At 60.1% G+C, this 56,625-nt stretch carries 54 protein-coding genes and 1 tRNA gene (2 of these 55 only partly in view); 28 read left to right on the top strand and 27 right to left on the bottom strand.

All coding sequences use genetic code 11. The features are described from left to right. Window positions 1-863, top strand: the 3' portion of a protein-coding gene (gene lysA / locus J5J10_RS01010; protein WP_211928452.1) for a diaminopimelate decarboxylase. It extends 406 nt beyond the left edge of the window; the window shows 863 of its 1,269 coding nt (coding positions 407-1,269); its start codon lies off the left edge, out of view; the stop codon is at window positions 861-863. Between the two features lie 155 nt (window positions 864-1,018). Next, a complete protein-coding gene (locus tag J5J10_RS01005; protein ID WP_211931100.1) occupies window positions 1,019-3,622 on the top strand; it encodes a TIGR02302 family protein in 2,604 nt (867 codons plus the stop codon). Between the two features lie 22 nt (window positions 3,623-3,644). On the opposite strand, the gene J5J10_RS01000 is transcribed toward J5J10_RS01005, so the two are convergent. From J5J10_RS01000 to J5J10_RS00990, 3 genes are all read right to left on the bottom strand, one after another. Further along, a complete protein-coding gene (locus tag J5J10_RS01000; RefSeq protein ID WP_211928451.1) occupies window positions 3,645-4,004 on the bottom strand; it encodes a response regulator in 360 nt (119 codons plus the stop codon). A 112-nt stretch (window positions 4,005-4,116) separates the two neighbouring features. Further along, complete coding sequence (gene hpt, locus J5J10_RS00995) at window positions 4,117-4,671, bottom strand: hypoxanthine phosphoribosyltransferase (RefSeq protein WP_211928450.1); 555 nt, start codon at window positions 4,669-4,671, stop codon at window positions 4,117-4,119. Window positions 4,672-4,736: 65 nt separating this feature from the next. Next, on the bottom strand, window positions 4,737-5,396 hold the full coding sequence (locus J5J10_RS00990; RefSeq protein ID WP_211928449.1) for a hypothetical protein: 660 nt from the start codon (window positions 5,394-5,396) through the stop codon (window positions 4,737-4,739). A gap of 198 nt (window positions 5,397-5,594) precedes the next feature. Here J5J10_RS00990 and ftsE point away from each other — a divergent pair, with 198 nt between their 5' ends. The 4 genes from ftsE to J5J10_RS00970 all read left to right on the top strand — a co-directional run bounded on the left by ftsE (window position 5,595) and on the right by J5J10_RS00970 (window position 8,921). After that, window positions 5,595-6,254, top strand: coding sequence for a cell division ATP-binding protein FtsE (gene ftsE, locus J5J10_RS00985; protein WP_208554316.1), 660 nt, complete (start codon window positions 5,595-5,597; stop codon window positions 6,252-6,254). Further along, window positions 6,247-7,260 (top strand): ABC transporter permease, encoded by a 1,014-nt coding sequence (locus J5J10_RS00980; RefSeq protein WP_211928448.1) that lies wholly within the window; start codon window positions 6,247-6,249, stop codon window positions 7,258-7,260. The genes ftsE and J5J10_RS00980 overlap by 8 nt, the downstream gene beginning before the upstream one ends. A 55-nt stretch (window positions 7,261-7,315) precedes the next feature. Next, the gene (locus tag J5J10_RS00975) at window positions 7,316-8,035 is read left to right on the top strand and encodes a YdcF family protein (protein WP_249116642.1); all 720 of its coding nucleotides are present in this window, start codon (window positions 7,316-7,318) and stop codon (window positions 8,033-8,035) included. Between the two features lie 88 nt (window positions 8,036-8,123). Then, entirely contained in the window at window positions 8,124-8,921 is a 798-nt protein-coding gene (locus J5J10_RS00970) for a 1-acyl-sn-glycerol-3-phosphate acyltransferase (RefSeq protein WP_211928447.1), read from the top strand. On the opposite strand, the gene J5J10_RS00965 is transcribed toward J5J10_RS00970, so the two are convergent. Continuing rightward, a complete protein-coding gene (locus tag J5J10_RS00965; protein WP_211928446.1) occupies window positions 8,908-9,462 on the bottom strand; it encodes a gamma-glutamylcyclotransferase in 555 nt (184 codons plus the stop codon). The genes J5J10_RS00970 and J5J10_RS00965 overlap by 14 nt on opposite strands. 35 nt (window positions 9,463-9,497) lie before the next feature. Here J5J10_RS00965 and J5J10_RS00960 point away from each other — a divergent pair, with 35 nt between their 5' ends. After that, on the top strand, window positions 9,498-10,502 hold the full coding sequence (locus J5J10_RS00960; RefSeq protein ID WP_211928445.1) for a DUF2125 domain-containing protein: 1,005 nt from the start codon (window positions 9,498-9,500) through the stop codon (window positions 10,500-10,502). A gap of 2 nt (window positions 10,503-10,504) precedes the next feature. Here the strand turns inward: J5J10_RS00960 and J5J10_RS00955 are convergent, their stop codons facing one another. The 3 genes from J5J10_RS00955 to J5J10_RS00945 all read right to left on the bottom strand — a co-directional run bounded on the left by J5J10_RS00955 (window position 10,505) and on the right by J5J10_RS00945 (window position 13,387). Continuing rightward, window positions 10,505-11,434 (bottom strand): prephenate/arogenate dehydrogenase family protein, encoded by a 930-nt coding sequence (locus J5J10_RS00955; RefSeq protein ID WP_211928444.1) that lies wholly within the window; start codon window positions 11,432-11,434, stop codon window positions 10,505-10,507. Continuing rightward, window positions 11,434-12,540, bottom strand: coding sequence for a histidinol-phosphate transaminase (gene hisC / locus J5J10_RS00950; RefSeq protein WP_211928443.1), 1,107 nt, complete (start codon window positions 12,538-12,540; stop codon window positions 11,434-11,436). The genes J5J10_RS00955 and hisC overlap by 1 nt, the downstream gene beginning before the upstream one ends. Before the next feature lie 88 nt (window positions 12,541-12,628). Further along, the gene (locus J5J10_RS00945) at window positions 12,629-13,387 is read right to left on the bottom strand and encodes a methyltransferase domain-containing protein (protein WP_211928442.1); all 759 of its coding nucleotides are present in this window, start codon (window positions 13,385-13,387) and stop codon (window positions 12,629-12,631) included. An 84-nt stretch (window positions 13,388-13,471) separates the two neighbouring features. Between J5J10_RS00945 and gloB the strand changes: the two genes are divergently transcribed. Beyond that, window positions 13,472-14,242 (top strand): hydroxyacylglutathione hydrolase, encoded by a 771-nt coding sequence (gene gloB, locus J5J10_RS00940; protein ID WP_211928441.1) that lies wholly within the window; start codon window positions 13,472-13,474, stop codon window positions 14,240-14,242. After that, window positions 14,242-14,676 carry a cupin domain-containing protein gene (locus J5J10_RS00935; RefSeq protein ID WP_211928440.1) on the top strand — a complete coding sequence of 145 codons (435 nt, stop codon included), beginning with the start codon at window positions 14,242-14,244 and terminating at the stop codon, window positions 14,674-14,676. Before gloB ends, J5J10_RS00935 begins: the two co-directional genes overlap by 1 nt. On the opposite strand, the gene J5J10_RS00930 is transcribed toward J5J10_RS00935, so the two are convergent. The 3 genes from J5J10_RS00930 to J5J10_RS00920 are packed head-to-tail and all read right to left on the bottom strand — an operon-like array spanning window position 14,659 to window position 17,007. Beyond that, complete coding sequence (locus J5J10_RS00930) at window positions 14,659-15,303, bottom strand: lysoplasmalogenase (protein ID WP_211928439.1); 645 nt, start codon at window positions 15,301-15,303, stop codon at window positions 14,659-14,661. The two genes, J5J10_RS00935 and J5J10_RS00930, sit on opposite strands and share 18 nt — an antisense overlap. Window positions 15,304-15,312: 9 nt before the next feature. Beyond that, the gene (locus J5J10_RS00925) at window positions 15,313-16,197 is read right to left on the bottom strand and encodes an EamA family transporter (RefSeq protein WP_211928438.1); all 885 of its coding nucleotides are present in this window, start codon (window positions 16,195-16,197) and stop codon (window positions 15,313-15,315) included. 39 nt (window positions 16,198-16,236) lie between these two features. Continuing rightward, on the bottom strand, window positions 16,237-17,007 hold the full coding sequence (locus J5J10_RS00920; protein WP_211928437.1) for a DUF3108 domain-containing protein: 771 nt from the start codon (window positions 17,005-17,007) through the stop codon (window positions 16,237-16,239). Window positions 17,008-17,241: 234 nt separating this feature from the next. Between J5J10_RS00920 and rpmB the strand changes: the two genes are divergently transcribed. Next, the gene (gene rpmB / locus J5J10_RS00915) at window positions 17,242-17,532 is read left to right on the top strand and encodes a 50S ribosomal protein L28 (RefSeq protein WP_208554329.1); all 291 of its coding nucleotides are present in this window, start codon (window positions 17,242-17,244) and stop codon (window positions 17,530-17,532) included. A 111-nt stretch (window positions 17,533-17,643) separates the two neighbouring features. Continuing rightward, window positions 17,644-18,279 (top strand): queuosine precursor transporter, encoded by a 636-nt coding sequence (locus J5J10_RS00910; protein WP_211928436.1) that lies wholly within the window; start codon window positions 17,644-17,646, stop codon window positions 18,277-18,279. A 51-nt stretch (window positions 18,280-18,330) separates the two neighbouring features. Here J5J10_RS00910 and J5J10_RS00905 read toward each other — a convergent pair whose 3' ends face one another. Then, window positions 18,331-19,248, bottom strand: a complete 918-nt coding sequence (locus tag J5J10_RS00905; RefSeq protein WP_249116788.1) for an esterase-like activity of phytase family protein — start codon at window positions 19,246-19,248, stop codon at window positions 18,331-18,333. Between the two features lie 229 nt (window positions 19,249-19,477). On the opposite strand from J5J10_RS00905, the gene J5J10_RS00900 reads away from it, so the two are divergent. Then, window positions 19,478-19,927: a hypothetical protein gene (locus tag J5J10_RS00900; RefSeq protein ID WP_211928434.1), complete on the top strand. Its 450-nt coding sequence runs from the start codon at window positions 19,478-19,480 to the stop codon at window positions 19,925-19,927. Here the strand turns inward: J5J10_RS00900 and cobT are convergent. The 3 genes from cobT to J5J10_RS00885 form a co-directional block, all read right to left on the bottom strand. Next, entirely contained in the window at window positions 19,924-21,807 is a 1,884-nt protein-coding gene (cobT, locus tag J5J10_RS00895; RefSeq protein ID WP_211928433.1) for a cobaltochelatase subunit CobT, read from the bottom strand. The two genes, J5J10_RS00900 and cobT, sit on opposite strands and share 4 nt — an antisense overlap. An 8-nt stretch (window positions 21,808-21,815) precedes the next feature. Beyond that, complete coding sequence (cobS, locus tag J5J10_RS00890) at window positions 21,816-22,808, bottom strand: cobaltochelatase subunit CobS (protein WP_211928432.1); 993 nt, start codon at window positions 22,806-22,808, stop codon at window positions 21,816-21,818. A gap of 62 nt (window positions 22,809-22,870) precedes the next feature. Further along, window positions 22,871-23,494, bottom strand: a complete 624-nt coding sequence (locus tag J5J10_RS00885; protein ID WP_208554335.1) for a J domain-containing protein — start codon at window positions 23,492-23,494, stop codon at window positions 22,871-22,873. A gap of 95 nt (window positions 23,495-23,589) precedes the next feature. Between J5J10_RS00885 and J5J10_RS00880 the strand changes: the two genes are divergently transcribed. Further along, window positions 23,590-23,871, top strand: coding sequence for a BolA family protein (locus tag J5J10_RS00880; RefSeq protein ID WP_211928431.1), 282 nt, complete (start codon window positions 23,590-23,592; stop codon window positions 23,869-23,871). A gap of 7 nt (window positions 23,872-23,878) precedes the next feature. Here J5J10_RS00880 and J5J10_RS00875 read toward each other — a convergent pair whose 3' ends face one another. The 3 genes from J5J10_RS00875 to J5J10_RS00865 are packed head-to-tail and all read right to left on the bottom strand — an operon-like array spanning window position 23,879 to window position 26,897. Next, entirely contained in the window at window positions 23,879-25,183 is a 1,305-nt protein-coding gene (locus J5J10_RS00875) for an HlyC/CorC family transporter (protein WP_211928430.1), read from the bottom strand. Further along, on the bottom strand, window positions 25,180-26,307 hold the full coding sequence (gene aroB / locus J5J10_RS00870; protein WP_211928429.1) for a 3-dehydroquinate synthase: 1,128 nt from the start codon (window positions 26,305-26,307) through the stop codon (window positions 25,180-25,182). Before aroB ends, J5J10_RS00875 begins: the two co-directional genes overlap by 4 nt. Then, the gene (locus J5J10_RS00865) at window positions 26,304-26,897 is read right to left on the bottom strand and encodes a shikimate kinase (protein WP_211928428.1); all 594 of its coding nucleotides are present in this window, start codon (window positions 26,895-26,897) and stop codon (window positions 26,304-26,306) included. Before J5J10_RS00865 ends, aroB begins: the two co-directional genes overlap by 4 nt. Window positions 26,898-27,036: 139 nt before the next feature. Between J5J10_RS00865 and J5J10_RS00860 the strand changes: the two genes are divergently transcribed. From J5J10_RS00860 to J5J10_RS00840, 5 genes are all read left to right on the top strand, one after another. Beyond that, window positions 27,037-27,189, top strand: coding sequence for a hypothetical protein (locus tag J5J10_RS00860; RefSeq protein WP_211928427.1), 153 nt, complete (start codon window positions 27,037-27,039; stop codon window positions 27,187-27,189). A 25-nt stretch (window positions 27,190-27,214) separates the two neighbouring features. Continuing rightward, window positions 27,215-28,162 carry a site-specific tyrosine recombinase XerD gene (locus J5J10_RS00855; protein ID WP_211928426.1) on the top strand — a complete coding sequence of 316 codons (948 nt, stop codon included), beginning with the start codon at window positions 27,215-27,217 and terminating at the stop codon, window positions 28,160-28,162. A 63-nt stretch (window positions 28,163-28,225) separates the two neighbouring features. Then, the gene (locus J5J10_RS00850) at window positions 28,226-29,179 is read left to right on the top strand and encodes an acetyl-CoA carboxylase carboxyltransferase subunit alpha (protein WP_208554341.1); all 954 of its coding nucleotides are present in this window, start codon (window positions 28,226-28,228) and stop codon (window positions 29,177-29,179) included. Between the two features lie 178 nt (window positions 29,180-29,357). After that, window positions 29,358-30,746, top strand: coding sequence for a murein L,D-transpeptidase family protein (locus J5J10_RS00845; protein WP_249116640.1), 1,389 nt, complete (start codon window positions 29,358-29,360; stop codon window positions 30,744-30,746). Beyond that, window positions 30,743-31,003 (top strand): sulfurtransferase TusA family protein, encoded by a 261-nt coding sequence (locus J5J10_RS00840; protein ID WP_211928425.1) that lies wholly within the window; start codon window positions 30,743-30,745, stop codon window positions 31,001-31,003. The genes J5J10_RS00845 and J5J10_RS00840 overlap by 4 nt, the downstream gene beginning before the upstream one ends. On the opposite strand, the gene J5J10_RS00835 is transcribed toward J5J10_RS00840, so the two are convergent. Both J5J10_RS00835 and J5J10_RS00830 read right to left on the bottom strand, forming a co-directional pair. Beyond that, window positions 30,993-32,129 carry a GTP-binding protein gene (locus J5J10_RS00835; protein ID WP_211928424.1) on the bottom strand — a complete coding sequence of 379 codons (1,137 nt, stop codon included), beginning with the start codon at window positions 32,127-32,129 and terminating at the stop codon, window positions 30,993-30,995. The genes J5J10_RS00840 and J5J10_RS00835 overlap by 11 nt on opposite strands. Window positions 32,130-32,147: 18 nt before the next feature. Continuing rightward, window positions 32,148-33,227 carry a D-alanyl-D-alanine carboxypeptidase family protein gene (locus tag J5J10_RS00830; RefSeq protein WP_348646508.1) on the bottom strand — a complete coding sequence of 360 codons (1,080 nt, stop codon included), beginning with the start codon at window positions 33,225-33,227 and terminating at the stop codon, window positions 32,148-32,150. Between the two features lie 181 nt (window positions 33,228-33,408). Here J5J10_RS00830 and J5J10_RS00825 point away from each other — a divergent pair, with 181 nt between their 5' ends. The 3 genes from J5J10_RS00825 to J5J10_RS00815 all read left to right on the top strand — a co-directional run bounded on the left by J5J10_RS00825 (window position 33,409) and on the right by J5J10_RS00815 (window position 35,880). Continuing rightward, window positions 33,409-34,572 (top strand): M20 aminoacylase family protein, encoded by a 1,164-nt coding sequence (locus tag J5J10_RS00825; protein WP_211928422.1) that lies wholly within the window; start codon window positions 33,409-33,411, stop codon window positions 34,570-34,572. Window positions 34,573-34,629: 57 nt separating this feature from the next. Beyond that, window positions 34,630-34,706: transfer RNA gene (locus J5J10_RS00820), tRNA-Arg, on the top strand. 103 nt (window positions 34,707-34,809) lie between these two features. Continuing rightward, on the top strand, window positions 34,810-35,880 hold the full coding sequence (locus tag J5J10_RS00815; RefSeq protein WP_211928421.1) for a DNA topoisomerase IB: 1,071 nt from the start codon (window positions 34,810-34,812) through the stop codon (window positions 35,878-35,880). On the opposite strand, the gene J5J10_RS00810 is transcribed toward J5J10_RS00815, so the two are convergent. Beyond that, a complete protein-coding gene (locus J5J10_RS00810) occupies window positions 35,849-37,711 on the bottom strand; it encodes a heavy metal translocating P-type ATPase (RefSeq protein ID WP_211928420.1) in 1,863 nt (620 codons plus the stop codon). The genes J5J10_RS00815 and J5J10_RS00810 overlap by 32 nt on opposite strands. A 142-nt stretch (window positions 37,712-37,853) precedes the next feature. On the opposite strand from J5J10_RS00810, the gene dxr reads away from it, so the two are divergent. Beyond that, on the top strand, window positions 37,854-39,047 hold the full coding sequence (gene dxr, locus J5J10_RS00805; protein ID WP_211928419.1) for a 1-deoxy-D-xylulose-5-phosphate reductoisomerase: 1,194 nt from the start codon (window positions 37,854-37,856) through the stop codon (window positions 39,045-39,047). 37 nt (window positions 39,048-39,084) lie between these two features. On the opposite strand, the gene hemA is transcribed toward dxr, so the two are convergent. From hemA to J5J10_RS00785, 4 genes are all read right to left on the bottom strand, one after another. Next, window positions 39,085-40,299, bottom strand: coding sequence for a 5-aminolevulinate synthase (gene hemA, locus J5J10_RS00800; RefSeq protein ID WP_211928418.1), 1,215 nt, complete (start codon window positions 40,297-40,299; stop codon window positions 39,085-39,087). A gap of 218 nt (window positions 40,300-40,517) precedes the next feature. Next, a complete protein-coding gene (locus tag J5J10_RS00795; protein ID WP_211928417.1) occupies window positions 40,518-41,312 on the bottom strand; it encodes a xanthine dehydrogenase family protein subunit M in 795 nt (264 codons plus the stop codon). 15 nt (window positions 41,313-41,327) lie between these two features. Continuing rightward, window positions 41,328-43,676: a xanthine dehydrogenase family protein molybdopterin-binding subunit gene (locus tag J5J10_RS00790; RefSeq protein ID WP_211928416.1), complete on the bottom strand. Its 2,349-nt coding sequence runs from the start codon at window positions 43,674-43,676 to the stop codon at window positions 41,328-41,330. A 97-nt stretch (window positions 43,677-43,773) separates the two neighbouring features. After that, entirely contained in the window at window positions 43,774-44,262 is a 489-nt protein-coding gene (locus J5J10_RS00785) for a (2Fe-2S)-binding protein (protein WP_211928415.1), read from the bottom strand. A 295-nt stretch (window positions 44,263-44,557) separates the two neighbouring features. Here J5J10_RS00785 and J5J10_RS00780 point away from each other — a divergent pair, with 295 nt between their 5' ends. The 3 genes from J5J10_RS00780 (at window position 44,558) to J5J10_RS00770 (ending at window position 51,071) form a co-directional block, all read left to right on the top strand. Then, window positions 44,558-44,821: a YMGG-like glycine zipper-containing protein gene (locus J5J10_RS00780; RefSeq protein WP_208554352.1), complete on the top strand. Its 264-nt coding sequence runs from the start codon at window positions 44,558-44,560 to the stop codon at window positions 44,819-44,821. 197 nt (window positions 44,822-45,018) lie between these two features. Next, the gene (locus J5J10_RS00775; RefSeq protein WP_249116639.1) at window positions 45,019-46,881 is read left to right on the top strand and encodes an autotransporter assembly complex family protein; all 1,863 of its coding nucleotides are present in this window, start codon (window positions 45,019-45,021) and stop codon (window positions 46,879-46,881) included. A gap of 26 nt (window positions 46,882-46,907) precedes the next feature. Continuing rightward, window positions 46,908-51,071: a translocation/assembly module TamB domain-containing protein gene (locus tag J5J10_RS00770; protein WP_211928413.1), complete on the top strand. Its 4,164-nt coding sequence runs from the start codon at window positions 46,908-46,910 to the stop codon at window positions 51,069-51,071. A gap of 10 nt (window positions 51,072-51,081) precedes the next feature. Here the strand turns inward: J5J10_RS00770 and J5J10_RS00765 are convergent, their stop codons facing one another. Continuing rightward, a complete protein-coding gene (locus tag J5J10_RS00765) occupies window positions 51,082-51,519 on the bottom strand; it encodes an Lrp/AsnC family transcriptional regulator (RefSeq protein WP_211928412.1) in 438 nt (145 codons plus the stop codon). Between the two features lie 118 nt (window positions 51,520-51,637). Here J5J10_RS00765 and rocF point away from each other — a divergent pair, with 118 nt between their 5' ends. From rocF to J5J10_RS00750, 3 genes are all read left to right on the top strand, one after another. Further along, window positions 51,638-52,573, top strand: a complete 936-nt coding sequence (gene rocF / locus J5J10_RS00760; protein WP_348646503.1) for an arginase — start codon at window positions 51,638-51,640, stop codon at window positions 52,571-52,573. Window positions 52,574-52,586: 13 nt separating this feature from the next. Then, window positions 52,587-53,792, top strand: coding sequence for an ornithine--oxo-acid transaminase (gene rocD / locus J5J10_RS00755; protein WP_211928410.1), 1,206 nt, complete (start codon window positions 52,587-52,589; stop codon window positions 53,790-53,792). 201 nt (window positions 53,793-53,993) lie between these two features. Further along, window positions 53,994-54,473 (top strand): chemotaxis protein CheW, encoded by a 480-nt coding sequence (locus J5J10_RS00750; protein WP_208554358.1) that lies wholly within the window; start codon window positions 53,994-53,996, stop codon window positions 54,471-54,473. A 76-nt stretch (window positions 54,474-54,549) separates the two neighbouring features. On the opposite strand, the gene J5J10_RS00745 is transcribed toward J5J10_RS00750, so the two are convergent. Beyond that, window positions 54,550-56,202: an OFA family MFS transporter gene (locus J5J10_RS00745; protein WP_211928409.1), complete on the bottom strand. Its 1,653-nt coding sequence runs from the start codon at window positions 56,200-56,202 to the stop codon at window positions 54,550-54,552. Between the two features lie 261 nt (window positions 56,203-56,463). Beyond that, window positions 56,464-56,625: the end of a cache domain-containing protein gene (locus J5J10_RS00740; protein WP_211928408.1), read on the bottom strand. The gene runs 1,857 nt beyond the window's last position; only the last 162 of its 2,019 coding nucleotides appear in the window; its start codon lies off the right edge, out of view — the gene reads right to left on this strand; its stop codon occupies window positions 56,464-56,466.

The raw sequence follows: 56,625 nt of genomic DNA, 5'->3' as shown, positions 1-56,625 counted from the left end.
GCGCCGAAAAGCTCGGCCGGCAGGCGCACGTCTCCTTCCGCATCAATCCGGATGTCGACGCCAAGACGCACGCGAAGATTTCGACGGGCAAGAAGGAAAACAAGTTCGGCATTTCCTACGAGCGCGCCCGCGCCGTCTACGCTCGTGCCGCCACCCTGCCCGGTATCGAGGTGACCGGCATTGACATGCATATCGGCAGCCAGATCACCGAGCTTCAGCCGTTCGAGGATGCCTTCCGGCTGCTGCGCGAACTCGTCGAGACATTGCGCGCCGACGGTCACGGCATCGACCATGTGGACGTCGGCGGGGGTCTTGGCATCCCCTACAAGGACGATAACAACCCGCCGCCGGAACCGGATGCCTACGCAACGATCGTCAAGGACCAACTTGCCGGACTGAACTGCAGGATCGTCACGGAGCCCGGGCGCTTGATTGTCGGCAATGCCGGTATCCTGGTGACTGAAGTCATCTACGTGAAGGACGGCGGAGAAAAGACCTTCGTGATCGTCGACGCGGCCATGAACGACCTGATCCGTCCCACCCTCTACGAGGCCCATCACGAAATCCGCCCCGTCGTCATCTCGGCCGCAAGCGCACCGCGCATCCGCGCCGACGTGGTCGGGCCAGTCTGCGAGACAGGCGACTATCTGGCGCTCGACCGAGAGATGGCAATGCCGAAGCCGGGCGACCTTCTCGCGGTCGGTTCGGCTGGCGCCTACGGCGCGGTACAGGCCGGCACCTACAATACGCGCCTGCTGATCCCGGAAGTTCTTGTGAAGGAAAACGAATTCCGTGTGGTTCGTCCTCGCCAGAGCTATGATGACCTGATCGCGCTCGATTCCGTGCCCGACTGGCTCGGCTGAACAGGCCAATCACTTTTCGGCGAAATGGTCGGAAAAGCGCGCCCGCTCCTGTTGGCACCCTCGTCTTCGCCACAAAGAATGTTATCTTCTACACCAGTAGAGGAACGCTCGCGCCCTGATTCCCGCGACACCACGCCTCGACGGGAGACCTGATGATGAATGCACCAGGCCGTTCTGCCAGCAGAAAAGGCGCTTTCCGCAACGACGCACGGCTTGCGCGCCGCGTGGCCGTGAAACGCTCGTTCGCCCGGCTCGTTCTCTTCACCGAACGCCTTCTGCCGCTGATCCTCTTGCCTGCGGGCCTTGCCGCCGTCTTCGTGTCGCTGGCGTGGTTCGGCGTATTCCGCATGTTGCCGGATGTGTTCCGCTTTGCGCTGCTGTTCCTGCTGGTCTTCGGCTTCATCGCCTCGCTGCTGCCATTCGCGCGACTTCGCTGGCCGGATGCTGAAGACGCGGACCGCCTTTTGGAAGAACGCAACCTCCTGCCGCACCAGCCGGTCGCGGTGCAGGAGGATGAACCGGCATTCGAAACGCCGTTTGCCAGAGCGCTCTGGGAAGAGCATCAGCGGCGAATGGCCGAGCGTATCGCGGCACTCGACGCCGGACTGCCGCAGCCGGATATCGCCCGCTTCGACCGCTTCGCGCTCCGGACCATCCCCGCGCTCCTGATTGTGACCGCGTTTGCCTATTCCGGTTCAAACGGAGCAGGCTCCGTACGCGACGCCTTCCGCCTAGACGGCACCGTCAGCGAAGTTCCAGCGACCCGCATTGATGCCTGGATCACGCCACCTTCCTACACCAACCGTGCACCCGTCTTCCTGACAGGTCAGAATTCCGCCGAAGCAGCCCTTGGCAGCGTTCCGCAGTTCTCGCAGGTAACCGTCCGGATCAGCGGCGGCAATGGCGAGGAACAGGTGCGCTTCCTCGGCGATGGAGCGGAACCGATCGATATTTCCGCAGAAGGAGCAGATGCGGCTCAGGAAGCGGGATCAGCACCTGTTCCCCCGACACCTGCTCCGGCCGCGACGACGCAGGCGGCCCGCACCTTCAATTACAAGATCGAGACGGGCGGCGTCCTGCAGGCCGCTGACCGTGAGTGGCAGATCGGGGTCGTCCCCGACAAGGCGCCTGAAATCGCTTTCGACGGTATGCCGCGCCGTGCCGTCAACGGCGCACTGGAGATCGCCTTCATCGCCCGCGACGATTACGGGCTGCAACAGGCGCACGCGATCATTGAGCCGGCGGGCGACGTCGACGCAGAAGCAACTCCGCTCTACCCGCCACCGGAATACAAGCTCGACCTGCCGCGCCATAATGCGCGCGAGAGCAAGGGTGTCTCGAGCCGGAACCTGACAGAGCATCCAATGGCCGGCAAACGCGTGCGTATCACGCTCGTCGCCCGAGACGGCGCCGGACAGGAGGGTCGCAGCCAGCCATACGAAATGGTTCTGCCAAGCCGAAACTTTAGCCAGCTGCTGGCTGCCGCCGTCGCGGAACAGCGGCAGGTCTTTGCTCTCGACACACGCAAGATGCCTGAGGCGGTCGCGCTGAATGAGGCACTCACAATCCGTGCCGACGAAACCATTCCAAATCTCTCCCACTATCTCTTGATCGAATCGGCACGCTTTCGGATGAAGCAGGCCCAGTCTCCGGAGGCGATGAAGGAAACCGCGGACTACCTCTGGGAAATCGCGCTCGGCATAGAGGACGGCAACCTGTCGCTGGCCGAACGCCGCCTGCGCGATGCGCAACAGGCGCTCGCCGACGCACTGGACCGCAATGCCCCCGACGAGGAGATCAAGCGGTTGATGGACGAGCTTCGCGCCGCAATGCAGGAGTTCATGCAGGCCCTTGCGCAGCAGCAACAAGGCAACATGGCCGACAACCAGCAGCAGCCGCAAAACATGTTGCGGGCGCAGGACTTGAACAACATGCTCGACCAGATCGAGAACCTCGCGAGGTCCGGTAATCGGGATGCAGCCCAGCAGATGCTGTCGGAACTGCAGCGCATGATGAACAATCTCCAGGCCGGCCGCCCGCAGCAGGGCAACCAGCAGGAAAACAGCCAGATGCGCCAGCAGATCGACAAGCTCGGCGAACTGATGCAGCAGCAGCAGCGCCTGATGGACCAGACCTTCCAGCTGGACCAGGCCTTGCGCGACCGCATGCAGCGCGGCGATCCGGAAATGGGCGAAAACGGCCAATCCCCCGACCAGCAACAGTCAACTGACCAGATGACTGCAGAACAGTTGCGCGAGGCTCTCAAAAACCTGCAGCAGCAGCAGCAGGCGCTTGGCGAACAGTTGCAGGAATTGCAGGAAGGCCTTAAGGGCATGGGAATTCAGCCGGGCAACAACTTCGCCGAGGCGGAAAGCCAGATGCGTGGCGCCGGCGACGCGCTGGGCAGGAGCCAGGGCGAACGCGCGGTCGAGGGACAGGGCAAGGCGCTGGAGGCGCTACGCCAGGGCGCCCGCGACATGATGAACCAGATGATGCAGGCCATGCGCGGACAGCAGGGACAAGGACAGGGCCAGCAGCAGGGCATGACCGGACAGGGCAACCAGAATGGCCGCGATCCGCTCGGCCGCCCCCGTGCCACCTCCGGGCCGGACTTCGGCGAGAATGTCAGGGTTCCAGACGAGATCGACGTCCAGCGCGCGCGCGAAATCCTCGAGGCGATCCGTCGGAAGCTCGAGGAAAACAGCGGCCGTGTCGAGGAACGGCGCTACCTGGAACGCCTGCTCGATATTCAGCAATAAGGAGCTGCTGAACGGCGGTCCGTCAGGACGCCAGTGCCTGTGCCACGGCTTTGCGGATATCCGGCAGCGCAAAGGGTTTGGAGACGACGTCGACCACTTTCGTCATCAGATCCTCGGCCCGCTCCCTCTGCTCGGCATAGCCGGTCATCAACAGGATTTTCATATCCGGGTAATCCGCCGCAGCGCGATGCGCGAGCTCGATACCATCCATCACCGGCATCCGGATATCCGACAAAAGAAGGTCGAAAGACCCTTCCCCGAGTTTTTCCAGACCGGCGGCACCATCGGCCGCTTCGTGGGTTTCGTGACCATCCATGCGCAGCGCGCGGGCAACGAACATGCGAAGGGAATCTTCGTCTTCGGTGATGAGAATCCTGGCCATCCGATGCACTCCCGTCTGTTCTTATGATGGGAGCAAATCACCAGACTTTCCTTGTCGAGAAGTAAATTTCGACTTGGAGGTATCGGCAATGGTTAACAGGATGTGTCGGATTTTACGTATCTGCCGACGCGTCGCCCGTAACCACGCCGACGAACGGCAGCTCGCGGAATGCATACGCCACATCCATGCCATAACCCACGACGAAGTAGTCCGGGCATTCGAAGCCGACAAAGTCAGCCTCGAGGTTTTCCTTGCGCTTCACGCGCTTATCGAGCAGCACGGCAATGGAAACATCGGAGGCACCGCGTTCGTAGAGAAGCTCCTTGGCGAACTTCAGTGTGCGGCCAGATTCAAGGATATCATCGATTAGCAGGACACTGCGTCCCTTCACGTCGCTGTCGATATCCTTGACGATCCTCACCCCTTGCGAAACCGTTCCCGTGCCATAGGAGGATAGCGTGATGAACTCGACCTCCGGAGCCAGGCCGACATCGTGAAGCGCGCGGATCAGGTCAGCCGCGAAAATGAACGAGCCCTTGAGGATCGCGATGACCAGGAGGTCCTTGTTCGGCTGCTTGGCAATCTCCGCCGCCATCTGGTGATTGCGCTCGTCGATCTGCCGCGCGGTATAAAGCGGCTCGATGATCTTTCCTCGGACAGTGGGCATATGGCATTCCCTGCTGGTTGGCGGGCCACGGCTGGCCACGGCGTCGGTGACCGCGACTATCACACTCAGAAGACGGCGACAGCCTCGTCCATGAAAGAAAGCTGTAATTGCGGCGTTTTTCCACCGGGATGCTGCAGCTTGGCCTCCAATCCCCTGCTGTGTCCGCCGGGGAGACTTGTCACGGGCGGATGGATCACGACGCTCGAAACGATGCTGCCGTCGAGCACGAGGTCGGCACGAACCGGCGGGACCGCTTGCATTTCGTCCGCGCGGTTTTCGATAATCGCATTGACCTGCAACAGCCGCATGCCGTCGGCGTCCCTCGGCGTCAGGGAGACGTGGGTGAGATCAAGAGATACAGGCCGTGGAGCCGGACCCAATGAGCCGGTAGCCAGCATGCCGGCGAGGATGAAGACGAAGAGAAAGATGGCTCCGACCAGCGTGGCGAAGTCGCGCGGCGTCAGCCGTGCGAGAAACCGCTCCACCGAAGCAAGACTGCCAACCGGACCGGCGCCCGCTGTCTCGGGCTTTGCGCTCCGGCGATTGTCGTTGAACCGTCTCGCGTCGAAGGACCGTCTCGGAGCCTCAATGACGGTGATGAATTCCGCATCCACGATGTCGGAAGCCGTCGGGAAGCGACGGGAAGGATAGGACGGCCTGCGCTCCGGCGGCAGCAGGTCCGCGTCCGATTCTTCTATCGTCTGTCGAAAGCGGAACGCGCTCATGATGCACCTGTCCCCTCGCGGACCGCCGGGTCTCACGAAAACTTGGCATTGAATCGAATCCTTCCCAGTCGTAAATTTAAATGGTTAATGCTTCGCAAAGAGGTGCTTCGGGAGCCCTCTCGGATCCGGTGTTTACCGTCCGTTAACCGGCATCGTTAACAAGTCGCCTCGTCCCCGCTCTTTCACTGGATACCCGTGTTGATCCATTTCGAAAACGTCGGCCTGCGCTACGGAATGGGACCGGAAATTCTCCGGGATCTGACATTCGACATTCCGAACAGGTCCTTCCAGTTTCTGACGGGACCGTCCGGGGCGGGAAAGACGACGTTGCTGCGCCTACTCTTCATGTCGCTGAAGCCGACGCGCGGGTTGATCCGCAGCTTCGGCCGAGACATCGCTAAGATTCCGCGTGATGAATTGCCGATGCTGCGTCGCCGGATCGGCATCGTCTTTCAGGATTTCCAGCTTCTCGAGCACCTCACCACTTACGAGAACGTTGCGTTGCCTCTACGGGTTCGTGGGAAGGAGGAAACCAGCTACAAGCAGGATGTGATCGAACTCCTGAAATGGGTCGGCCTTGGCGAGCGGATCAACGTGCTTCCTCCGGTACTCTCCGGCGGCGAAAAGCAGCGTGTGGCGATCGCCAGAGCTCTGATCGACCGACCCGAAATCCTTCTCGCTGACGAGCCGACCGGGAATGTAGACCCGCCGATGGCCAGACGCCTTCTAAGCTTGTTTCTCGAGCTCAACCGTCTCGGTACAGCCGTGGTGATCGCCACCCATGATCTGGGGCTTATGGACCAGGTGGATGCGCGCCGGATGATTCTCTCCGAAGGGCGGCTGGACATCTATGATTAAAGCGGCCTCCAATCGTCAGCAACAGCCCGCCACCGCGCCTGCGCGTCGACCGGAGATGCGCCTGCGGCCGACCGCGCCTATCCTTCCGCCCACGAACATTCAGGGCAATGCTCTGATGGTGGTCATCGCCATCATGGCCTTCCTTGCCTGCCTGACATTCGGCGCCGTCTCCATGGTGCGCGCCACCGCCGCCGGCTGGCAAAGCCAGATCGCGCGCGAGATCACGATCCAGATCAAGCCGGAGGATGGCTTGGACATGAACCGGGCTCTCGTGCGGGCCAAAGATCTGGCTCTGAGCTTCGTCGGCACTCGTGACGGCCGCATCATGGACGATGACGCGACGGCTCGACTTCTCGAACCATGGCTGGGCACCGGACTGAATTTGGAAGACCTGCCGGTTCCGAGGCTCGTCATCATCACGATCGACGAATCGAATCCTCCGGACTTCGAGGCCATGCGCGCCCTGTTACGCAACGAGGTGCCGCAAGCCTTCCTCGACGACCACCGGACGTGGGTCAATCGCCTCGTCGCCATGGCCCGAACGACTGTGCTGATCGGCTTCGGTGTTCTGATCCTGGTCTTTACCGCAATGGTGCTGACGGTCGTTTTCGCGACCAGGGGTGCGATGTCAGGCAACCGGCACATCGTGGAGGTGCTACATTTCGTCGGCGCCGAAAGCCGGTTCGTGGCGCGCGAATTCCAGCGGCACTTCCTGAAAATCAGCCTGAAAGGTGCGGCCGCCGGCGGATTTGCGGCGGCGTGCGTCTTCGCAGCTGCAGGCTTCTGGCAGAGCCGGAGCCTCGCCACTCCGCAGAGCGATCAGGCGACAGCGCTGTTCGGCACGTTCAGCATCGGCCTTCTCGGCTATGCAGGTATCTTCGCGACGATGATCATCATCGCGCTGCTGACGACCTTGACCGTGCGGCTGACGGTGCTACGGACGATCGACGAAATCGACCTCATCAGGTCGGATCCGGCCAGGACCGATCCTCTTGCTGGCGACTGACGGGGGAGCTGTGATTCGCCTTAAAGCCGCCTGTTCGGCGCAATAAAAGGCCGCTATGCACGTGATCATGACCATGGGCCGGACGAGCAAGACAGACGATTCGCGATCGGCGGGATATCACCGTCTCGGCGACTATTTTAACGGCCGCAGAAGCCCGGTGCGCCGTGCGTTGCGTTATGCCGGCTACGTATGCCTGCTCATGGTCGCGGCAGGCTTTGGCGGCTTTCTCTATTTCGTCGACTCGGTCACGACTCTGATCCCGCCGGAAAATCCACGAGCGGAGGCCATCGTGGTGCTGACCGGCGGCTACCAGCGGATCGACCAGGCGGTGGACCTCCTCAAACACGGATCTGGTAAGCGACTACTGATTTCCGGCGTCAATCCGTCGACCACCAGCACGCAGATCCGGCGGATGACGCAGAGTTCTGCCGGACTGTTCGAATGCTGCGTCGACATGGGTTACGAAGCCCAGGACACGATCGGCAATGCCAGCGAGACGACCCGGTGGATTCACGACAAGGGCTACCGCTCGGTGCTGCTGGTGACAAGCAACTATCACATGCCGCGCAGCCTCTACGAGCTTCGCCGCATCAATCGAGATACCGACTTCATCCCCTATCCGGTCGTCAACACGGACCTTAAGCAGGCCAACTGGTATTCAGATCCCGATGCGTTGCGCACCTTGGTCTACGAATACGGAAAGATGGTCGCCGCCTATGCTCGGGACATCACCGGCTGGACGATTGACGGCAAAGGTCCTGCCTCGCAGCCCTGACGGGAAACGCGGTCGGCATCACTGACGCCTTTCTATCGCGGATTTTATCGTGTAGTCACACAGCCATCCGACAGAGGCTGCCCGTTCCATGATCGTCCTGCGTTCCATACTCTTCAATACTGCGTTCTACGCCAATCTGATCATCCGCATGATCGTCCTGTCGCCATACTATTTCGCGGTGTCGCGCAAGCAGGCGTTTCGCATTCCAAAGGCATGGGCCAAATCCTGCCATTGGCTGATGGAAAAGATCGTGGGAACCACCTTCGAGATCGAGGGCCTGGCGAATATCCCGAAGGGCGGCTACATCCTTGCCCCAAAACATCAGTCATTCTGGGACACCTACGCGCTGCTGCCCTGGCTGGACGATCCCGTCTATATTCTGAAGCGTGAACTGATGTGGATCCCGCTGTTCGGATGGTATGCCGCCAAGCAGCGGATGATCCCGGTCAACCGCGGCGCCCGCGGCAAGGTGATGGCAGCCGTCATGGAACGCGCCAAGCAGGAGATGGCGAACGGTCGCCAGTTGATCATCTATCCCGAAGGTACGCGCCGGCCACCCGGAGCAGAGCCGCTCTACAAATACGGCATTGCCCGCATATACCGTGATCTCGACGTGCCGGTGGTGCCGGTTGCCATGCACCCGGGGCTGTTCTGGCCACGCCGCAAGTTCATACGCTACCCCGGCCACTTCAAGGTTCGTATTCTCCCGCCGATCGCTCCCGGAAAGGATCCGGATGCCTTTTTCGAGGAACTGGTTGCCACACTGGAAAAGGCCAGTGACGACCTGCTGATCGAAACAGCCCGCGACAACCCGGAGCTGCCACTGCCGCCAGTGGCGGCGGCACGCATCGCGGAGCTGCAATACGTTACCACTAAGGCGCGGTAACCCCCGGCGAGAAGGCGGCGACACGACTGGCCACCTCTTCCAGCCAGTGATCGCGTATGCCCATCTCGCGCAGGTGAGCGACGGTGTTTTCGACATAAACGTGATTGGGGCCAGAGCGACCGATAGCGTCTCGGACTACGTCGGCCGCCTCCGTCACGGTGATCGCACCTGCATATTGCCTGTGGCTGCGATCGACGACGTAAGTCAGGGCACGAACGGTGGAACCGCCGGACAGCCGGACGGGAACAAAACGCTCGACGTAGACTTTCGTCACCAGTTCACGTTCCCGCAGATAGTCCACGGTAGATAACCAATGTTCCGGTGAAATCCGAAAGGCGACGCCGTGGCAGGATCCCCCACGATCAAGCCCGAGCACCAGCCCCGGTTTCTGTTCGGTACCACGATGAACCCAAGAGCGAACACAGAGCGACCGACGAAACCCGAAAGCACGCGCCTGACTGCGGACCTCGTAGTCGAAACCCGGATTCCACATCAGCGAGCCGTAGCCAAAGACCCAAAATTCGTCCATATCCCGCATCACTAAAGACGGCCCTGCCGACAGTTCCGGAGCACTTGATGGCCCCTTCGACTCCTTCCACCACCCCGCCCAGCCGCAAGATACTGCGTCTCGGCCTGGCCGTCGTGGCGGTCTGCATCGTCTATACCGGAGGCTGGCATCTGGCTGCAACCACGCTGGAACAGCGCATAGAAACCATCTTCGAAAAGCAGAATCCGCTGGGGGCCGTGGTTGAGTGCCAGAACCGCGAGCTGCGGGGCTTCCCGTTCCGAATTGGCCTGTTCTGCGAAAAGCTCGCCTTCGACGACCATCGTAACGGTATTTCCGCCTCCTTCGGCGATTTCCGCTCGGCCGCCCAGATCTACGCGCCGGGGCACATCGTGTCCGAGCTTGACGGGCCCGGCGAAATCCGTTCGACCAATGGAACGAGGGTTTCGCTGCAATGGCACATGCTGCGCTCCAGCGTGGTCACCAGTACCGCGTATCTGGAGCGAAGTTCGGCCGAATCGCAGGGGCTTCGGGCCACGGTTGTGACACCCGACGTTCCGGTTTTTGATGTCGCGACAGCGTCGTCCGAAATGCACATCCGCCGCAACGGCGAAGACCTTGATTACGCGGCGATCGGCCGTGACATTCGTATCGCGGTCCGCGACAGCCAACTGACGCTCCCCCCGTTTTCCGCGAGTGTCGACCTCACCGTCGCCGATCGCGCCGATCTGATGGATTACGACAGATCCGGCGGCGCCATTTATGGCACAAAGGGGCAGTTGCGGCGGGTAACTTTCGACTTTGGTGAAGGACGCGTCGTGATGTTGAGCGGACCGCTTGAAGTCGGCGAAGACGGCCGTCTCAACGGGAAGCTGCGGGTGGAGCTCGAAGGTATTTCGGGGCTCGCCGACACGCTGAAGGCGGTGATGCCGGATGCGGCAAACGAGATCGACACGGCTTCGAACCTGCTAACTGCTCTTTTCGGTGGCAATCAGAAAGGCGCGACCGACATCCGCATCCGCAACGGCGTGGTTACCCTTGGCCTTTTCCCGATAGGAGAGATTCCGCCCCTCTGACCTCAGGTCTTGGTATCGAGCGCGTGGCGACCGAAGTCCGGCGCGTCGACATCCTGTCCGGCTTGAATGATCGAACGGCGAACGTCGCGGGTGCGCGTAAACAGATCGAACAGCTTGTCGCCTTCGCCCCAGCGGATCGCCCTTTGAAGATAGGCGAGGTCCTCGGAGAAGCGCGCCAGCATTTCGAGGATCGCGTCCTTGTTGTGCAGGCAGACGTCGCGCCACATGGTGGGATCGGAGGCCGCGAGACGGGTGAAGTCGCGGAAACCCGAGGCCGAATACTTGATCACCTCAGACTGGGTGACCGCCTCCAGATCATCCGCCGTGCCGACGATGTTGTAGGCGATGATATGCGGAAGGTGCGAGACGATCGCCAGCACCTTGTCGTGATGCTGCGGGTCCATCTCGTCGATACGCGACCCGAGCGCCTCCCAGAAGGCCTTCAGCCGCGACAGAGCCACTGGATCGGTGTCAGGCAATGGCGTGAAAATGCACCAGCGGCCACGGAACAGTCCGGCAAAGCCCGCATCCGGGCCGGACTTCTCGGTACCGGCCAGCGGGTGGCCGGGAATGAAGTGCACGTTCGACGGCATGTGCGGCTGCATCTGGGCGATGACAGAGGCCTTGGTCGAGCCGACATCGGTGACCACGGCGCCAGGCTTCAGATGCGGCGCCATCTGCTTCGCCACGTCCTCCGACGCACCGACGGGCACCGACACGATCACCAGATCCGCATCCCGAACCGCGTCGGCGGGCGAGGATACGTAGGAGGTGCCGAGGGCGAGCTCCTGCGCCCGGCGCAACGTCTCGGCGCTGCGGGTCGATATCACCACATCCTTCGCCAATCCCAGCGCCTTCACGTCCCGGGCAATGGAGGAGCCGATCAGGCCAATGCCGATCAGTGCGATCCGGTCGAAATGTACATCCGCCATCAGGCGCGCCCCATGAATTCACCGAGCGTCTCGATCACGCCGCGATTGGCCTCCTCGGACCCGATGGTCATACGGAGCGAGTTGGCGAAGCCGTAGCCCTTCACCGCGCGGAGGATATAGCCGCGACTCGTCAGGAAGGCATCGGCATCATCGGCCCGCTTGCCGTCGACATCAGGGAAGTGGATCAGCAGGAAATTCGTGACCGAGGGCGTCACCTTCAGCCCGATCGTCTCGAACGCGTGGGTAAGCTTGTCAAGCCAGAGGCTATTGTATTGGATGGCGGTGGCGACGAAATCCTGGTCGCGGATCGCCGCGGCGCCGGCGGCGATCGCCGGGGCGTTGAGGTTGAACGGTCCCCGCACCCGGTTCACAGCATCGACGATCTCCAGCGGCGCGTACATCCAGCCAATACGAAGTGCAGCGAGACCATGGATTTTTGAGAACGTCCGAGTCATGACGACATTTCGATTGCCCGAAACGAGTTCGATCCCTGCCTCATAATCGCTCGCCGAAACATATTCGGCATAGGCGGCATCCAGAACGAGGACGACGTCCTTCGGCAGTCCGGCGTGCAGCCGGCGGATGTCGCTGACGGGAACGTAGGTACCGGTCGGGTTGCCGGGATTGGCTATGAAGACGATCTTCGTCTTTTCCGTCACGGCCGCCAGGATGGCGTCGACATCGACGCGGCAGTCCTTCTCCTTCACCACGACCGGTGTCGCGCCGCAGCCCATGATCTGGATCTTGTAAACGAGGAAACCGTGCTCGGTAATGATGCCCTCGTCGCCCGGCCCGAGATAGACATGGCAGAGCAGACCCAGCAGCTCGTCCGAACCGTTGCCGCACAGAATGTTGGCGGCGTTGAGACCGTGCACGCCAGCGATTGCCTCGCGCAGCGCAACAGCCTGTCCATCCGGGTAAAGCTCAAGATGACCGGCACTCTGGCGAAAAGCCTCAAGGGCTTTCGGGCTGGCGCCGAGGGGAGTTTCATTCGAGGAGAGCTTAAAGACGCGGGCGACTCCCGGCGCGTGCTCCTTGCCAGGCACATAGGCCGCGATATCAAGGATGCCCTTGCGTGGAACCGGCTTCAAAACGTCGCTGCTCATCGAACTCACTTCCCTGAAAAAAGCCGGGAATGTCCCGGCGGCAACGGTCCTGTCGATTAGACCGGAACGCCCTTTTTGTCGAGTGAGATCAAGTCGCGCCCGGTTCGGGAAGGCAACGCGTGGAAGGAACCCCCTGCGGCGCCAGCACAGGCGCGAAGACGCGCCGAGAGGATCGGACGGCGACCGGAAGCCCCTGATAGAGCCGTTTTTGCGCCTCGACGACGATAACACCGGAAAAAACCGGCCAGAACATGCGCCCCATCCGCTCGAAGCCGCGACGCAACTTGAGAACGGCCTTGATCTTTGAGGGCGGGAAGAACAGCGCCTCCGCCGTGGCCGACGGCGTGAAATTGGTCTCCCGCAGAAGCGCCGTCAGCTGGCCGCGCGAATAGGGACGACCGGAACCGAACGGCGTGTGCTCCATGCGCGCCCAGACGCCGCGGCGGTTCGGCACGACGATCACCACCCGACCGCCGGGTGCCAGCACCCGCCATATCTCTTTCAGTGTCTCCCGCGGATTTTCGGCAAACTCCAGCGAGTGCACCATGAGCACCCGGTCAACGGCGGAATCGGGAAGCGGCAGTTCCTCGTCGAAGACGAGCGCGGTCGCCGAAGCCTCCGCCGGCGGCCAGTTCACCGCACCCTGCCCCGCCGGCATGAAAGCAAAGGTCCGCTCGGTATCGGCGCGGAAGCGATCGAGGTAGGGAACCGCATATCCGAGGCCAACGAGACGCTCCTCGGGCAGGCGCGCCCAGAGTGAGGACAATGCCATCGCGATCGACTGCTCCGCCACCCGCCCGAGAAGCGAATGATAGAACTGCCGGAGCTCGACGATATCAACATGCATGGCGCAATTGATAACAGGAGGCGGGTGGACTTCAAGTCCGCAGCCATTACATTTGGCCTCTAACGGCAAGAGGAAAGGACTATCATGCAGAACCTCGAGATGGAAGTCTTCCTGTGCCGGAGCGACAACTTCGGCGTTCTCGTCCACTGTCCGGAACGAAACCTGACGGCGTCGATAGACGCGCCCGAAGCTGGACCGATCATCGCCGCCGCCGAACGGCGCGGCTGGAAGATCACCCACATTCTGACGACACACCACCATACGGATCATGTCGAAGCGAACCTCGAACTTAAGGAGCGCTACGGCTGCGAGATCATTGGGCCGGTACATGAGGCGGTCGCCATTCCCGGTCTCGACAATGCCGTAGGCGACGGCGACAGTTTCGACTTCGGCGACCGCCGGGTCGATGTCATCGAGACGCCGGGCCATACGGCAGGGCATATCTGCTACCATTTCGCCGACAGCAAGCTGCTGTTTGCCGCCGACACCTTGTTCGCGCTCGGCTGTGGCCGACTGTTCGAGCGGCCAGCCGCCGACATGTGGCACTCGCTTCATAAGCTCGCCGCCCTTCCGGACGAGACAGCGGTCTATTTCGGCCACGAATACACACTTTCCAATGCGCGTTTTGCGGTAACGATCGACCCGGACAATGCCCGCCTGCGCGCCAGGGCAGAGGAAATCGAGGCCGCGAGACGTGAAGGCCGCTTCACGATCCCGACGATGATGGGACTGGAAAAAGAAACCAACCCATTTCTGCGCGTCTCCGATCCCGGCATCCGCCGAAACCTCCTCATGGAGGGCAAGACGGACGAGGAAGTCTTCGCAGAAATCCGCCGACGTAAGGACAATTTCTGATGACGCCTGAGGAGATTGTGACAGCGCTCGGTATGCAGCCCCACCCAGAGGGCGGCTGGTATGCCGAGACCTTCCGCGACAAGAATGGCGGGCGCCGGGGCCACTCCACCGCGATCTACTACCTATTGAAGCGCGGCGAACGTTCCCACTGGCACAAGGTGAAGGACGCCGCGGAGGTGTGGCACTTCTATTCCGGCGCGCCGCTGGCGCTCTATCGTTCCGACGAGGGAAAGCAGGTCGAGACCATCGTTCTCGGCATCGACCTGCTGCGCGGAGAACGTCCGCAGGCTGTCATTCCGGCGGGCAGCTGGCAGGCGGCGGAACCGCTGGGTGACTACACCCTGGTGGGCTGCACCGTGGCGCCCGGCTTCGATTTCGCTGCCTTCGAGATGGCACCACCCGGTTGGGCGCCCGGCTCAGAGGGTGGCATCTAGCAGAGCGAGCGTCAGCGTGAACTGGGCCAGGAAATAGCTGACCCAGACATAGATGCCGAACGGCTTCTGCAGGGGATGCCCGCGCGGAAGTACGAACGTGCGGATAGCGAGTGTCGTGTCGGACGAGACGAACATGACCGCCGCGAGGAAAACGAGCGGCGAGGGAATCGCAAGCGACAGTGCGGTCATGCCGAAAATGGCAAGGCAGTAAAATGCAACGGCCGGCGCCAGCGATCCCGCCGGCCTCCACAGAAAACCGAGGATGATCCCGCCCGCCGCGACCGTGGCGGCAAGAGCGACCAGCCGCCACGCATCATCAGGAATCTGGGTCGGCACACCGAGGATAGCGAAGAGCCCACCGTAGGCCATATGAGCCAACAGGAAGGACACAAGACCCGCGATGAACCGTCGCTCTCCAGATCCCGCAAGAAAGGCATCGCCGAGAGCACTAAGAAAAAGTGCAAGGATCAGAAGGATAGGTCCGACGGACCGCCAGGCGAACAGGGCCAATAGCAGCACGGGCAAGGTTTTGAGAAGGGTGCGCACCGGTGAAGCGGCGCGCTCGACGAGCGGCAGGTAGAGGATACCGAAGGCGATCGCGGCATAGAGCAGGATCCCTTCCCCCATCCCGCTACCTCATTCAGCCTGTTGCGTGGCTGGCTTGCGCCGAACCATGTCACGGGCTGCCAGCACTGCGCCACCGGTGATCAGAAGACAGGCCAAAGCAAGAGTGAGCGTGGTTTGCGCGAACCCAAAAATCACGAGGATGAGCGTCGACAACAGCGGTGCCGCATAGCTGCCAGCCCCGAGAATCTGGATATCGCCGTTCTTGACGCCGTAATCCCAGGCATAGAAGGCGGCACCGACGGGGAAGAGCCCGAGCCCGACCACGGCAAGCCATTCCGTAGCCGCAACCGGCCAGACCGTCGTTTCCAAAAGCAGATGGCAGAAGAGCGACAAGACGGATGTTGCGAGGCAGAAACCCGTGACCACGTCCGTGGATACTGCTTCGTGACGACGCGTCAGCAGCGAATAGCCCGACCAGGTGAAGGCGCACAGGAAGGCCATGGCATAACCAAAGGCATAGCGCGGATCGAAGGCAAAGCCGTTCTTGCCGATGATAAGCATCGTACCACAGAGGCCAGCGATCGCTCCCGCCACGTGATACCAGCGCAGCCGCTCGCCCGGAAGAAGAGCCGAACCGACGACGATAAGCAATGGCCAGAGATAGGCGATGAGGCCAGCTTCTGCCGCCGGCGCGTTGCGCAACGCCGTGAAATACAGAAAATGGTAGCCGAAAAGACCGGCGACCCCGATAAACCAGACCGACACGGACTGCTTCAGGAAGCGCAACCGCTGCGGTCGGAAGGCGAAGGTTACGAGCCCCGGAAGACTGCCGATCGCGAAACAGACGGCGGACAACTGGAAAGGTGGCATCTTACCCGACGCGGCGGTGAAGAGAGCCAGAAATGACCACATGAGGATCGCCGAAAAACCGACCAACGTCGCTTGGATACGCACGCCCTGCCCCCGATATAGCGGAAGAGTTGCCTCTTCCCTCTAGCTGCCGAACCGTACCGCTGTGACGTCCACCGGCCCGTATTGGGTCGGAATGCGGGCACGGACAGGGGCATATAAAGGGAGCGTGCCGGCCTTTGCAAACCAGATTTCCATGCCCTTGACGTTCGAAAGATACTCGATGTCCTTGCGGCCCTTTCGAAAGCCTGCGCGTGGAATGTAACGAACACCACAGACCACCGCGTCGGCCTTTACCTCACCCTGCGAATACTCCCTGACACCCTTGGCGCTAAGCACCAGATCCAGCCGGCTTTCACCGTCGAACACCGGTAGGGTCCGAGGGCAGACATCCTCCCCTTCCGCGATGAGCAGGCTGCTCAACGGATCGAGAACCGCCTTGAGATGGGCTTCCGTAACTGGAACCCAGGACTTCGGCCGCGTCTTCGGCTTCGGCGTTATCTCGGACGACACAACGTCGCCGTCGTTGAAGCGAACATCGTAGGTCTCGGTTTTTTTGCCCTTGCGGTAGACAAGCCGGTAGGAGGTCGCTTGCAGGTTCTCGTTCCTGACAACGCCAGAGACGCTGGTCTCGGCCGAGATGTCGGTAACGAGGTTGACGATGCCGTAGGATCTGAAGCTGCCGGAGATCGTGTAGCCGCGGGCCGCAAGCAACGTCAGGAAAGAAGCCTTGGCGATCGGAATACCGGCCAGCGAGATATTGTATTCGGTACGTGACTGCACGTCTTCCGCTTGCACGAAGGCAGGCGACAGCCCCGCCATTGCCAAAGTGAGATAAAGTGCGATCCGCAGCATGATGTACCGTTTACGGAAACGAACCGCTTCCGCTTTGCCTTTCCGACCTCCATCTTCCGCCAGACTTTGGCAAGAAAATAGCATGAATCGCAGGATCGCGCGGGAAAGGTCCTGGAATGGCTTGACTGGCCCGGCCAGTCTGACTATAGAACCGCAACTTTCCAATAGACGAGTTGGATTGCGGAACCGGCTTTGCCCGGCGTGACGATCCAAGACAAGAAGAATAGGTGCATCATGTCCCGCAGTTGCGAATTGACCGGCAAGGGCGTCCAGACGGGCAACAATGTCAGCCACGCCAATAACAAGACCAAGCGCAGGTTCCTGCCGAACCTCTGCGACGTCACCCTGATTTCCGACGTTCTCGGCCAGCGCTTCCGCCTGCGCGTTTCTGCTGCTGCCCTGCGTTCGGTTGAACATCGCGGTGGCCTCGACGCATTCCTCCTGAAGGCTTCGGAAAACGAACTCAGCATGCGCGCCCGCCTGCTGCGTCGCCAGATCGCCAAGAAGACGGCCGAAGCCGCCTGATACCGGCATTACAGTCTGCTCTTTGAAAAAAGGCTTGACGGACGCGGGTCCGACAAGCCTTTTGCTTTGAGCTCCATCCCTCCAACTGGTGGCATCACCCAGGATAAAAAAATGCAGATGATCCGCTATTTTATCGCCTACAGCATCGTGATGACGGCCGTCGTGGTCGCCTCGAACATCCTCGTCCAGTATCCGGTCGACGCAATGTTTGCCGGCATCAACCTGGCCGACCTGCTGACCTACGGCGCCTTCACCTATCCGATCGCCTTCCTCGTGACCGACCTGACCAATCGCCAGTTCGGCCCCTCGATCGCAAGACGCGTGGTGTTCGTCGGCTTCCTCGTCGGGGTTACGTTGTCCTTCGCAACCTCCTCGCCACGGATTGCGATTGCATCAGGAACGGCCTATCTTGCCGGACAGCTGCTCGACGTTTCAGTCTTCAACAGGCTTCGGCAACTGAGCTGGTGGAAGGCGCCGCTTCTCGGTTCCGTCTTTGGTTCCATTCTCGATACGGTGATCTTCTTCTCGCTGTCGTTTGCGCCCGCCTTCGTCATGCTCGGCGCCAATGACGACTTTGCGATCGAATGGGCCCCTATCCTCGGCGTGTTCGCAACCGAGGCACCGCGCTGGATGTCATGGGCGCTCGGTGACTTCGCCGTCAAGATGATCGTCGGACTGGTGATGTTGCTGCCCTATGGGGCGCTAATGAACTCGCTGAAGCCGATGCCGTCGAGCCAGGCGGCCTGACCTTTCGACGATAGCGATGAGATTTGGAAAAGGCCCGCCTCGGGCCTTTTCTCATTCGAGCAGTCGGAACTCGAGCATGAGATTACGCTGCAGGATCGAATGGTTGTCATCGGATACCAGGATGATGCGGATCGAACCGTCAGCGTCCTTAACGACATCGATACCTTCCATGTTGTCGATCTCGTCGCGAAGATCGGCTTCCAGCAGAATCTCGCCATTGACCACGGCTCCCGGCCTGATCGTTCTCCCGTCGATGCGGCGAATACGCATGCCGACACCGGTTGCGAGCGAAAAGCGACGCTCAAGCAACAGAAGGTCGCCATTCGGAAGGAAAGCACCGTCGGTAACATCGAACTCGTCGCGGCGAACGACCTTGAACACACCCTTCATCGGACCGTCAACGATGCCGGCGAAGAGATGCCCATCATCGTCGACGCTGCGTTCGGCGACAGCAACCAGGGCACCAGCCAGAGGACTGCCCTTCGGGGCGACCGCCAACGTCTCCAGCCCGCCGTTACCCCTCAACTCGCGAATGGAGAAGGGAAGCTGCAGCGACCGCAAGGGGCGGCTCGATACAGGCTTGTCGGCCGGATAGACGTCGATCCGGTGCCGTTGTTCGAAGCCGACCAGAACCTGCGCCTTTCGAAGCGCCAGGCTTTCGGCGTCCATGTTGGCTTTGCCGGGATTGCTGCGCCCTGCAGCGTCCGTCATGGGCGAGATTTCGGCATTTTCTATTCCGGAGATGCGCCCGTCTGAGTCACGGACGACGGTCCCGGTGAACCAGTGGCCGGTATCCAGCACTCCAATATAACTATTCCCTTCCACAAATCGGATCGAGGACCAGGCTCCGAACAACGGCTCCGCTGAGGAAAGTTCCATACCACCGACGAATTCCAGCGCACCGAGACGATTGTCGGGTACACCGGATCTAAACACGGTGATCGGAGTTGCATGTACCTGAACCGGCAAAGCCTGGGCGACACTTGCGGAGGAGAGCAAAAACGCCGAGGCGAACAACTGAAGTCTGCGTGCGAAGCAAGGCAAAGGGGCAATCCGGCTGAGAAGACAAGCGTGTGTCATACGGCAACTCGATGGGCGCGGCAACGCATGGTCAAGCCCCATGGCGACGCCCAGCCACGGACAAGGCAGAAGGGGCAGATTCGCAGGCAGCGATCACAACGCAACAGGACAACACGTCATGACCAGCATCAACGCGGTGGGCAACGCCGCCATCTCTCCCACCTTCAAGCCTGCAACCGCAAACGACTTCGACACCTGGTTCCAGGATGTCCTGCAGGGATATGCGAACAACGGCGGAGCTCCAGACAGCAATCTAATCTATGACGAATCGTCTGAGGATGGGCTTTACGGCGACACGGCTGACCCGCTCGTGCAAGACCGGCGTGATCAGTTCGCCGAGTGGGTGAACATGTCGCTCGCCGAAAAGCTCAGGGCTCAATATCTCGTAGCGAACGGTCTGACCGAAGAGAGCCTGGAGGCAATGCCGCCGGAGGAGCGGAAGGCCATCGAGGATGCAATTACGGAATACATCGAGGAAGAAATGAAGCGACAGGCAGGGGCCGACGGAAGAAGACCCGACACCGACCCGGTCGCGGATTTTGTCGCGACAAACGCCACCGACGTTTAACGCGACCGGCGGCCGGCGCCGGCCTTGTCTTCGAACAGGGCAGCGAGTTGCTCTGTCATCGCGCCAGCAAGTTCGTCGGCATCGACGATGGTCACAGCGCGGCTGTAGTAGCGCGTCACATCATGGCCGATACCGATTGCCAGAAGTTCGACCGGGGAACGGGTTTCAATTTGGTCGATCACGGCACGCAGATGCCGTTCCAGATAATTGCCCGGATTGACGGACAGCGTCGAGTCATCCACCGGCGCGCCATCGGAGATCATCATCAGTATCTTGCGCTGCTCGCGACGGGCAACCAGCCTGTTATGCGCCCACATCAGCGCTTCGCCGTCGATATTCTCCTTGAGCAGACCCTCTCGCATCATCAGGCCGAGATTGCGGCGCGAGCGGCGCCACGGGGCGTCGGCCGATTTGTAGATGATGTGACGCAGGTCGTTGAGGCGGCCCGGCGTGGCTGGCTTGCCGCCGGCCAGCCACTTCTCGCGGCTCTGTCCGCCCTTCCATGCTTTTGTGGTAAATCCGAGGATTTCCACCTTCACGCCGCAGCGCTCCAGCGTCCGCGCCAGGATGTCCGCGCAGGTCGCGGCGACCGTGATCGGCCGGCCGCGCATGGAGCCTGAATTGTCGATCACGAGCGTGACGACGGTGTCGCGGAACTGCGTGTCGCGCTCCATCTTGAACGACAGCGGCTGCATCGGATCGATGACCATACGTACGAGCCGCGCGCTGTCCAGATAACCTTCTTCCAGATCGAAGTCCCAGGACCGGTTCTGCTGCGCCATCAGGCGGCGCTGCAGACGGTTGGCGAGACGCCCGACGGCGCCCTGAAGGTGCGCGAGCTGCTTGTCGAGGAAGGCGCGCAGGCGGTCGAGTTCCGCCTCGTCGCAAAGCTCTTCCGCGGTGATGATTTCGTCGAACTCGGTTGTAAAAACCTTGTAATCGACCTTCTCGTTGAAATCGTCGAACGGGCTCGCGGGACGACGCATTTCGCCTGGTGTCTCGGATTCCTCGTCGCCCTCATCGGAAAGATCGTCGTCGGAAATCTCCGCGCCGTCCATCTCCCCATCTTCCATCTGCTCTTGCGAGGCCTCGCTCTCCTCTGCGGGCGCCTGCTCGGAGCCGGCTTCCTCCTCCGCGGAGTTCTGGTCCTCCTCGTTGGAGCGGGGCTGCTCCTCGTCGGTGGTTTCTTCCTCCTGGCTTTCCTCGGTATCGTCACCGAGGTCCTCAGCCATTTCCATGGCGCTCAGCATGTGGCGGATCGCCTTGGCGAAAGCCTGCTGGTCCTCCATGGCACCGCGAAGAGACGACAGGTCGCCGCCGCCCTTTTCCTCGATGTAGGGACGCCAGAGATCAAGGACCTGACCCGCGCTTGCCGGCGCCTTCTCGCCCGTCAGCGTCTCGCGCACCAGCATGGCAACGGCTTCGGCGAGCGGAGCGTCTTCCTGCCGAGAGATGCCTGCGAAATTCGCCTTGGCATATTTTTCGGAGTTCATGGCCGACATATTGGCGGCCATGCCGCTCATCCGCAGCGCGCCGATCGACTCGACCCGGGCCTGCTCCACCGCATCGAAGACGGCGCGTGCATCAGCGCCTTGCGGAGCAAGAGCCGCATGGACCTTCTGGTCGTGGCAGGCAAGGCGCAGCGCCATGGAATCGCCGAGGCCGCGCGTGATCGCCAGTTCCTGCGCTGTCGGCCGCTTGGAAAGTTCCGGCAGTCTTACGCGTTCACCCGCAAGACCCGGACGTTCGTTGGCGAACACAACCTCGACCTCGGCATCACCCGCGATTGACCGGACGCAGCCGGTAACGGCGCGCCGGAATGGCTCTGTATCCACCATTGTACCGGGCTTCGCCCGTGTATTGTCACCGCGGCCTGCCATGCTTGAGATTACGCTCCCAGAACGATGTTGGCAGCGCTTTCCTTGAGCTCCGTGCCGAAGACGCGCTGGTACTGCTCGGCCACCAGCGTCCGCTCGAGTTCGTCGCACTTGTTGAGGAAGGTGATCCGGAAGGCAAACGACACGTCGCCGAAGATCTCGGCATTTTCCGCCCAGGTGATCACGGTACGCGGGCTCATGACCGTCGACAGGTCGCCATTCATGAATGCGGAGCGCGTGAGATCGGCAAGGCGAACCATCTTCGAGACCGTGTCACGGCCGCCATCATTTGCCGCGAAGCTCTTCACTTTCGCCAGGATGATATCGACTTCGTGCTCATGCGGCAGGTAGTTCAGTGTGGTTACGATTGACCAGCGGTCCATCTGCGCCTGGTTGATCTGCTGCGTGCCGTGATAGAGACCCGTTGTGTCGCCAAGTCCGATCGTGTTGGCTGTCGCAAAGAGACGGAACGCCGGGTGCGGACGGATGACGCGGCTCTGGTCGAGTAGCGTCAGGCGACCGGACGATTCCAGCACGCGCTGGATGACGAACATCACGTCCGGACGACCGGCGTCATATTCGTCGAAAACCAGCGCGACATTGTGCTGGTATGCCCAGGGCAGGATGCCGTCCTTGAACTCGGTGATCTGCTTGCCATCCTTCAGGACAATCGCGTCCTTGCCGACGAGGTCGATACGGCTGACATGGCTGTCGAGGTTGACGCGCACGCAAGGCCAGTTCAGCCGGGCAGCGACCTGCTCGATATGCGTCGACTTTCCGGTGCCGTGATAGCCGGTCACCATGACGCGGCGATTGTGGGCAAACCCGGCGAGGATGGCGAGCGTGGTCTCGCGGTCGAACAAATAATCGGGATCGAGATCCGGCACATAGGCGTCGCCCTGGGAATAGGCCGGCACGCGGATGTCGCTGTCGATTCCGAAGACTTCCCGCACCGAAACCGTCGTGTCGGGAAGATTGGTGATATCAAGGTCAATTTTGCTCATCGTCACTCCACGCCGGTCGGTCCGATCGGCCGCCTGCAAAGTCCAATTTCTAGCTTTTTCGCTTAACAGAAACCAGCCTGCTTTAACAATTGATACGCCTGAATGACAGCGCGAAAACGCTCTTCCGAGCCACGATCTCCGCCATTTGCGTCAGGATGGTGTTTTTTTACCAACTCCTTGTAACGGCTCTTGATCTCGGTCGCTGTGGCGCTGCCGGCAAGCCCAAGAGTATCGAAGGCCTTCGCCTCGAGCGTCTTCAGCTTGCGCGCCTGCGGAAAACGCGGCGATGTGCCGCGACCCTGGCCGACGAAGCCGAAGGGATCCTTAACGCGGGCGTTTGACGCGGCTGATCCGGAGCGCAGCGTAGAGTGCAACGGAGAAGATTTCGCGGACTTATTCACTCCGATCGTCCACGTTGGGCGATGACCCGTGATCGCCTCCTTCTGATAACGCGCGATCTCGGTATCGGACAGGCCGGAAAAATAGTTGTAGCCTTTGTTGTATTCCTTCACGTGCTCGAAGCAGAACAGAAAGAACTGCCCCTCGGCGTGCCGGCCGACGGGAGCACGGTGGACGCCCGGCCGATCGCATCCGTCCCATTGGCACGTGGGTTCGACAGGCTCCTGTTCGCGCTCAATCTTGCGGCGCGTGCGGATTCTGTCGAAATATTTCGAGTCGAGTTTCATCTGACAATTATGGTGCTTTGCCGAAAGGCCGACAAGAATTGACAAATCGGATTTATGTCGGCTTGGTGGGACGTTTGTGAGGTAGGTTGAAACGGATGTCGATCAAGAACGCCATCGAAACAAAATTGTCTACGGCACTGGCTCCCGACCGGCTTGTCGTGATCGATGAAAGCGGTCTTCACGCAGGTCACGGTCCAGGGATGGACGGTACCGGCGAGACGCATATGCGTATCCGTATCGTATCCTCCGCCTTTGCCGGGCTTACGCGCGTCGCGCGTCACCGCGCGGTGACTGATTTGCTGAAAGCGGAATTCGATGCGGGGCTGCACGCGCTCGCCATCGAGGCGTCGGCTCCCGGGGAGCCGACGCGCTGGTAAGGACTTTTCAGACCGTTGCCTGATCCTCCAACGGCCGGATGCGAATCCGCGTAATCCGGTTCTTTTCGCGTTTCATCACGATGAATCGCTTCCCATGGAAGGTGAAAGCCTGACGCTCATCGGGAATCAGCTTTGATTCATGGATGACAAGGCCCGCGATTGTCGTTGCCTCATCGTCCGGAAGCTGCCAGTCCAGCGCCCGATTGAGGTCTCGGATCGGCACTGAACCGTCAACCACGATGGAACCGTCCGCCTCCTGGCGGACACCCTGAATCTCGATGTCGTGTTCGTCGGAAATATCACCGACGATTTCTTCGAGAATGTCTTCAAGCGTGACGATACCCTGGACTTCGCCATACTCGTCGACAACCACCGCGAAGTGCACCTTACGCCTCAGAAAGGCGTTCAGCTGGTCCTTGAGGTTCGTCGTATCGGGAACAAACCATGGTCTTTGGGCAATCTTGACGATATCGAGGTTTTGAGGTTCCACCCCGGGCTCGGCCAGAGCGCGCAGCAAATCCTTGGCATGGACCACGCCGATGATGTTGTCGGTCGAACCGCGCCAAAGCGGCATGCGCGTATAGGGACTTTCGAGCACGGCACGAACGGCCGTCTCCGGCGGATCATCAGCGTTGACGGCGCGCATCGAGGTCCGGTGGATCATGACGTCGGAGACTTCCAACTCGCCGAGATCGAGAACACCGCCGAGGCGGTCGCGATCGGCCTTCACGACGGAGCCCTCGCGATGAAGAAGATCCACCGCACCGCGCAGTTCTTCATGTGCGGTCAGCATGGATGTTTCGCGCGAGAGCGTATGGCCGAACAGCGCCAGGATCGCACGGACAATGTAGTTCACCGCCGAAGACAACGGCCCGACCACGATCACGAACATGCGAACAACAGGCGCCACGAAGAGAGCAAACCGCTCCGGCGCGGAAATCGCCCAGCTCTTCGGCAGAACCTCCGAAAAGATCACGAGAAGCACGGTCATCACGATCGTTGCGATGGCAACGCCAGAGTCGCCGAACAGACCGAGGAACAGGCTCGTCGTCAGCGAGGATGCGAGAATGTTGACCAGATTGTTGCCGATCAACAGGGCTCCAATCAGCCGGTCGCGCCGTTCGATCAAGGCGTTGACGACACCGGCTCTCACATCACCATTACTCTCGATCGTGTGCATCCGCGCGCGCGACGTCGCCGTCAGAGCGGTCTCTGATCCGGAGAAAAAGCCCGAGGCAACGATCAGCGCCAGGATGGCGACGACAATGAGCCAGTATTCGGCGACGAGCGACAAGAACCAGTCAGCTGTCATTGCGGATGTTTTTCCTCCAGGAACGTAACGACTTCGGAACACGGAACGTCGTTGGCGACGAACGATTGACCAACGCCACGCGTCAGGATGAATGTGAGCTTGCCGCCGGTGACCTTCTTGTCCTGAGCAATCGCACGCATCAGCACCTCCGGCGGCGGCAGTTCGCCTGGAATATCGGACAGGCGGGTCGGCAGGCCAACGGTCTTCAGGTGCGTTTCGACACGCTCGGCGTCGTCAGGGCTCGCGAGATTGAGGCGTGCCGAGAACTGATGCGCCAGCACCATACCGATCGCGACGCCCTCGCCATGCACGAGGCGACTGCTATCGTACTCGGTCGCCGCTTCCAGCGCATGCCCAAAGGTGTGCCCCAGATTGAGGAGCGCACGACGGCCCGTCTCGCGCTCGTCAGCGACCACGACCTCCGCCTTTGCCTGGCAACTTGTCGCGATCGCCTCAATCCGAGCCGCCCCGCCGGCGAACACGTCACGCCAGTTGCGTTCCAGCCAGACGAAGAAGTCGGGCTTGTCGATCAGGCCGTACTTGGCTACTTCGGCGTACCCCGCGCGAAACTCGCGATCGCTGAGCGTCTGCAGCACGTCCGTGTCAGCCAGCACCAGATCCGGCTGGTTAAAGACGCCAATAAGGTTTTTGCCATGTCGGGTGTTTATTCCCGTCTTGCCACCAACAGATGAATCGACCTGCGACAACAGAGAAGTCGGCATCTGCACGAAGCGCACGCCACGCCGCACGATTCCAGCGGCAAAACCGGCAAGATCGCCGATCACGCCGCCGCCGAGGGCGATGACAGTGTCGTTGCGTTCGATCCTTGCCTCCAGAAGAGCATCGCAGACGCGGGTCAGATGCTCGAAGCTTTTGGTCTTCTCACCGGCAGGCAGAATGAGTGAGGTCGCGTCGATGCCGTCGGCTTCAAGGCTGTCTATCAGCGCTTCGAGATAATGATTGGCGACATTCTCGTCGGTGACGATCGCAGCCTTGCGACCCTTGATCCGCGTCGAGATCTCTCCGCCGGCGCGGCCGATCAAACCGGGACCAATCAGGATGTCATAGGCACGGTCGCCCAGCGGCACATGGACCAGGCGCTCGGAAGTCTCGCTGCTTTTCATGTCGTCTTCATACTTTCCTTCTCGAACGCCGCCACGGCCTCGAGAACCTCGTTCACGATGACCTCCTTGCGAACATCGCGGGACTGGATCGTGATGTCCGCGAGCCCATAGACGGGATACCGCTGGTTCATCAGGTTCTCCAGCGTCTGCTTCGGGTTCTCCGTTTTCAGCAGAGGCCGATGATCGCGCTTGTTGACGCGCTCCCACAGCACATCCAGATCCGCGCGAAGCCAAAGCGAGATGCCACCCTTCTCGATCTGACGCCGCGTGTTTTCGTTGATGAACGCGCCCCCACCCGTTGAAATGACGCGAGGCCCCGACTTTAGCAAGCGTTGAATGACCCGGGTTTCAAGCGCACGAAACTCCCGTTCCCCGTAGGCCGCGAAGAGTTCACTGATCGTCATCCGCGACACGCGTTCTATTTCGGTATCGGTGTCAATGAACGGCAGCCCCATCTGGGTTGCCACCATGCGTCCGATCACGGACTTGCCAGCCCCCATAAGGCCAACGAAAACCAGGTTTCGCCGCCCGAGGGCATTCCGGGCCCTATCCCCGAGAGACAGGGCTATGGTCGAGGTCATGTCCGTCATCTGGCGTCTTTAAGTCTCCACCCGAACGGTATTGTTGTTTCCGTCCATGCCGTCAAGCCGAGGCGGTGAAAAGAGCGCGCGCCTTGCACTCGCGCACGAGGTTCTTCATATACTCCAGCACGTCCAAAAGGTGAGCCGGATGCCCACACTGTTCCGCTTTCTGTTTTTCTGTGTCACCGCGGCGGCCGCGGTCTACGGGCTGATGTTTGCGCTCGTGGTCTTTGTCGAACCACGCGAGCGTGACGTGGTCGTGCGCATACCGTCTGAGCGGGTGAATCCGCAAAACCCCTGAGCCTCAAACTTCGGAAGGATGCGACTTGAAGGATCTCGGCGGAGCGCATATCGAGTCGTTTCTCGAAATGATGAGCGCGGAACGCGGGGCTGCCGGAAATACGCTCGCAGCTTATGAGCGCGACCTGGATGATCTCAGGGATTTCCTTACATCAAGACAAACCTCAGTGACAACCGCGAGCGCTCCGGACCTGTCTGCCTATCTCGGCGATCTTGAAGGTCGCGGCTTCGAGCCGACATCGCAGGCCCGGCGTCTTTCGTCCATGCGACAGTTCTACAAGTTTCTCTACGCGGAGGGTCTCCGGGAGGACGATCCAACGGCCACACTCGACGCCCCCAGGAAACGCAGACCTCTGCCCAAGACCCTCTCTATGGAACAGGTGGATCGGTTGCTTGCCTTGGGTGCTGAAGAGGCCCGCCAGCCGGGAAAGGGTCAGTTGCAGCGGCTGCGTCTGCTGGCCTTGCTCGAACTTCTCTATGCGACCGGCATGCGTGTTAGCGAGTTGGTGGCGCTTCCAGCGACCGTATTGTCCCGGACGGAAGGCTTTCTGTTGATCAAGGGCAAGGGTAACAAGGAGCGTCTGGTGCCGCTCTCGCGTCCTGCGAAGGAGTCCCTTGCAACGTACGGCCACGCCCTGATCAACGAAGAGCCCGATCTCGCGGCGGAAAGCCCCTGGTTGTTTCCTGCCGCCAGCAAGGAAGGCTACCTACCGAGACAGGTGTTCGCGCGCGATCTCAAGGACCTCGCTGCACGCGCCGGCCTACCATCGGTCGCCGTGTCGCCGCACGTCCTGCGCCACGCCTTCGCGAGCCACCTGCTGCAGAATGGCGCTGATCTGCGCGTCGTGCAGGAACTACTGGGTCACAGCGACATTTCGACGACACAAATCTATACGCATGTACTGGAAGAAAGGCTCCGGCAGGTGGTTGAAACCCATCACCCTCTTGCCAAACAGGCCAAAAAGCAGGATTAGGACCGCCAACAGCCGGTACCACGCTCCCCGTGCAGACGGGCCAAACGATCGGAAACGGATTTAATGCACAATTATCTCGACTTCGAAAAACCCATCTCCGACCTCGAGGGGAAAATCCGCGAACTGAAAAAGCTCGCGAGCGAAGACGAAAGCATCGACACCTCCGAAGAAATCACGCGTCTCGAAACCCGTGTGCGCGAGGCGACCGAGGAAATCTATTCCAAGCTGAACGCCTGGCAGAAGACGCAGGTCGCGCGTCACCCGCAGCGCCCGCACTTCATCGACTATTCGACGCGGCTTTTCACGGAATTCACACCGATTGCGGGCGACCGGAAGTTTGCCGAGGACGCCGCCATCCAGGCGGGACTCGCGCGTTTCAACGGACAGCCGGTGGTATTGATCGGCCAGGAGAAGGGCTCCGACACGAAGACCCGCCTGAAGCACAATTTTGGCAGTCCACGTCCGGAAGGCTACCGCAAGGCCATTCGCGTCATGGAAATGGCTGATCGTTTCGGCTTGCCTGTGATCACGCTTGTCGATACGGCCGGCGCCTATCCAGGTGTCGGCGCGGAAGAGCGCGGCCAGGCGGAAGCGATCGCCCGCTCGACAGAGATGTGCCTCAGCCTGCGTGTTCCAATCATTTCCGTCGTCATCGGCGAAGGCGGCTCCGGGGGAGCGATCGCGATTGCGACGGGCAACCGCGTCTACATGCTGGAGCATGCGATCTACTCGGTCATCTCGCCAGAGGGTGCGGCATCGATCCTGTGGCGCGATTCAACACGTGCACGTGAGGCAGCCACGAACATGAAGATCACCTCAGAGGACCTGAAGTCGATGAACGTCATCGACGGCATCATCCCGGAGCCGATTGGCGGTGCGCACCGCGATCCGGAAGCGGTCATCGACCGGACCGGCGAGGTCATCGCAGGTGCTCTTAAGGAGCTCTCCGCAATTGACGGAATGAAACTGCGAAATGACCGCCGGCAGAAGTTCCTGGACATTGGACGGAACCTCTGATCGACAAGCTCAAGGTCGCCACATTCCTGCTCATTTCACGGGATAGTTGACGCAAATGTGTCCGAAGCTGGGCTGCCTTGGTTAATGATTTCTGCAGAAACCGCTCCTAATGTAGCGACAAGACACTTTGGAATGCCACTGAAGTTTGCGTAACACTGCCTGAACCGAGCATTTCTTCATGCGCTGGAAAACCTCCGCAATCCTATTGACAGCAGCCCTGGCGCTTGCCGCGTGCAATGCGAGCGAAACGCTCGAGAGCGTCGACGTGAGCAAGGTGCAGGACAAAGACGATCATCCGCTGTCGCCTGCAATCCTTGCCGACATTCGCGCACGGGGCATGGACCGCAATTCGCCGATCATGATCCGCATTCTCAAGGAAGAAGGCGTTCTTGAGATATGGAAGGCGAGACGCGATAACCGGTTTGAGAAGCTGAAGGAATACCAGATATGCGCCTGGTCGGGCCGCCTTGGACCGAAGGTCAAGGAAGGCGACAGACAGGCACCGGAAGGCTTCTACTCACTGTCGCCGTATCACCTTAATCCGCGGTCAAGCTATTACCTTGCGATCAATACCGGCTTCCCGAACCGGTTCGATGCAGCAAATCGTCGAACGGGATCGAACCTGATGATCCATGGCGCGTGTTCGTCGTCGGGTTGTTATTCGATGACGGATGCACAGATCCTCGAGATCTATGCTTTCGCCCGTGACGCTTTCAAGGGCGGGCAACAGACGATTCAGCTTCAGGCTTTGCCCTTCCGCATGACAGCCGAAAACATGGCCCGTCACCGGCTGAGCGAACATAACGAATTCTGGAAGATGCTGAAGGTCGGATACGACCAGTTCGAGATTACGAAGCGCCCGCCGGAGGTAAATGTCTGCGAGAAGAAATACGTCTTCAATCAGCAGCCGGAAGGCAACGCCAAGTTCAACCCCACAGGCGCCTGTCCGCCGATGAGCACGCCTCCGGCACTTGCCTCGGCGATGAAGTCCTACGAACTCGCCTATGCCAAGGATTACGGCAAGGCAATGAAGAAGTATGACGGCAAGATATGGTATGACCCGACCGAAGCCGAACGCAAGGCGTTGGTGGCAAAGCAGCGGAAAGCCAATGATCTGGCTTATGCGCCCACCGGTTCGGCGCTCAAGGCCGGCAAGCTGCTGAGCATAGAGGAATTCGAAAAGGCTGCGATGGCGAAGGCGGAAGCAGCCAAGGCCGCCGAAGAAGCACGTCAAGCGGCGGCCGTGCAGCCGAGCGCCGCGCAAGCCGCTTCGGTTCCGGTGCCTACTCCCAATCCTGTCAAATCCGAGACAGCCGCCGCGCCACAGCCGCCGAAGAAATCATTCTGGAACATCTTCGGAAGCGGTCGCCAGCAGGCTGCGGAACCTGCCCCTCAGCCTGCGGCTCCTGCTTCCGCCGCGCAGGCCTCGCCGCAATCCCGGCAACAGGATCAAACGCCCCAGGCGGTATCCGACGTAGCAGTACCACAGCCAAATCCGACAACAACTCCCGAGAACCTTCAGACTGCGGCGAAGAAACCGTTCTGGAAGTTCTGGGTGACCCAATGACGGACGGAACCACCACGGTCTATGATCTTAGAGGCCTGAAGTGCCCTCTTCCGGTCCTGAAGACCAAACGCCGCCTTGCCCGGATGGCGGACGGTGAACTTCTGACAGTGGAAACGTCCGACCCGCTGGCGGCAATAGACATTCCCCATTTCTGTCGGGAACATGGACATTCACTAGTACAAGAAATTACGACCGAGGGTGGCCATCGCTTCACCATCCGGCGGGGGATGAACCCGCATCAAGAAATCAGAACTTGAAACCGGCTACGGCGAGCGGATTGTCTTCCAACGCCGCACGGTCAGGATGGTCGATGACCGGCTTACCGACAAACGCATCAAAGAGATCCCGGACGTAGGCCTCTTCCAGACCATCGGTGATGAGGACCAGGCGTGTCCGTCGATCTGCCGGGTCAGGCCATGCGTCGAGACGCTCCGGCCTGTGAAACACGGATTGAACGCCGTGAAGCACCAGCGGTCTTTCCGGATGGTCCGACAGCGCCACGACCGCCTTCATGCGCAGGATCTTCTCCCCATGCGCCGAGCGGAGCAGGTCTATGAACATCTCCAACGCTTTCGGATCGATCGGCCTGTCATGCATCAGCGAATAGGACCGGATCGTATCACCATGGCGATTGATATCGTGATCATGCTCGTGATGACCGTGGTCATGATCATGATGGTGATGCCCACGATGGCCGTGATCATGAGCCGCTTCATCCTTCAGCCAGCGTCCGACATCTGCCGTCTTGGTCGCGGGATCGTAGAGACCATTCTCGAAAAGGTCGACACGACCGGCAGCCTCACCGTCGGCATCGACGAGCAATGCCTTGGGATTGAGCGCCTTGAGGCGAGTGCGAAGTGCGTCGACAGACGCTCCATCTGACATCGACAGTTTCGACAACACGATCTTGTCCGCCACAGCGACCTGTTTCAGCGCTTCGGGATAGCGCTCGATCGTAGCCAGACCGTTGACGCCGTCAACGACGGTGACCACGCCTTCAAGCTCGAAGCTTTCCGCAATGACGGGGTGTCCCATCACCGACTGCATGACGGGGGCCGGATCGGCAAGCCCCGTCGTTTCGACCACCACACGTGACAGCGTCCGCATGCCGCCGGTCTGGATCGTGTCCATGATCATCGCCAGCGTATCGACAAGCGTCCCACGGATCGTGCAGCAGAGGCAGCCGTCGGAGAGTTCGATTATGCTGTCATCGGACGCCGTGACCAAAAGATGATCGATACCGACCTCACCAAACTCGTTGATGATGATCGCGGCATCGTTCATCGCCGGATCCTTCAGCACCCGGTTGAGCAGCGTCGATTTTCCGGCCCCCAGGAAACCCGTTATGATCGACACCGCCAGTCGGTCGCGTCTTGGAGCCATCGTAGAAGTCCTTTTGGATCAGAAGGAGGGGCGCGGGATCGGGATCGGGATATTCGCCAGTTCCGGCGCCCCACCGGATTTTCCGCCCTTCGTATCCACCACTTCCGTGCCCGGCAAGAGGCCGGCAAACACGTAGTTGGGCTCGCGGGCCATCTCGCGAATATAGGGTGAGAACATCTTCATTCGCCCCGCTTCATCGCGGCCTTCGCTACGAACCTGACGCGCCTGTGGATTGCAGATTTGCGCGCTGACATCGGCGACAGTTTCACGCCCCTCGCCATAGGGTGCCAGCGCGTCGATACGAACGCCTGTCGATGGCGCGGTGGTGAGGCCCTTTTGCAGGAGATCGGCCGATCGGTCCGCTCGAGCACCGAGACTGTCCGCCCCAAGCACGATCGAAACAACCGTTCGGCCATTGCGCGTTGCCGAGGATATCTGATTGAAACCGGAAGCGCAGATATATCCCGTCTTCATGCCGTCGGCACCATCAAAACGGCCGATCAGCAGATTGTAGTTCGGGTAGCTCTTCTTTCCGGTCGTGATGCCCTCTAGCGAGAAGTAGCCCGCATATTCCGGAAATTCACGCCGAAGTGCCAGCGTCAGCACAGCCAGATCCCGGGCAGTGGTATACTGGCCCTTGCCTGGCAATCCATGAGGATTGATAAACCGCGACGACGACATGCCGAGCCTGGCCGCCTCAGCGTTCATCCGCGCCACGAACCCGTCCAACGAGCCGCCAACGGCTTCGGCAACGGCGACCGAGACATCGTTCGCCGACTTGACCATCATGATCTTCAGGGCGCTGTCGAGCGTCATCTTCGCGCCGGGCTTGAAATACATCTTGCTTGCCGGTTCCGCTGCCGCGCGCTGGCTCATGGTCACGATCGTGTCGGTCGAGACTTCACCGGCCCGTATCGCACGGAAGACCGTGTATACTGACATGAGCTTGGTGAGCGACGCCGGATACCATTTGCGGAAAGCTTCCTCGTGTTCCAGCACACGGCCGGAGCCGACATCCACCAGCATCACCGGATTGGCATTTGCGTGTGCGGCGGTCCCCGCGACGAGCGCAGGCAAAAGGGCGATTATGATGCCGATTCTCTTGATATCGGCCAACAGCCCGTTGTTCGGCCTCTGCACGATTAACCCTCCGTTGTCTGGATATGCCTCGTAATGTCGGATTATTTGTCCTAGATAGTCAACCTATCGCAAAGCAGGTCGAATGCGTCAAATATGCGGCTGGTTCAAACCCGGTCCGCCATAAAACAGGATTGTGATCATGCCGATACTGAATCGCGCCGCGGAATTGCAACGGGAAGTCACGGAGTGGCGCCGGCACCTGCACGCGAATCCGGAAATTCTCTACGATGTCGAGCAAACGGCAGCCTTCGTCGCCCAGAAACTAAAAGAATTCGGCGTAGACGAGGTCGTCACCGGTCTCGGCCGTACCGGTGTTGTCGGGGTCATCAAGGGACGTGGAGAAAGCAATCGCGCCATTGGGCTGCGGGCTGACATGGACGCGCTTCCATTGGAGGAAATCAGTGGCAAACCATGGGCGTCGCAATCGCCCGGAAAGATGCACGCCTGCGGTCATGACGGCCACACGGCTATGCTGCTGGGTGCTACGAAATACCTCTGCGAAACACGCAACTTCAACGGCTCGGTGGTCGTCATCTTCCAACCGGCAGAGGAGGGTGGTCGCGGCGCGCTGGCCATGGTCGAGGATGGCCTGATGGATCGCTTCGGCATTCAGGAAGTCTATGGCATGCACAACATGCCTGGAAAGAGTCTCGGAAGCTTCGCGATCCGCAAGGGCGGGATCATGGCGGCGCCCGACAAGTTCTCCATTACCATCACGGGTCGCGGCGGACACGCGGCCGAACCGCACAATACGGCCGACACGATCGTGATCGGCGCGCAGATCGTCAACGCGCTTCAGGTGATCGCCGCACGCAATGCCAATCCGCTGCGTTCGGTTGTTGTCTCCGTCACCCAGTTCCATGCCGGGACGACGCACAACATCATCCCTGAAGAGGCCATAATCACAGGTACGGTCAGGTCGCTCGACGAAGGCGTTCGTGATCTCGCCGAGCGCCGAATCCGCGAAATCGCCGAAGGCATCGCTGCCGCGCACGACGCGAGGATCGCCTATGACTACGAACGGGCGTGCCCGGTCACCGTCAACCACGCGGCCGAGACCGAGCATGCAGCGCGGGCCGCGATTGATATTGCGGGCACAGCCAGCGTCGACACCGACGTGGACGCCTCAATGGCCGGCGAGGACTTCGCCTTCATGTTGCAGTCGCGACCGGGCGCCTACATCATGATTGGCAATGGCGATACACCCGGCCTTCACAATCCTGCTTATGATTTCAACGACGAGGTCATCCCGTACGGCATCTCATACTGGGTTCGCCTCGCCGAACAGCGTCTCACGGACTGACCATGCCGCTTTTTCGCTTGGCGAGTCGATTTCGCTTTTGTATGGGTGAAGCCGAGTGGTCCCGTAGCTCAGCAGGATAGAGCACCAGATTCCTAATCTGGGGGTCGCGCGTTCGAATCGCGCCGGGATCACCATAGAACCTGTACTCCCATCCACAACCTGACCAAGACGCCCTTGGGAACCCGAACCTTGTCGGGACGTTGCTGCCGTTCCAGCATTCACCGGGATGAACGGGTCATGGACAGCAAACCAGGCGGAACTTCAGAACCTCGGGCTTTGGCCCGGATCGGGCTCGTCTATGTCAGCGACGAAATGCCAGGCATATCGAGGCAGCGGAAGGGCCGCGGTTTCTGCTATCGGCTGCCCGACGGCAGCCTATTGAGGGAGGAAACGCATCTCGAGCGCATCAGGAAACTGGGCCTACCGCCGGCCTATAAGAAGGTCTGGATTTGTCTAGACGAGAATGGTCACCTGCAGGCCACGGGTTTCGATGACACGGGGCGGAAGCAATACCGCTATCATCCGGAATGGTCGGAGTGGCGAAGTCGTCAGAAATACGCAGATCTGCTGGCTTTTTCACGCGCACTGCCTCGCATCAGGCGGACAATACAACGTGATCTGGAAGCCAACTCAGGGGATGCGCGATTTCTACTCGCGGCGCTCGTCGCACTCTTGGACGTTACACATCTTCGGGTGGGGAACCGGTCCTACACACTGCAAAACGGCTCTTATGGAGCGACCACGCTGCTCAAGCGGCATTTCACCTTCACCGATGACGGCATACGCCTGAGTTTTCGAGCCAAAGGCGGCAAGCGGGTGCAACGAACGCTCCGACACCCCAAACTACAACGTATCTTGGAAGCGATCGCCGATCTGCCCGGACGCGAGTTCTTCGCGTGGAAGGACGATGATGGCGTTGCTCATCGTGTCGATTCCGGGCGCCTCAACGCCTATCTCACCGAAACAGCGGACTTGGATATCTCGGCGAAAACCTTCCGGACTTGGGGCGGGACGGTCGCGGCGCTAGATGCCGCTTGCGCGGCACTACGACAGGGACGGAAACCCACGATACGAGAGATGTGCCAGGCGGCGTCAACGGAACTCTGCAACACACCGACGATTTGCCGAAAGAGCTATGTCCATCCCGCGGTACTCGAACTCGCCGCAGCGGATCCGGGCGACGATATGCCTTGGTGGAACGGAGATGGTGCCACACCCGGGCTGCGGGTCAGCGAGCGGCGCCTAGCCGCCCTTCTCGCGTCAAAGGATGATGCGTCTAGGAGTGGCGGCCGCTCGAAGCAGGCGTGAGCACCCGCAGCGCATTCAGGATCACGGTGACATCGATAAGCTCCTGCAGCAAGGCTCCTTGCACTGGTGGCAGAAAGCCGATTGCGGCAGCCACCATCGCTATCAACGAAAGCCCGATCCCGACCCACACGCTTTGCAGCGCGATCCGGCGGGTTCGTCGCGCGATACTGATAGCGTCGGCGAGCCGATTGAGATCGTCAACCAGCAGAACGACGTCCGCGACTTCGGCGGACGCCGCGACACCTCCGGCTCCGACGGCGACGCCGACATCGGCAGCCGACAGCGCCGGGGCGTCGTTGACGCCATCGCCAACCATCAACACCGGCCCATAGCGCTTTTCGTCCTGGACAATCGCGACCTTCTGGAGTGGCAAGACCTCACCGTGCGAAGCTTCGACGCCAAGCGTGCTGCCTATTGTGGCCACAATGCCGCGTTGATCGCCTGACGCCATCACCAGGCGCTGAATCCCAGAACCGCGCAGTGCCGCCAAAAGATCCTTCGCGTCGGCTCGCAACTGATCTGAGAGAAGGATGATTCCTGCGACCAGCCCATCGACCGCGACGGCAACCACGGCGGAACCCGGCGGAATGTCCCGTCCCAGTTCGTGGGGATCGCCTTCCAACGAGCGTGACCTGACGAAGTCACTGCCACCGACCACGACGCGACGGCCGTCGACAAGACCTTCGAGCCCGCTTCCCGACGTTTCCATGACATCCGATGGTGAGGAAAGGGTCAGTCCCGCCAGATGCGCGGCCGCCACCAGGCTGCGAGCACTTGCATGCCCGGACGCCTGATCCAGCGAGGCGGCCAGACGAAGAACCTCTCTGTCTTCGAACCCGGTCACGGCGCGCACCTCCATCACGCCCGCCGATCCGGTGGTCATGGTGCCTGTCTTGTCGAGCACCGCGACTTTCACGCGTGCCAGCATTTCCAGCGCGGCACCGCTCTTGATCAGCACGCCCTCGGAGGCCGCGCGCGATAGCCCGGATATCAACGCGACGGGCACGGCCAGGATAAGAGGGCATGGCGTAGCAACAACGAGGACGGCAAGCGCGCGCTGCCGGTCACCGGAGAGCCACCACGCCAAAGCCGCCGTAAGCAGGGTTGCACCCAGGAAAAACAGCGCGTACCGATCCGCGAGATGGACAATTGGCGCGCGGCTCGCTTGCGCCTGTTCAACGAGGCGAACGATACCGGCATACGTACTTTCCGCCGCAGGCCGCAATACGATGAGGTCGAATGCCGCTCCGAGTGAAACACAACCGCTCGGAACCTCCTCCCCCGGTAGACGCCGCACACTGGTAGATTCGCCTGTCAGAGCGGACATGTCCAAATCGGCAGACCCCTCTGCAAGACGACCGTCTACAGGGATAACCTCGCCGCGACGAACGAGAATTCGCTCCCCGGGAACCAGACCGTCGAGCGGCACCTCGGAGAGTTCGCCATTGTGATAGCGGAGGGCCGTGCGCGGAACCCGTCCGAGAAGGGCCGTCATCTCGCGCCGCGCCCGGCCCTCCGCGAAGCTCTCCAGCAACCGACCTCCCGCATACATCAGGGCCACGATCGCAGCTGCCAGGGATTCGTCGAAAGCGATGGCTGCGGTGATCGATAGCGCGGCGATGATGTCGACCCCCGCCTGGCCACGCGACAGCGACCGCAGTATATCCGCGACCATGACGGCAAGGACCGGCAATGCACCCAGAAGCCATGCAGTGACAGACAACGCGGGATAACCTAAGGCGTGGGCTGCGGCGCCGGCGATCAGCGCGACGAGAGCCCACGCCGCAATGATTGGCCAAGGATAGTCAACTATTCTACGCGCAACTGGCATCTATTTCATCTCCCTCGGCCGCCATCGCCTCTCGACGGTGCCAGCTTCTGACGGCCGAAAATGGCTTCCCCGGTGGAGCCTTGCTGACCGCTGCTTTCCCTTGTAGAGCCTTACGGGAGCGAAGTATCAGCCGGATTTTCGAATGTTCAAGGAAGAAACCGCCCCGCATCGCCTTACGGTTCTGGGCTCGACGGGATCGATCGGCGTCAACACGCTGGATGTGATCCGGCATCTGGGCGGCCGCGATCGTTTCGAGATCATGGCGCTGACCGGAAATGGCAACATTACGCTTCTGGCGGAGCAGGCAAGAGCGACCGGCGCCCGCATGGCGGTAACTGCGGACGAAAGCCAGTATGTTGCCTTGAAAGACGCGCTGGACGGCACCGGAACCGTGGTGGCTGCGGGCCGGTCGGGTCTTATTGAGGCGGCGACTATGAATGCCGAATGGGTCATGGCTGCCATCGTCGGCACCGCCGGACTCGCTCCGACGCTGGCTGCAGCAGCGCGCGGGGCAACGATCGCGCTCGCCAACAAGGAGTGCCTCGTCTCCGCCGGCGAACTCTTCGTCCAGGCCGTTCAAAAGGGCGGCGGTCGACTGATACCGGTCGATAGTGAGCACAGCGCGATCTTCCAGTGTCTCGAAAAAGATCAGCGGCCTAGCCTTGAGCGGATAATATTGACCGCTTCAGGTGGTCCGTTCCGCACGCACAGCCGGGAGCAGATGGCGGAAGTCACGGTACAAGCGGCGCGGACGCATCCGAACTGGTCGATGGGTCTGAAGATTTCCGTCGGCAGCGCCTCGATGTTCAACAAAGCGCTGGAGATGATCGAGGCAAAGCATCTCTTCGATGTCGGGCCTGAACAGATTGAGGTCATCGTTCACCCGCAATCCATTATCCATTCCATGGTTGGCTATTCAGATGGCTCGGTCATCGCGCAGCTCGGCGTTCCCGACATGCGCACTGCAATTGGCTATGCCCTCACCTTTCCGGCGAGGCCTCAGCTTCCCGTCGATCGACTCGATTTCGCCCGGATTGCCCGCCTGGATTTTGAAGCGCCCGACGAAACCCGCTTTCCCGCCCTCCGCCTTGCCCGCACTGCCCTGCAGCGTGGCGGCGTGCAGGGCGCGGCGATGAATGCAGCTGAAGAAACCGCGTTCGACGCTTTCGTGGACGAACGAATCGGGTTTCTCGACATGGCCGATATTGCCGAGACGGTCATGGAGGAAATGATCGCATTTGGTGGAGCGACGTCTATCAACGATGTGTTCGAGGCTGATGCAGAAGCAAGGCGCCGCGCAGTCGACGCGATCGCCCGAAAAGAAAAAGCCGCCTGAGTTCAGACGGCTTCGTTGCTGCTATGCTGAGTGTCGCTTAGGCGACCGCACGCGCGAGCGCGCAACGGGACCACAACTGGTGAAGCGCGCCGACCAAGTGTTCGATATCAGCATCGGTGTGCAGCGGCGTCGGGGTGATGCGAAGACGCTCGGTCTTCTTCGGCACCGTCGGATAGTTGATCGGCTGGACGTAGATGTTGAAGTTGTCGAGCAGGATATCGGAAATCCACTTGCACTTGGCTGCGTCACCCACCATCACGGGAACGATGTGGCTTGGGTTGGGCATGTGCGGGATACCGCGCGCATCGAGCAACGACCGAACGCGACGAACGCGCTCCTGATGGGCGAAACGTTCGATCTGGTTGGACTTGAGATGACGAATGGAGGCAACGGCGCCGGCGGCAAGCGCAGGGGGCAAGGCGGTCGTAAAAATGAAGCCTGATGCGAAGGACCGGATGAAATCGCAGAGCGCCGCGGATGCAGCGATGTAGCCGCCCATCACGCCAAACGCCTTGCCGAGGGTCCCCTCGATAATGGTCAGACGATGCATCAGGCCTTCGCGTTCCGCGACACCTCCGCCACGAGGACCGTACATGCCGACCGCATGCACTTCGTCAAGATACGTCATGGCACCATATTTGTCGGCCAGATCGCATATTTCCTTGATTGGCGAGATGTCGCCATCCATCGAATAGACGGACTCGAAAGCGATCAGCTTGGGCGCCTTTGGATCGGCGGCCGCAAGTTTGGCTTCCAGATCCTTGAGGTCGTTATGCTTCCAGATGACCCGCTCGCACTTTCCATGCTTGATGCCTTCGATCATGGAGGCATGGTTCAAGGCGTCGGAAAAGATGATCAATCCCGGAATCTTTTGGCCAAGCGTGCCAAGCGTCGCCCAGTTGGAAATATAGCCGGATGTAAAGATCAGCGCCGACTCCTTACCATGAAGGTCGGCGAGTTCGTTTTCCAGCAGCACGTGATAGTGATTGGTACCCGAGATGTTTCGGGTGCCTCCCGCACCCGCGCCACAGTTATCGATCGCGGTTTTCATCGCCTCGATGACGACCGGGTTCTCGCCCATGCCGAGATAGTCGTTCGAGCACCAGACGGTAACATCCTGGGTTCCGTTTTCGGTGTAACGCGTTGCGCGCGGAAAGTTGCCTCTCTGGCGTTCAAGATCGGCGAACACCCGGTAACGGCCTTCTTCGTGAAGGCCATCCAACTCGCTCTTGAAAAACGCGTCGAAATCCATTTCCAAACTCCAGCTTCTGCGTCTCTTTTGGTTCCGAGCGCGCCGTCGGTCAACCCTACTTTTCTGGTTTCATTCTAAACTGCGACAAATCGCGCTGCTTTTTTTGAATCCTTCCAGAAAATTGCTAACCGATCATCTCAGTCAGAAATTTGATCTGCGTCAAGCATGCGGAAAAAAGGGCGACCGAAGCCGCCCTTCCATTTCAGCTGTCAATAACATCACGCCTGGGCCACAGCGCGCTTGGCCATGACCCTGATGAGATTGGCCCTGTAGTCGGCTGTGCAATGCAGGTCCCCCATCAGGTTCGATGGATCGATAGCCACCTCTGACAGAGCATCCGGGGACCAACGGTCCGTCAGGGCCTGTTCGAGACCGGCATGGCGAAAGACGCCATCCGCGCCCGCTCCAGTCACCGCAACCTTGACCTGGCCACCCTTGTTTGCGACGAACACGCCCGTCATCGCATAGCGCGACGCGGGGTTCGCGAATTTGGCGTATCCCGCTTTCTCAGGCGCGTCGAAGACAAACGCTGTGATGATCTCGCCTTCCATCAGAGCCGTATCGAATAGCCCTTCGAAGAAGTCATCCGCCCCGATCTCGCGCTGATTCGTGACGACCGTCGCGCCGAGGGCCAGGATCGCGGCGGGATAGTCGGCAGCCGGGTCATTGTTGGCCACCGATCCTCCAATCGTGCCGATATGGCGGACATGTGGGTCCCCGATCATGCCGGCGAGATTGCAGATAGCCGGACAGACGGATCTCAGTTCGGCCGAACCCGCGACCTCAGCGTGGGTCACGCCGGCGCCAATCCGCACCGTGCGCCCGCTGACGGATATTCCTTTCATCGCCTGGATATGCCGCAGGTCAACCAGATCCGAAGGCTGAGCAAGCCGCTGCTTCATTGTTGCGATAAGGGTTTGACCGCCGGCAACGAATTTGCCGTCCTCGGCCGCAGAGAGAAGTTTTACCGCCTCTTCGACAGAGGAGGCACGGTGATAGCTGACTGAATGCATGATCCTCTCCCTCTCTCAGTGCGCTGCCTGGATGGCATTCCATACCGCAAGCGGCGTGGCGGGCATCTTGAGGCTGTTGTGGCCGATGGCATCGGTGATCGCGTTGATGAGCGCCGGCGGAGAGCCGATGGCACCCGCCTCCCCGCATCCCTTGATGCCCAACGGATTGCCGGGGCAAGGAGTGCACTGGTGCGAAACGTTGAACGACGGCAGGTCGTCAGCGCGTGGCATGGCGTAATCCATGAAGCTTGCCGTCAGAAGCTGGCCAGTTGACGAGTCGTAACGCACACCTTCCAGCAATGCCTGCCCGATACCCTGGGCCAAACCGCCATGTACTTGTCCTTCGACAATCATCGGGTTGATGATATTGCCGAAGTCGTCAGCCGCCACGAACTGGATGATGTCGGTCTTGCCTGTTTCAGGGTCGACTTCCACCTCGCAGATGTAACAACCGGCAGGGAATGTGAAGTTGGTGGGATCATAGAACGCACCTTCCTTCAAGCCCGGCTCCATGCCAGCTGGAAGATTGTGCGCGGTATAAGCGGCGAGCGCCACCTGGAACCAGGGAAGCGCCTTATCGGTCCCGGCAATCTTGAGCTCACCGTTCTCGATCACCACGTCGCTCTCGTCCGCCTCCATCAGGTGGGCGGCGATCTTTTTCGCCTTGGCTTCGACCTTGTCCAGCGCCTTGACGATTGCCGACATACCAACCGCACCGGAGCGAGATCCGTAGGTGCCCATACCCATCTGCACCTTGTCGGTGTCACCGTGGACGATCGAGATATTGTCGATCGGCAGTCCGAAGCGCTCGGCAACCAACTGCGCAAATGTGGTTTCGTGACCCTGTCCGTGACTGTGTGATCCTGTGAGAACCTCCACGGTCCCAACCGCGTTCACCCTCACCTCGGCCGACTCCCACAAACCGACACCTGCACCGAGCGATCCCACGGCTTGCGATGGAGCAATGCCGCAGGCCTCAATGTAGCAGCTCATGCCGATGCCACGCTTCGTTCCGCGTGCTTCGGCCTCCGACCGCCGTCCCGCGAAACCGTTCCAGTCGGCTGCCTTCATCGCGGCATTTAGCGACGCCTCGTAGTCCCCAGCGTCGTAACACATGATGACCGGGGTCTGGTACGGGAAGGACCTGATGAAGTTCTGCCGGCGGAGTTCTGCAGGCGAGACGCCGAGTTCGCGGGCAGCTGTCTCCATAGTCCGTTCAAGAAGATAGGTCGCCTCCGGGCGTCCAGCTCCGCGATAGGCGTCGACCGGAACCGTATTGGTGTAGACCGTGCGTACATTGCAGTGGATCGCCGGGATAACGTACTGGCCCGACAACAGTGTCGCATAGAGATAGGTCGGCACCGAGGAAGAGAACAGCGACATGTAGGCGCCCAGATTGGCAACAGTATCGACCTTCAGCGCGGTGATCCTGTTGTCGCTGTCGAAGGCCATCTTCACCTTCGACACATGGTCGCGGCCATGCGCATCCGTCAGGAAAGCCTCCGTCCTGTCCGACGTCCATTTCACCGGAACACCCGTCTTCCTCGAAGCCCAGAGACAGACGATCTCCTCCGGATAAATGTAGATTTTAGATCCGAAGCCTCCGCCGACATCGGGGGCGATGACCCGCAGCTTGTTTTCCGGCGCCACGTTGTAAAACGCACTCATGACGAGGCGCGCCACATGCGGGTTCTGGCTCGTCGTGTAGCAGGTGTAGTGATCCTCGGCCGAATCATAGATGCCGAGCGCTGCGCGCGGCTCCATCGGGTTCGGCGAAAGCCGATTGTTGTGGATCTCGATTTCGGTAACGTGTGCGGCTGCCGCGATCGCCCTATCCGCCGCGCCGGCGTCGCCGATCTCCCAGTCGTAGATCAGATTGCCAGGCGCTTCGGGGTGCAATTGCGGAGCACCGGACTGCAGTGCCTCTGTTGCATCGGTGACCACCGGCAGCTCTTCGTAATCCACTTCGACCGCCTCGGCGGCATCTCTCGCCTCACCGACACTGTCGGCAATGACGACCGCAACCGCGTCCCCGACGTAGCGAACCGTGTCGTGCGCAATTGGCCGCCAGGCGCCCATCTTCATGGGAGTGCCGTCCTTGGAATGGATCATCCAACCGCAGATCAGGTTGCCTATCCCGTCCGCCAAAAGCTGCTTGCCGTCCAGAACGTCGATAACACCGGGCATCGCCTTGGCTGCGGAAACATCGAGACTTTTGATGCGTGCATGCGCATGGGGCGAGCGCACGAAATAAGCGAACTTCATGCCCGGCACGACCATGTCGTCCGTATACCGGCCCTTTCCGGTCAGAAAGCGTTTGTCTTCCTTGCGCGCAACGCGCGCGCCAATTCCTTCAACACCCATCTTCACTCCTCCAACGAGCAGGGGTCTAAAGTTTCGGCGTCAGGCGACGGCGGCCGGCATGAAACAATCACGAGGCCGGCAGCCGCCCGCCGCCAGGTCACTCGGCAGCTTGGCGGCCGGAAGTCATCTCAGTATTGGCGGCAAGAACGGCTTTGACGATATTGTGGTAGCCCGTGCAACGACAGATATTGCCCTCCAGCTCATGCCGTACCGTCGCCTCATCCAGGTGTCCGCCATGGCGGTTGATCATGTCCACCGCCGTCATCACCATCCCAGGCGTGCAAAAGCCGCATTGCAAACCATGATGTTCCTTGAACGCCGCCTGCACGGGGTGCAATTCGCCATTTGCTGCCAGTCCTTCGATCGTCGTGATCGACGAACCGCTGGCCTGTACCGCGAGAATCGAACAGCTCTTGATTGACTTGCCGTCCATGTGAACGACGCAGGCACCGCACTGGTTGGTGTCGCACCCGACATGCGTTCCCGTGAGTCCGAGATTTTCGCGTATGAAACTGACAAGCAGCGTGCGCTCCTCGCACTCGCCGCTCACTGTACGGCCATTCACCGTCAGCGTTACTTTCGTCATCTTGTTCCTCCTCGTGCTTCTCCCGAGCACGCATGCATCATTTGCCTTTTTCTTCAGACGATCAACATATACCGACGCGCCAGACAGATTTTTCGTTTCCGCGCCGCAACATGGAATTATCCCCTGTGACCGGACTCACACAGGCACCTGGGATAGGTGGTTGATGGACAGGTCACGCGTGGACTTTCGCGTTTTCAACGATATGCTTAAGTCACAGCGCGATCTGGCGGAAAGCCGGCGCCGCTGCGAGCAGGGAGGCTCGGACGGGCTTTCCATAAAAAGGTGGAGAAGACAGATGAAGAAAATTCTGGCTCTGGTCCTGGTCGGCCTTTCGGTCGCAGGCTGCACGCAAACGGAGAAGGGCGCGGCGATCGGCGCGACCTCCGGTGCAATCATCGGCGGTATTGCGACGGGCAACGTTCGCGGCGCTGCTGTCGGCGCGGCGATCGGCGGTGTTGCAGGCGCAGTGATCGGACGCGTGTCCGAACAGCCCGGTCAGTGCTACTATCGTGATCGTTACGGTCGTCGCTACGTTGACTCCTGCCCCAGCGGCTACTGAGGCATGAAAACGGGGTAGCCTCGGCAGCGCAGTTCGAGGCTACCCCATTTTTGTATTCGGACCAGTGCGGAACCCGGGAATGATGGCGGCGTTGCCGCTTCCTCAGGGGCCTGAGCCGACCGGTGAGAGAAAAGCTGCGCATGAAGCGTGATTTGTCAGCACTAAGAACAAGCTCGGCATGTGGAAGAAGCGGTATCATGCTGACCGTTGCCGCAAGCTTGCTGGCACTGAGCCCGATGCCGGCAGTCGCATTCGAGATTTTCGGCATCAAGCTCTTTGAAAGTAAGGACGAACGTCTGGAAGTAATCAACCCGGTCGACTATTCGATCGATCTGGATATCGATAGCGGCGATGCGGCTCTGGACGATGACCTGCGGCGAAGCTCGCTTCTTCTGCAAAATGAAGGCGAACCTGTTTCGGGTGACCTGGGACTCGTGATCAGAGCCCGAGACGACCGCGACCGTCTTGTGGCGACTCTCTACGAAAATTCGCGCTACGGCGGCGTTGTCACAGTCCGAGTGGACGGGACACGGCTGGAAGAGCTGCCACCAAACCCGACATTCCGGAAGGAAGGACCTGTCCCGGTGACGATTAGCGTCGATCCCGGCCCCTCCTTTGTGCTGGGCAAGGTCACTCTGGGGGGCGATGCGGCGCGGCTCGACCCGTCGGACTATGATCTCGAACCAGGCAACGCGGCTGGGTCGGACAAAATTCTCGCGGCCGCAGAGAGGGTGGTGATCGACCTGAAGGCGCAAGGACGTCCGCTCGCCCGGCTCACCGCGCGCGACGTGATTGCGGACCACGAAAGACGTACCGTCGACGTAACCATCGCAGCCGACGGTGGACCGAAAGCACCGATTGGCGATGTCAGCGTCTCTGGCACGAAAAGCGTCGAGGCGGATTTTGTCGCCCGCTACTCCCGGGTACGCCCCGGGCAGCCGTACTCTCCGGAGCAACTTGACGCCGCGGCCAAGCGCCTGCGCGAACTGGGTGTATTCTCCAGCGTGACGATGAAGGAAGCTGATACACTGGCCGCAGATGGATCGCTGCCGATTGAAATCGAAGTCTCAGAAGGGAAGCACCGCTATTTCGGTCTTGGCGCGACTGTTTCAAGCATCGATGGTTTTGGGTTGCAGGGCTACTGGGGCCACCGCAACCTTTTCGGCCAGGCCGAGCAACTTCGGATAGAGGGTTCGATCGGGCGACTTGGCGATACCCAAGAGCTCGGCAATCTCGACTATGCGACCGGCATCTCCTTCACCAAACCTGGGGCATTTTTTCCGGCAGCGACCCTGAGTGCCAGCATACTAGGCGCTACCCGCGAAACGACCTCCTATGCCATCAATACGGTTACGGCGCAGACTAGCCTCGCGTACGAAATGACGGATAGGGATACGATCTCAGGCGGTGTAGCGGTCGAATGGGCGAATGTTGATGATGCCTTCGGTGAAAACGAGTATCTGACCGTCTATACCCCGTTCGAATATGTCCGCGACGCCCGGGACGATACGCTCAACCCCACCGAGGGCTACCGCGCCTCCTTCGCCGCATCGCCGAGTTATGAGACATTCGGCAGCACTCCCTTCATTTCTTTACAGGGAAGCGTCACCGGCTATCTGGGTCTCGGTGAGGAAGATCGTATTGTCCTCGCGGGAAAAATTGCCGGCGGGTCTGTTTTCGGGTCTGGCTCTTTGTCGGACATACCGACGAATCGCCGTTTCTTCGCAGGAGGCGGTGGATCGGTGAGGGGTTATGCCTTCGAGGAAATATCCCCCTACAACGCCGATGACGATCCCACCGGTGGACGTTCGTTTGCCACGGCGTCATTTGAAGCGCGCATCAAGATCACCGAAACGATCGGCGTTGTGCCTTTCATCGATGTCGGTACGGTCTCGGCCTCGAATTTTCCGGATTTCTCAGATATCCGTGCAGGTGCGGGTATAGGTCTCCGCTACGCGACACCATTCGGACCGATCAGGCTCGATGTCGCCATGCCTCTGGACCGCTATGATGGCGGCAGCGATTACGGAATTTATGCCGGGATCGGCCAGAGCTTCTGAAGCCTGGAGAAGGAAAAACACTGACCATGGCCTTTCTGAAGCGCCTCGCATTATGGTCCATAAGGCTTCTCGGCCTGACTGCCGGCATCGCAATCCTGCTGGGCCTTATTTTGATTGTGGCCGTCGGATTCACGTCCAGCGGGAGCCAGTTCATCGCATCTTTCGTCAGTGGGCTGATTTCCTCTCCCGGTCAAAACATCACGATCAGCAACCTGGGCTCCATCCTCACAGGGAAGCTTCGCATCGAGTCCGTCACGCTCGCTGACAGGCGCGGCACCTACGGCAGCATAAGCGGCATCGAAATTGACTGGACCCCTTCCGCTCTTCTCGGGGCAACCTTCAGAGCCGAAACGGTATCGGCCTCGTCTATGACGATAGAGCGACTGCCTGAGACAGGCGAACAGGAAGCAACCACCTCTGGAAGCGGATTCCAGCTACCCGTAAAACTGGACATCGACACGATTTCGCTTCCTTCGGTTAGGTTTGGCGAGGAGGTTGCCGGCCTGCCCTTATCCTTTTCGGCAAGCGGGTCATTGACGGCAGATGGCAACTCGATAGCCGCGTCGCTCGATGCCCAACGCCTGGACACCCCGGAAACATCTCTCGAAGCCCGCCTCGTCTACGCACCTGCCGACAACACCCTGATCCTTGACGGCAAGTACACCGAACCCAGGGAGGGACTGTTCGGCACCTTGCTCCGCATCCCGGGAGAGCCCGCGCTGACGGTGCGCGTCGATGGTCAAGGTCCTCTGTCCGACTGGGTCGCCGAACTGAGCGCCGATCTGAACGGTGAAACCGTTCTTGCCGTAGAAGCTGGGCACCGGCTTCAGCAGGACGGCGATCGTCAGATTCGGGTCACGGGTGGAGGCGAATTTGCGAGCCTGATGCCGCCATTGCTACGCGAGACTTTCTCCGGCGAGACATCCGTTGATCTTTTCGCGTCTCTCAACGGAACCGACCGACTGAGCATAGAGACGGCCCGTCTCTCCACCGGCAATCTTCTTCTTACCGCGTCAGGGACACTGGATCGTAGCGGGGAGAATAACCTGCAGGCCAATCTGGTGAGTGTCGGCGGACCGATGGATATCCGTTGGCCGCTGCAGAACGGCGATGTAGTTGCTGCCATCGAGCGGATCGACCTGACGGCTGTTGGTCCTGCGCAGTCGGCGACGATCTCAGCTGGCGCGTCTCTGGCGCGGCTGGAGGTTCCAACCGCAGAGCTGGATAAAGTTCGCTTCGACGCCCGGTCAAGCAATTTCAATCTGGCAGCGCTCTCCGGCGACGTGGATGTCAACCTCGCAGTGGGCGGAGGCGATTTTCAAAACGCCAACCTTGACCGCGCGATCCGTACACCCCTGACAATCAAGGCACCCGTCACCGTCACCGATGAAAGCGTGGCATCGGACAACATCAGCATCGAAAGCCCCGCGGTCAACGGCACGATCGCGGCTCGATATGTGTTGGCCGACGGATCGGCTGCTGGCGCCGTAAACGTGCGAATATCGCCAACCGCGCTACCGGAGACAGTCGCGGAACGGTTCGACGGCGATCTCACGATAAGCGGCGACGTCGCCTACGGGACCGATGGGACGCTAGATATCGATCAGCTCGCCGTCGACTCCAGCCTCGGCACTATCGAGGGCAACGTCACCGTTGGACAAGGCGATCTCGCAAGCGAAATCAGCGGCACGATCACCAATCTCGGAAACCTCCTTGCAAATGTTGAGGGGCAGGCATCGTTTACCGCAAATCTGTCTGGGTCCGTTGCAACGCCGAACGCAAGCGTGACGATGTCGATCGCCGACGCCATTTTCGCCGGACGCGAATTGAGCGACTTCACGCTTTCGGCGGAGGGGCTTGTTGATCCGCAGGCGCCAGCCGGCACAGTCCAGGCCCAGGGTTCGATCGACGGCCAACAGATATCCATGCGGTCCTCCGTCGAGACAAGCGATGGATTGATACGCGTGCCCACAGTGACCGTGAACGTCGGCTCCAACGAACTCAGGGGATCGCTTGCATTTGACCGTGAGCGCGTTCCCTCGGGCGAACTGACGTTTGACTTTCCGCAGATAGATTTGATCGCGGCTTTCGTCGGCCAGCAGCTTTCGGGCGACCTCGCTGGTAATGTTCGCCTATCCGCCGATGCCACGGATGTTTCGGTCAATATTGAAGCGACCGGGTCGTCCCTCGCCCGGGACGGAACGACAGTGGTCGAGCCCCGGTTTGACGTCACGATCGACGATGTTGCGGACCTGCAGATGAACGGAAGCATCAGCGCACAGTCCGTCGGTATCGGCGCAAACTCCTTAATGTCCCCAACGGTCACCTTCACCGGCAACTCTGACCAGACAGTAGTCGAGATCACCGCAGGCTATGACAACGCACCGGCCAGGGCGACCGCTACCCTCTCGCGTTCCTCGCAGGGAATTGACATTGCTATGCGGGAGTTAGCCGCAGCACCGCGCGGCATCGACATTCGCCTCGCAGATACCGCAACGATCAATATTGCGAACGGCACTGTGCGCACCGACGACCTGACGCTTGGAGTAGGAACTGGTACAGTTGCGGTTCAGGGGTCTATCGGAACAATGCTGAACGCCAACGCGACGATCAGCGGAATGCCTGCAAGCCTCGTGAACAGCGTCGCGCCATCGCTTTCAGCTTCCGGGACAGTTGCGGGAACCGTGGAGGCGCGAGGCAGCCTCAGCGAGCCTATGGTGACTTACCGGCTGAACTGGAGCGAAGCCGCTGTTGCCCAGACCCGAAGTGCCGGTGTTCCTCCCTTAAACGTCGATGCTAACGGTAACATTGCCGGCAAAAACCTGTCGATTGAGACGAGCATCACCGGCGGCGCGGGAGTATCGATCAACGCCAGCGGTACAGTTACTATCGAGGGCAACATGCCTCTCTCGCTGCGGCTCTCCGGAAACATACCTCTCGGCCTGTTTGCCGCTCAACTGTCGGCGCAAGGGCTGGTCGCAGAAGGAACCGCGACCGTCAACGCAACAATCTCGGGGCCGGCCTCGACTCCGTCGATCACAGGCAGCGCATCATTGAACGGCGGCACTCTCGTCGATGTCCGTCGCAATCTGACCATCGAGGCACTTTCGGCCAATGTCGCATTGAACGGCAATCAGGCGCAGATATCGGCTCTTTCGGGGCGCCTCTCCGGCGGCGGAAGCATCAGTGGCAACGGGACCGTTGGACTCTCTGGCAGCCTGCCCGCCGACATCACTCTCAACCTGTCAGAGGCTGCCTACGTGGACGGCACACTTGTTTCAACGTCGGCAAGCGGCGATCTTACTCTGCGCGGTCCTCTTCTCGCAGGTCCTACTCTTTCAGGTAATCTGGCGCTCGGCGAAACGGCCATCACCATACCGGAACGTCTTCCCGCGACACTCAGCGAACTGGACATTACCCACCGCAACGCACCTGCCGATGTCCAGAGGCAGGTCGCAGCATTGTCCCGGCAAGGCGGGAACGGCACGTCAAGCGGCATCAATCTCGACCTGGGCATTACGACTCCCGGAAAGATATTCGTGCGTGGTCGTGGTATCGATGCGGAACTGGGTGGTTCGCTCACCGTTCGCGGAACGAGCACGACACCGGCAGTGTCCGGCGCCTTCACGCTGACACGTGGACGGCTTTCGATCCTGACGCGTCGCCTGACATTCACCAGCGGCACGATTACTTTCGGCGGCAACTTGATACCCCTCCTCAATCTGGAAGCCTCGAGCACCGCCGGAAGCACGACGATCACGGTAAGAATATCGGGGCTTGCAAATGATCCCGCCGTCTCCTTCTCCTCGTCGCCGGCCCTTCCCGAAGATGAAATCCTGGCACAGCTGATTTTCGGCCAGTCGCTGTCCCGACTGTCGGCGGTGCAGATCGCCCAACTCGCGGACGCTGCCAGCCAACTCGCCGGCGGCCGGTCTTCCTCGCTTTTCGAAACGCTTCGCGCCGGTCTCGGTGTCGACAATCTCGACATCACGACCGACTCGGAAGGAAATGCCGCGATCAGCGCCGGGCGCTATCTGAACGATCGCACCTATCTGGAGCTCCAGCAATCGGGCAACGGTGGCGGCAAGGCGGTGATCAACCTCGACATCGGTCGTGGCGTCAAATTGCGCGGCGAAGCTGGTGGAGACGGCTCGTCGGGAGCGGGCATCTTTTACGAGCGGGAATACTAGCGAGGCGAGGTCAAAGACCCATCTTGCTCGTCTTCAGCAGGATGCTGGATTCGGTCGAGTTTATTCCCTCCACCAGCCTGATCCTTCGAAGAGTTTCATCGAAACGGGCCAGGTCTTTCGTTTCGAGTTCGGCGATAAGGTCCCACCGGCCATTCGTGCTGTGAAGCGCCTTTATCTCGGGCATACCACGAAGACTCTGGGTCACCCTATCCGCATACTTTCCGACGACTTCAATCATGACGACCGCCCGGACGCCCGTCTGCGCCAGTTCATCTCCGGTGCGTATCGTGAAGCCAGTGATCATGCCGTTATCGACCATCCGCTGAATACGCATGGTTATGGTGGCGCGGGCAGCCCCGGTCGATGCGGCCAGCGAAGCGACAGGCAATCGCGCATTTTGCCGAAGGGCGGATAGGATACTCCGATCCAGATCGTCAATGTTGGACATATTGAAAGATTGTACCTACCATAATGAGAATTACACTCCGAATTCTGACACTTTTCCGTCTTTTTGCAACGCCTACAATGCCTCAAGATCAGTGAGACAGGACGGGAGATTGGAAACGGTGACGGAAAACACGAACAAGCTGGCGCTGATTGGAGTGCCCCTTGAGGAAGGTTCAGGTCGCGGTGGCTGCGCAATGGGTCCGGCCGCACTAAGAATAGCAGGCATCGCCGATACGATGACGGAACTTGGATTCGACGTCGCGGACTTGGGAGACCTCCGACCGGTTCCGGCAGACCGCCTCACGTCTTCCGAAAAAGCCCGCCGCTTGCCTGAAGTTGCGGCGATGGCACGCGCACTTGAACAGGCGACATACGATGCGGCGACGAATGGAGCCATCCCGATCATACTGGGTGGCGACCACAGCCTCTCAATGGGAAGCGTTTCGGGTATGGCACGACGGGCGAACAATATTGGTCGGCCGCTTTTCGTTTTGTGGCTCGATGCCCACGCCGACTTCAACTCGCCCGAAACATCTCCATCCGGCAACATCCATGGAATGCCCGTGGCGTTTTTCTGCGGCAAGGCGGAATTCGCGCCAATCCTGCCGGCAGACCGGCCGTTGGTCGATCCGCGGCGCGTGTTCCAGGTTGGCATCCGCTCGGTCGATCCGATCGAGAGGCAGCTGATCGCCAAACACGGCGTCAACGTCTATGACATGCGCGCAATCGACGAAAAGGGAATGGCGGCGATTGTTCGCGAAATCATTGCTGCTGTGCGAGCCGAGCACGGTCTTCTCCACATCAGTCTCGACGTCGATTTTCTCGATCCGGACGTGGCACCGGGCGTCGGAACCACGGTGCCGGGTGGCGCCACCTTCCGCGAAGCACACCTCATCATGGAGATGATGCACGACAGTGGTCTCGTATCCTCGCTGGACCTCGTTGAATTGAACCCGTTCCTTGATGATAGGGGTAAGAGCGCCCGCGTCATGGTTGAACTGGCCGCAAGTCTTTTCGGTCGCCGTATACTCGACCGCCCCACCCGAGCCGCCTGATCGAGAGGTAACAATGTCTAACGCCGCACAACTCATCGCCACAGAACAACGCCTCGGCGCCCACAACTACAAGCCCCTCGATGTCGTTCTTTCTCGAGGCCAGGGTGTGCACGTTTGGGATACCGATGGGAAACGCTACCTCGATTGCCTTTCCGCCTATTCGGCTGTCAACCAAGGTCACTGCCATCCGAAAATCCTCTCCGCGCTGACCGAACAGGCCTCTAAGCTTACGCTTACGTCGCGCGCATTCAGGAACGATCAACTGGCGCTCTTCTACGAGGAGGTCGCCGCCTTGACTGGTTCGCACAAGGTCCTGCCCATGAATTCCGGCGCTGAAGCGGTCGAGACCGCGATCAAGGCAGTGCGCAAGTGGGGTTACGAGACCAAGGGCGTTCTGGAAAACAATGCCGAGATCATCGTATGCGGCGGCAATTTCCACGGTCGCACCCTCTCGGTGATCTCATTCTCTACCGATCCAGATGCGCGCCAGGGTTTTGGACCGTTTACACCCGGCTTCCGTGTCGTGCCGTTCGGCGACGCCGAAGCCTTTGCTATGGCCATTAGCGCTAACACCGTTGCCGCCCTCATTGAGCCAATTCAAGGCGAAGCCGGTGTTATCATTCCACCTGTGGGGTACTTTGAGCGGGTTCGCGAACTATGCACGGCCCACAACATCACACTCATTCTCGATGAAATCCAGACCGGCCTCGGGCGTACGGGGAAGCTGCTCGCGGAAGAACATGAAGGCATCGAGGCAGACGTCACACTGGTCGGCAAGGCATTGTCCGGCGGCTTCTATCCCGTTTCCGCGGTGCTCTCGAACTCGGAAGTGCTGGGCGTTCTCAAACCTGGCCAGCATGGCTCGACCTTCGGCGGAAATCCGTTGGCCTGCGCGGTCGCTCGCGCGGCACTTAAGGTGCTTGTCGAGGAAGACATGATCGGCAATGCGGAACGCATGGGTGCTTACTTCCTAGAGGGTCTTCGCCAGATCCGGTCCAACGTTGTCAAGGACGTCCGTGGACGTGGCCTGATGCTGGCGGTTGAACTGGTTCCGGAAGCAGGCGGCGCGCGCTCCTATTGCTACGCACTGAAGGATCGCGGCTTGTTGGCGAAGGACACACATGAGAACACCATTCGTCTAGCGCCACCATTGGTTATTGAGAAAGACCAGATCGACTGGGCCCTGCAGCAAATCGAGGCAGTACTCGTCGCGGCCTAGGCAATCATTTATTTTAGAAATCGTGAATTTCCGGAACGAGATTTAGATTTAAGCAACACTCTTTCGCCATAGTGTCTGGAGTTCGATCGGAAGTCCGCTTGGCCGCACGGCCCAGGTCGCCGGCTCGAAGCATTTTTCGCCGATGTAGTCCGCGACGGAAGGTCCGGTCAGCAGGGCGCAGCAAAGTTGGGAAGAAGTTTTATGGCGACGACGATCAACTCGACCAATTTCGGTGGCGATTCTCTCGAGATCATTGCATTCCGGCTGCACGATCAGGAATTCTGCGTGAAGACCACGACCATCCGAGAAATTCGCGGATGGGCACCGAGCACCCCGCTCCCGCACGCACCAAAGGACGTGATCGGTGTCATGAACCTTCGCGGCTCGGTCATTCCGATCATCGACCTTGCCTTCAAGCTCGGCATGAAGAGCACAGTCGCGAACGAGCGCTCTGCGATCGTAGTCGCCGAAGTCCACAATATGGTTATCGGCATGCTGGTCGATCGGGTGTCTGATATCCTGACCATCCCCGCCTCCCAGGTTCAGCCTGTTCCGGAAGTCTCCGCCTCCTTCGACAAATCCTTCTCCGAAGGCATTATCGCCAACGAGAACGGCATGATCTGCTTCCTGAATCTCTCCAAGATGTTCAAGGGTACAGAGATCGAGGAAATGGCGGCCTGATACCGTCGGAATCAATGGAAAAGAAACGAGAAAAGCGGCCTTGCGGCCGCTTTTCTGCTTTCACATCACTTCGGTTTCACCCGAACAGCACCAAGCTGCTCTTCAGCGTCACCCATACACCCCACAGCAAAGGAACTCCGACGACCGCCCACGCGAGCAGGGCCGGTCCTGTGAGACCACCCTTGCCGATACCGAAGGAGCCTGTAGGCCCGGCATTGGCTGCAGCCGTCTTCGCCTGCAAGGCCGCGACTTCCTCTTCCGACATGAACCATTTTTGCGGAAGCGGACGGATAAACGCGTTGGCGACGAGGCCAAGGGCGAGCATACCGGCGAGGATATACATCGTACCGGTGTAGAGTTCAGGCCCCGGAGCAACACCGGCGGAAATTTGAGCCTCGCGGATGTAGTTCACGACGACCGGACCGACAATACCCGCCGTTGCCCATGCCGTCAGCAGGCGGCCATGGATAGCCCCGACGAACTGCGTTCCGAAGATATCTGCCAGATAGGCGGGGATGGTCGCAAAACCGCCGCCGTACATAGACAGGATTATGCCGAAGGCCAGCACGAACATCGCCTTCGAACCGAGATCAGCAAGTGTCGGAGCCGCTGCATAGAGCACGATCCCGAGAATGAAGAACGTGTAATAGGTGTTCTTTCGCCCGATCTTGTCGGAGAGCGAAGCCCAGAAGAATCGCCCACCGATGTTGAAAAGCGAAAGCAAGCCTGTAAACCCGGCTGCAATCGCCGCGATCTGACCTTTCTGCGCCGTATCGAGCTGCGAGAAAGTCAGGTCTGGGAGACCGATCAGCGAACCCGCGAAAATCTCCTGCAGCATCGGCGAGGCCATGCCGATGACGCCGATGCCAGCTGAGACGTTAAGGCACAACACAGCCCATATAAGCCAGAACTGGGGTGTCTTGTGTGCGTCGCGCAGATGGACGTGACCATGGGTGATCATGGAAGACGCCTGAACCTTTGGCGTCCAACCCTCCGGGCGCCAACCAGCCGGCGGAATGCGGTAACCGAACGCTCCGCCCATCATGAAAATAAAGTAGATGATAGCCATCACGACAAAGGTCTGCCACACGCCAACAGTGAGGTCCGTGCGGAAATATCCCATGAGGATGTTGGCGAGCGGTGCTCCAATCATCGCGCCACCACCGAAGCCCATGATGGCCATGCCGGTGGCCATGCCGCGGCGGTCTGGGAACCACTTGATCAGCGTGGATACCGGCGAGATGTAGCCGAGACCGAGGCCCACACCGCCAATGACGCCAGCACCGAGCCACATCAGCCACAACTGATGTGTCATGACGCCCATCGCCGCGACGAGAATGCCGCCACACCAGCAGCAGGCGGCCACGAAGCCGGCCTTGCGCGGACCGGCACGCTCAAGCCAGCCACCCCAGATAGCAGCCGAGCAACCAAGAAGAACGAAAAACAGGGTATAGATCCAGCCGAGATCGGCCACGCGCCAGTTGCAGTCTGTCGTAAAAAGCGCTCCTACCAGTGTGAGGCTGGCGCAGCTTTCGGGTGCACTCGGCAGCGCCTTCGACAAGGGCAGCCAGAAAACGGAGAACCCATAGGCCATGCCGATGCAGAGATGGATGGCCAAAGCCGCTGGTGGCACGAGCCACCGGTTGAAACCGGGTTTCGCAATAATTCGTTCCCGGTCGAGGAGGCCGCCACCATAGCCGCCCGCCAAAGTTTCCGTGGTAACCGTCATTTACACTCTCCTTGGATACATCGCTTTGCGATGATCTTCTCCCTCTCCCGTCCCGTCACAATCTTCCCCTGACCGCAGGACGGGCCCCGCTCGGAACGGCCCTAGAAAACAAAGTCACCGTACCCCGTGAGCAGGTGAGCTGTTAAATGCAACCCATGTGCCAGTAGCGAACTAAAACTTTTTCAATAACTTCGGGGAAGGAGATCAGCTACATCGGACAAGATGTCCGGAATTTCAGGACAAATTGTCCTTTGTCAAACGCTAAGAAGCTTCCGGAAGCCAGATGGTAAAGACTGTACCCCTACTCGGCGAACTGACGACGGATAGGGAACCTCCCTGACGGTTCACCAGTGTCTGGCTGATTGAGAGACCAAGACCGGTTCCGTCCCGGCGTTTGGTCGTAAAGAAAGGATCAAAGATTTT

Origin of the sequence: Ciceribacter sp. L1K23 (assembly GCF_018122705.1) — a bacterium.
In the GTDB taxonomy this organism is placed as follows: domain Bacteria; phylum Pseudomonadota; class Alphaproteobacteria; order Rhizobiales; family Rhizobiaceae; genus Allorhizobium.
This window is presented reverse-complemented; position numbering and strand designations above follow the sequence as displayed.

Bases quoted from the DNA above. Each gene is read 5' to 3' on its own strand.
- J5J10_RS00780 (WP_208554352.1), top strand. From the start codon at position 44,558: ATGAAGAAAATTCTGGCTCTGGTCCTGGTCGGCCTTTCGGTCGCAGGC.
- J5J10_RS00885 (WP_208554335.1), bottom strand. From the start codon at position 23,494: ATGAAACTCGACTCGAAATATTTCGACAGAATCCGCACGCGCCGCAAG.
- J5J10_RS00865 (WP_211928428.1), bottom strand. From the start codon at position 26,897: ATGACGGACATGACCTCGACCATAGCCCTGTCTCTCGGGGATAGGGCC.
- J5J10_RS00975 (WP_249116642.1), top strand. From the start codon at position 7,316: ATGCACGTGATCATGACCATGGGCCGGACGAGCAAGACAGACGATTCG.
- rpmB (WP_208554329.1), top strand. From the start codon at position 17,242: ATGTCCCGCAGTTGCGAATTGACCGGCAAGGGCGTCCAGACGGGCAAC.
- J5J10_RS00875 (WP_211928430.1), bottom strand. From the start codon at position 25,183: ATGACAGCTGACTGGTTCTTGTCGCTCGTCGCCGAATACTGGCTCATT.
- J5J10_RS00785 (WP_211928415.1), bottom strand. From the start codon at position 44,262: ATGACGAAAGTAACGCTGACGGTGAATGGCCGTACAGTGAGCGGCGAG.
- cobS (WP_211928432.1), bottom strand. From the start codon at position 22,808: ATGAGCAAAATTGACCTTGATATCACCAATCTTCCCGACACGACGGTT.
- J5J10_RS00815 (WP_211928421.1), top strand. From the start codon at position 34,810: ATGGACAGCAAACCAGGCGGAACTTCAGAACCTCGGGCTTTGGCCCGG.
- J5J10_RS01005 (WP_211931100.1), top strand. From the start codon at position 1,019: ATGAATGCACCAGGCCGTTCTGCCAGCAGAAAAGGCGCTTTCCGCAAC.
- hisC (WP_211928443.1), bottom strand. From the start codon at position 12,540: ATGAGCAGCGACGTTTTGAAGCCGGTTCCACGCAAGGGCATCCTTGAT.
- J5J10_RS00990 (WP_211928449.1), bottom strand. From the start codon at position 5,396: ATGAGCGCGTTCCGCTTTCGACAGACGATAGAAGAATCGGACGCGGAC.
- J5J10_RS00770 (WP_211928413.1), top strand. From the start codon at position 46,908: ATGGCCTTTCTGAAGCGCCTCGCATTATGGTCCATAAGGCTTCTCGGC.
- J5J10_RS00900 (WP_211928434.1), top strand. From the start codon at position 19,478: ATGACCAGCATCAACGCGGTGGGCAACGCCGCCATCTCTCCCACCTTC.
- J5J10_RS00765 (WP_211928412.1), bottom strand. From the start codon at position 51,519: ATGTCCAACATTGACGATCTGGATCGGAGTATCCTATCCGCCCTTCGG.
- J5J10_RS00880 (WP_211928431.1), top strand. From the start codon at position 23,590: ATGTCGATCAAGAACGCCATCGAAACAAAATTGTCTACGGCACTGGCT.
- J5J10_RS00795 (WP_211928417.1), bottom strand. From the start codon at position 41,312: ATGCATTCAGTCAGCTATCACCGTGCCTCCTCTGTCGAAGAGGCGGTA.
- J5J10_RS00860 (WP_211928427.1), top strand. From the start codon at position 27,037: ATGCCCACACTGTTCCGCTTTCTGTTTTTCTGTGTCACCGCGGCGGCC.
- J5J10_RS00825 (WP_211928422.1), top strand. From the start codon at position 33,409: ATGCCGATACTGAATCGCGCCGCGGAATTGCAACGGGAAGTCACGGAG.
- J5J10_RS00980 (WP_211928448.1), top strand. From the start codon at position 6,247: ATGATTAAAGCGGCCTCCAATCGTCAGCAACAGCCCGCCACCGCGCCT.
- cobT (WP_211928433.1), bottom strand. From the start codon at position 21,807: ATGGCAGGCCGCGGTGACAATACACGGGCGAAGCCCGGTACAATGGTG.
- J5J10_RS00840 (WP_211928425.1), top strand. From the start codon at position 30,743: ATGACGGACGGAACCACCACGGTCTATGATCTTAGAGGCCTGAAGTGC.
- J5J10_RS00775 (WP_249116639.1), top strand. From the start codon at position 45,019: ATGCTGACCGTTGCCGCAAGCTTGCTGGCACTGAGCCCGATGCCGGCA.
- J5J10_RS00745 (WP_211928409.1), bottom strand. From the start codon at position 56,202: ATGACGGTTACCACGGAAACTTTGGCGGGCGGCTATGGTGGCGGCCTC.
- J5J10_RS00955 (WP_211928444.1), bottom strand. From the start codon at position 11,434: ATGGCGGATGTACATTTCGACCGGATCGCACTGATCGGCATTGGCCTG.
- aroB (WP_211928429.1), bottom strand. From the start codon at position 26,307: ATGAAAAGCAGCGAGACTTCCGAGCGCCTGGTCCATGTGCCGCTGGGC.
- rocD (WP_211928410.1), top strand. From the start codon at position 52,587: ATGTCTAACGCCGCACAACTCATCGCCACAGAACAACGCCTCGGCGCC.
- J5J10_RS00845 (WP_249116640.1), top strand. From the start codon at position 29,358: ATGCGCTGGAAAACCTCCGCAATCCTATTGACAGCAGCCCTGGCGCTT.
- J5J10_RS00790 (WP_211928416.1), bottom strand. From the start codon at position 43,676: ATGGGTGTTGAAGGAATTGGCGCGCGCGTTGCGCGCAAGGAAGACAAA.
- J5J10_RS00910 (WP_211928436.1), top strand. From the start codon at position 17,644: ATGCAGATGATCCGCTATTTTATCGCCTACAGCATCGTGATGACGGCC.
- hemA (WP_211928418.1), bottom strand. From the start codon at position 40,299: ATGGATTTCGACGCGTTTTTCAAGAGCGAGTTGGATGGCCTTCACGAA.
- J5J10_RS00810 (WP_211928420.1), bottom strand. From the start codon at position 37,711: ATGCCAGTTGCGCGTAGAATAGTTGACTATCCTTGGCCAATCATTGCG.
- J5J10_RS00970 (WP_211928447.1), top strand. From the start codon at position 8,124: ATGATCGTCCTGCGTTCCATACTCTTCAATACTGCGTTCTACGCCAAT.
- J5J10_RS00960 (WP_211928445.1), top strand. From the start codon at position 9,498: ATGGCCCCTTCGACTCCTTCCACCACCCCGCCCAGCCGCAAGATACTG.
- J5J10_RS00750 (WP_208554358.1), top strand. From the start codon at position 53,994: ATGGCGACGACGATCAACTCGACCAATTTCGGTGGCGATTCTCTCGAG.
- hpt (WP_211928450.1), bottom strand. From the start codon at position 4,671: ATGCCCACTGTCCGAGGAAAGATCATCGAGCCGCTTTATACCGCGCGG.
- J5J10_RS00930 (WP_211928439.1), bottom strand. From the start codon at position 15,303: ATGGGGGAAGGGATCCTGCTCTATGCCGCGATCGCCTTCGGTATCCTC.
- J5J10_RS00945 (WP_211928442.1), bottom strand. From the start codon at position 13,387: ATGCATGTTGATATCGTCGAGCTCCGGCAGTTCTATCATTCGCTTCTC.
- J5J10_RS00850 (WP_208554341.1), top strand. From the start codon at position 28,226: ATGCACAATTATCTCGACTTCGAAAAACCCATCTCCGACCTCGAGGGG.
- gloB (WP_211928441.1), top strand. From the start codon at position 13,472: ATGCAGAACCTCGAGATGGAAGTCTTCCTGTGCCGGAGCGACAACTTC.
- dxr (WP_211928419.1), top strand. From the start codon at position 37,854: ATGTTCAAGGAAGAAACCGCCCCGCATCGCCTTACGGTTCTGGGCTCG.
- J5J10_RS00935 (WP_211928440.1), top strand. From the start codon at position 14,242: ATGACGCCTGAGGAGATTGTGACAGCGCTCGGTATGCAGCCCCACCCA.
- J5J10_RS00920 (WP_211928437.1), bottom strand. From the start codon at position 17,007: ATGCTGCGGATCGCACTTTATCTCACTTTGGCAATGGCGGGGCTGTCG.
- J5J10_RS01000 (WP_211928451.1), bottom strand. From the start codon at position 4,004: ATGGCCAGGATTCTCATCACCGAAGACGAAGATTCCCTTCGCATGTTC.
- J5J10_RS00835 (WP_211928424.1), bottom strand. From the start codon at position 32,129: ATGGCTCCAAGACGCGACCGACTGGCGGTGTCGATCATAACGGGTTTC.